The sequence below is a fragment of the Variovorax sp. YR752 genome, from assembly GCF_943372545.1.
In genome coordinates this window covers 1-43,848 of record NZ_CALRZC010000045.1, presented here as the reverse complement: position 1 = coordinate 43,848, position 43,848 = coordinate 1, and the positions used below count along the sequence as shown (strand labels likewise).

Here is a 43,848-nt window from a genome sequence, read left to right as displayed (position 1 = left end):
TCGCGATGCATGACGGCAATGACCTGCTGCACACGGGCCTCGCGGTACACCGTGTGACTTTCGGTGATCCACACGTGTGCGCTGTCACCTTGCGGCGCGATGCGCTGCACGGTCCATTCGGTGCGTGCCTGGATCTCCGCAGCGGTGGCGGCCCAGCCGGGTGGATTGGCCGGCGCCTCCGGTGTAAAGCGGGGTGGCGGTGGGTCTGCGGGCTTGCTGGACCGCATGTTCGCCATGTTGGTGGACAGGGTCAGGCCCACCATCACTTTGTTGCCGCGCTCCAGGCCGGCGGTGAACGCGACGCCGGGTGAGTAGCGATATTCCAGCCCGACGTTGAAGGGCGAGCGCTGAACCTGGTTGTTTTGCTGGGGCTCGTTCTTGTAGTTGTTGCCTTCGTACTCGAGCTTGACGGTCAGGGGATCCCAGGGGGTGCGCCATTCAACGCCGCCGAAGAGCGCTGCCGGGCCCCGGAAGAAGGAGTTGAAGTTTGCTTCGCCACCCGTCGACGAACTGGCGGAGCGGGTTCTGAAGCGGTTGCTCAGTGCGAGCAAGGGATTTCGGATGTTCCCGCTGCTGCCCATGTACCCCCAGCCGATGCCGAGGCTGAAGTCGAGATCGCCGTAACGTTTGTTAGCGACAAGGTACTCGGAGGAGAAGAGGCCGGTGCCCCCGAGGTCGCGAAAGCCCAGCGCTAATTCCGGCACATAGGCCGATTCGCGCAGCAGTCGCACCTTCATGTCGATGCTCTTGTCCTTGTAGCTCTGGCCCGGGGTATTGGCGAAATAGGTGCGGTTGCTGACTGAGGTATAGCGAAAGCCCGCCTCCAGCCAGTCCAGTGGCTGGAACATCACGTTCAGTCGCGTATAGGGCGACACATGGCTGATCGATGTGCGGAAATCACCGGCCTCGCCCATGCGTGCCGTGGGCGTTTGGAGCAAGCCTGTTTCGCCCCAGTCGTTGCTGCTCGTGCGCGGTGCCTTGTACTGCGGGGCCGAAGCGTCGGAGCGCACGGAGATGATGCTTTCCGGTGGCACTGACGGCAGAGCGGGTGGACTGGTCGCGATGAGCGGCTTTGCGGGCGCAAGCGCCGCAGTGGTTGCGCGCAGCGTTGCTGCCTGGGGCGACGGGCCTTGCGTCGCAAGGAACTTGATGATGCCTTCCGACGCGTCGACCAGTTCGGTCATGCCGCGCGGCGCTGCCCAGATCCATGCGCCGGGAGCCGGTTCGTCGGAAGGATGGCCATTCCAGGGGGCGATGCCCACGCGCGACGTCCGGCCGTCGGGCTGCGCAACCCATGCCCAATCGTGGGCGGTGTTGGGCGCGCAGGCTAGGACGTAGTCCCAAACGGTCCGGCCGGCTTCGTGTGCCACATGGCAGAGTTCGCCATCGGGCCGTACGACCGCGATGGTTTTCGGTTGTGAGGGGGGCGCAACAAGTTGCTGGCCGGCCGACAGCACGGGATCTTGATCTGGGTGCGCCTGCAGCCAGCGTGGGTCCACGATGCCCAGCGCGACGCGGCCGGTGATCGGGAGGTTCTGTAGCCACGTGATGAGCTTCAGCCGATCGAGTTGCTCGGAGCGCGGTGCGCGTCTGCTGGCGGCCTCGAGGCGCACGAGCAAGGTGTTCTTCAGGAACTGCTGCGCCAGCCGCTCTTGCGGCACGCGCCATGCCAGCCCGGGTGCTGCGGTGCCTTCGGGCTGACGGAGCAGCCAAGTGCTCAGTCGTTCGCCAGGGCGCACCTCGGCGTCGCTTGAAGGTTCGACGGTTGCTGTGTTCTGCGACGGCTCCGCCAAGGCGCCAAGACTTGCCATCAGCGCGCAGGCAAGGGCCGTCCGGCGGGGCCAATGCGGGGGTCTGATGGCTTGCAGAAAGAGGGGGCTCATGTACCAGCGCGCGCCGCGGTGCCGGCTGCTGGTGCGGGGGGTGTCCACTGTTCGAAGCTCATGCAGAGGTCGCGGGAAATACATTGCTCCGAATACACGACCTGAGGGGCGCCAGAAGCAAATGAAACGCCGAAGCGTGCGGGGGGAACGGAGGCTGCCGCAGGGCGGGACACGCTGCGTTCTTCATACCAACTCAACGAGTTGGCCGACGCACCAGCAAGGGCGCTGTCGGTGGGAGGGGTAATTGGTGCGCGCGCGACGTCGTCGCGAATGCCGAAGCGATAGCCGGGCATCAGGTCGCGCTCTCGAACGTAGGTCTGCGTTGCGTTGGCAGCACGAGCTTGCCAGGCAGGCGGATTGGCGAGTCGAACGTCACGCCAATCGACAGACAACCCGGTCGTGCCGACCAGTTGACCATTCAGAAGTCGGACAACCTCACCCGAGCCGCTGTACCAAACCTCGACGGGCCCTTCGGCGCGCTGGTCGATGTAGCCGAGCACCATGTACAGGACGCGTCCGTTGACGCTGGTCCGCAGGTACCGGTAGCTGGGATTGAAATTGGGCTGGGTTGCTGCAGACTCGCCGCGATACAGCAGTCGAGCTGAATCCAGCATGGCTGAGGTTCCGGAGGAGCAACCGCCAACGCCCAAGCAAAACGTTGCCAAAAGGCAACGTTCTAAGAGTCGCGTGGCGGAAGCAACGCGCGGACTTTTTAGCGAATGCCCTCCTTTCAGGAGGGCAACCAGCATTAACGCGTGCCGGTGGTGCCCGTGCCAGTGGTGCCGGTGCCGGGGACGAAGAAGCCGCCGCCGCCGTTGCCGTTGTTGCTGCTGCCGAGGGCCAGCATCAGTGCGCCGGTGCCTCCAACAGCGCCCCATTGAACGGGGGTCAGGCCGCCAAGGCCAGCAGCGGTTGCGCTCGGAGCGCCAGCGGGGCCCGGTGCAAATGCGCGAGTGTTGTTGCTTGCGGGCGCAGGGGTAACCTGCGGTTGGGCAAAAGCCGACGAGATTGCCAAGGTGGCAAGGGCGACGGTAGCAACCAGTTTGTTCATCTTCACAGTGATCCTCTCAAAGGGTTTTTATGCTCTTGACTTGAGGTTAGCAGCATCAGAAGTGTGCCGCAACTAATTCAGCCTGCGGGATGGGGCGTTTGCCACGGCATCCTTGTAACCGCATATTGCCTCGATTTTTGCTGGTGAATGTGACCGGTGCATGTGTATCTCAATGCTACGTAACGTTCCGCCCAAGACGACCGTAACGACGGCAACTGGTGCGTACCTCTATCGGAAAAGCTCTGGTCGTCGCAGCCGCATTTCTTCAATGAAATCAACGCGTTGACCAAAACACCGTGGTGATGGATCGCATGGCCGATCCCCAGGCATCGTTCCTGCAGTATCCCGAAACGAAAGTTGACATTCAAGGTATGCCGCGGGGCACAACAAGGGGATATGCGTGGTTCGATTGTCTGAGGGCGGGGTGGCGGAAGGTGTGCGGGCGTGCGTGGGTGCGGCAGATGGCGTGACCGGAGGCGTCTGCTCATGATGAATCACCTGTCCGCCAGCAGCGCACATTCGGCGCCGGCGCTCGCTGGGCGATACGCCGCCTTGGGCTGTACATTCTTCGGCGCGTTGATCGTCGAGGGCGACTTGGCCCTGGCCGAGCGCATGCGGCGCCTCCTTTGCGACCTGGCCCCGGGGCGTCGTGTCGTGATTGCCTCCACGCACGTGGAAGCGATCCATCTATTGGCGGCGCTGCCCTACGACCTGGTGCTGGTCGACATGCACCTGTCCGATGACGGCGGCGTCGCACTCCTGTCGCACCTGCGGCGCGCCTACCCGCAGATCGACGCCATCGCTATGTCGAAGGATGACGACCGCTTGATGGTCGAAGCCGCGATCTCGTCGGGGGCCTCCGGCTATCTGCTCACGAGCACCGACGATGCCGAACTCTCTTTCTTGCTGCGCTCCATCGAGCGCGGCGGTTCGCCGATCGATGCACGCGTCGCGCGTCGCGTCCTCGGCTTGATTGCGGCGTCCGCGAAACCGGAGGGTGTCGAGTCCGCGCTGCGCGACGGCGACACGGTCTCGCCCCCGATGCCTGCTCCCGGGCTGCTGTCACCTCGGGAGCTCAATGTGCTGCGGCTGATTGCGCAGGGCTGGAGCAATCGGCAGATTGCCGAAGCGATCTGTCTCTCGATCAACACGGTCGAGTTCCACGCCAAGCGGATCTACCGCAAGCTGGCGGTCAAATCGCGGACCCAGGCCGTCCGGCAGGCGACCCAATACGGGCTGCTGAGCTGAGCGCTGCGAGTCGCTGCCCGCTGTCGCGCACGCGCTGCGGCGCCGTGCGGACGCGCGGCAATCGTTGAAAAACCCTTTTGCGCCCCGCTACAATCTCGGGTTGACCTTGCTGTGGCAAAGGTCAGCCCCTGCTCCAGCGAAGAAGACTTAGAGGATCCCCATGAGTGACATGACCTCCGGCTCGCCCCGGATCGACACAAGCAAGCGGACGTGGTTGATCGCATCCAGCTGTGCCGGCGTAGCGGGCGGCGTGGCCACCGCAATCCCTTTTGTGAGCACATTCCAGCCGTCCGAAAAGGCAAAAGCCGCGGGCGCCGCGGTCGAAGTGGACATCTCGGCCCTCAAGGTCGGCGAAAAAATCACCGTCGAATGGCGCGGCAAGCCCGTCTGGATTCTCAAGCGCACCCCCGAACAGATCGCCGAACTCGCCAAGCTCGATGGCCAGCTCGCCGATCCGCTCTCCAAGCGTCATCCCGACGAATTCACGCCCAAGTACGCACAGAACGGCCAACGTTCGATCAAGCCCGATGTGCTGGTCGTGGTCGGCATCTGCACCCACCTCGGCTGCTCGCCGGTCGACCGCCTGCAGGCCGGCCCGCAACCCTCGCTGCCGAACGACTGGGAAGGCGGTTTCCTCTGCCCTTGCCACGGTTCCACGTTCGACCTCGCCGGTCGCGTCTTCAAGAACAAGCCCGCTCCTGACAACCTCCCTGTGCCTCCGCACATGTACCTGTCGGACACGCGCCTGCTCATCGGCGACGACAGCAAGAAGGCCTGAGGGAGACCAAGAACATGGCTGAATTTCACGAAGTTTCCCCCAACGCCCCCGCAGGCGAGAAACTGCTCAACTGGGTCGACAACCGTTTCCCGCTGACCAAGCTCTGGAACGACCAGTGGGGCAAGTACTACGCACCGAAGAATTTCAACTTCTGGTACATCTTCGGCTCGCTCGCGATGCTGGTCCTCGTGATCCAGATCGTGACCGGCATCTTCCTCGTGATGCACTACAAGCCCGACGCGAACCAAGCGTTCGCATCGGTCGAGTACATCATGCGCGACGTGCCCTGGGGCTGGCTCATCCGCTACATCCACTCGACGGGCGCCTCGGCGTTCTTCATCGTGGTGTACCTGCACATGTTCCGCGGCCTCATGTACGGCAGCTACCGCAAGCCGCGCGAGCTGATCTGGGTGTTCGGCTGCGCGATCTTCCTGTGCCTGATGGCCGAAGCCTTCATGGGCTACCTGCTGCCCTGGGGCCAGATGTCGTACTGGGGCGCCCAGGTCATCGTGAACCTGTTCGCGGCCATCCCGTTCATCGGTCCTGACCTGGCCCTGCTGATCCGCGGTGACTACGTCGTGAGCGACGCCACGCTGAACCGCTTCTTCAGCTTCCACGTCATTGCCGTGCCGCTGGTGCTGCTCGGCCTCGTGGTGGCCCACCTGATCGCGCTGCACGAAGTGGGTTCCAACAACCCCGACGGCATCGAGATCAAGGCCAATCGCGGTCCTGACGGCCATCCGGTCGACGGCATCCCGTCGCACCCGTACTACACGGTGCACGACATCTTCGGCGTGGTGGTGTTCCTCACGATCTTCTCGGCCGTGATCTTCTTCGCGCCTGAAGCCGGTGGGTACTTCCTGGAGTACAACAACTTCATCCCGGCCGATTCGCTGAAGACGCCGAACCACATCGCCCCGGTCTGGTACTTCACGCCGTTCTATTCGATGCTGCGCGCCACCACCGACGACATGGTCAACGTGTTCGCGCTCATCATCGCGGCGGCCGCCATCTGGAACTTCGTCAAGGGCAAGTCGGGCATGGGCCTGAAGATTGCCGCCGTGGTCGTGGCCGCTGTCGCCGTCTTCCTGCTCAAGACCTTCGACGCCAAGTTCTGGGGCGTGGTCATCATGGGCGGCTCGGTCATCATCCTGTTCTTCCTGCCGTGGCTCGACCACAGCGAAGTCAAGTCGATCCGCTACCGTCCGAGCTGGCACAAGTATGTCTACGGCGTGTTCGTGTTCCTGTTCCTGATCCTGGGCTACCTGGGCATCCAGGCACCCGGCGTCTGGGGCAACCTGGTCATCGGCTCGTTCGCCCTGGACATCGCCCAGACCATCTCGCAGATCGGCACGCTCTTCTACTTCGGCTTTTTCCTGCTGATGCCGTGGTGGAGCAGCAAGGGCGAATTCAAGACCGTGCCCGAGCGCGTGGTCTTCGCCGCCCATTGATGCGCGAGAAGTGCAAGAGAGCTTGAGAGAAACACGATGAAGAAAAGAATTTCCGGCTGGCTCGCTGTCATGGGTCTGGCTCTGGGCCTGACCTTCTCCGCGACCGCATCCGCCGAATCCGGCGGTCTGACGTGGGACAAGTCGCCCAACAAGACCACCGACGTGGCGGCACTGCAGAACGGCGCCAAGCTGTTCGTCAACTACTGCCTCAATTGCCACTCGGCCGCCTTCATGCGCTACAACCGCCTGCAGGACATCGGCATCAGCGAGCAGCAGATCAAGGACAACCTTCTGTTCACGACTGACAAGGTCGGCGAAACCATGAAGGCCAACATCGACGCGCGCCAGGCCAAGGAATGGTTCGGCACCACGCCGCCCGACCTAACGCTGGTTGCACGTTCGCGCGCCGGCCACGGCGGCACGGGCCCCGACTACCTGTACACCTTCCTGCGCAGCTTCTACCGCGACGACACCAAGGCCACCGGCTGGAATAACCTGCTGTTCCCGAGCGTCGCCATGCCGAACCCGCTGTGGGAACTGCAAGGCGAGCGCCTGCCGGTGCACGCCAAGGTCGAGCAGCACGGTCACGCGACCGACGTGTTCACGGGCAAGTGGGAACAAGTGACCCCCGGCACGCTGACCCCGGTGCAGTTCGACAGCGCGGTGGGCGACCTCGTCGGCTACCTGCAGTGGATGGCCGAGCCTGCACAGAACACCCGCGTGCGCATCGGCGTCTGGGTGCTGCTGTTCCTGGCCATGTCGGTGGTTTTCGTATGGCGACTGAACGCCTCGTACTGGAAAGACGTCAAGTAATTTCCGTTCACGCCGATCGGGCGCCTCGTGCGTCCGGTCCCACAGAGTGGGTTGCCCAGGCGACCCACTCTTTTTGATTTTTAGGAGTCTCTCGCCATGATGGTCTTGTATTCAGGAACGACCTGCCCCTTCTCTCACCGTTGCCGCTTCGTGTTGTTCGAAAAGGGCATGGATTTCGAGATCCGCGACGTCGATCTCTACAACAAGCCCGAAGACATCAGCGTGATGAATCCGTACGGCCAGGTGCCGATCTTGGTCGAGCGCGACCTGATCCTGTACGAGTCGAACATCATCAACGAGTACATCGACGAGCGCTTTCCGCACCCGCAACTGATGCCCGGCGACCCGGTCGACCGCGCCCGCGTGCGCCTGTTCCTGCTCAACTTCGAGAAGGAACTGTTCGTGCACGTGGCCACGCTCGAGAACCGCACCACCAAGGGCAACGACAAGGCCATCGAAAAGGCCCGCTCGCACATCCGCGACCGCCTCACGCAGCTCGCGCCCGTGTTCCTCAAGAACAAGTACATGCTGGGCGACAACTTCTCGATGCTCGACGTGGCCATCGCGCCGCTGCTGTGGCGCCTCGACTACTACGGCATCGACCTCAGCAAGAACGCGGCACCGCTGCTGAAGTACGCCGAGCGCATCTTCTCGCGCCCGGCCTACATCGAAGCACTGACCCCGTCTGAAAAGGTCATGCGCAAGTAAGTAAGCTGCGTGCTTGCTTCCCTCGTTATTCGCCGTCCTTCATGATCAACGCGCTCGAGTCCTCTTCCACCCGCCCGTACCTTATCCGGGCGCTGTACGAGTGGTGCACCGACAACGGGTTCACGCCCTATGTCGCGGTGCTGGTCGACGACACCGTCCAGGTGCCGCGCGAGTACGTGAAGAACGGCGAGATCGTGCTGAACATCAGCTTCGACGCGACCAGCTCGCTGAAGCTGGGCAACGACTTCATCGAGTTCAAGGCCCGCTTCGCCGGCACGGCGCGCGAAATCAGCGTGCCGGTCGGCCGCGTGATCGCGATCTATGCGCGTGAAAACGGCCAGGGCATGGCGTTCCCGGCACCGGTGCCGGCCGCCACGTCGGGCGATGGCGGCGAAGACGCTGCCACGGCCGCTTCTTCGCCGAACAGCGCGCCGCGCATGCCGCTGCGCGATGCCTCGCGTGGCACCGAAGGCGATGCCAGCAAGGTGTTCCATCTGGTGACGGGCGAAGACGGTGACGAGACGGTCGATGCCGACTCGGAACCTGCCGACCCGACCGACGAGCCGCCGCGCCCGCCGGCCGGTGGCGGCACCCGGCCGTCGCTCAAGCGCGTCAAGTGACGACGCGGTCGGCCTCAAAGCCGGCCGCTTAGAATCTTCGCCAGCACTGTTTTTCTTTCAGCCGCTTTAGCTCAATTGGTAGAGCACCCGCCTTGTAAGCGGAAGGTCGTCAGTTCGATTCCGACAAGCGGCACCAGACAAAAAGCCCGACAACGTCCTGCGTTGTCGGGCTTTTTTCTTTCTCTCGAGAGGGCGCGCGACGCCCGCCTAAGGCGCGCCGTGCACCAGCCGCTCGAACACGTCGTCCGAGCCCATCTGGCCACCCTTCAGCATGATCTCCAGGCCGTCGAGCGCGGCATCGTCGCTGTGCACGCGGCACAACGAGGTGCCGGCGCCGATGTCCGCCACGTACGAAAGCCCCCAGGCGTCGAGCGCCTGCACGGCATGGCTCGAGGTGTCGCCGCCGGCAATGCCTACGCGTTGCAGCGGCATCAGGGCCAGCATGCGGGCCAGGAGTTCGCCACCGGCGCGCGCGAGGGCTTGGGCGTCGATGCCTCGCTCGACCGGCAACGGATCGAGGGGACGCGTGCAGGCGAGCACGTTGCGGCCGCTCGAAAGCCCGTTCGCGATATCTCGCGCATGGCGTTCCAGCGTGACGGCGTCCCGCTGCGCCATCGCTGACGCATCGAGCCACACGGTGTCGAAGGACCGTGCCGCGGCGACCTGCCGCGCAGTGACGGGCGACAGGCTTCCGGCAAGCACAAGCACCGGACCTGGCGCGGGCGTGACGACGCGCTGCGTCGGCTCAGTGCCGTTGCGTGAGTCCAGCGCTGGCGCCAGCGCGTCGACCACGCTGCTGGGTCCTACCGCGAGCAAGGTGTGGCGCTGTGCCCGCGCCCACAGCACCTGCCCGATGGTCGCGAGCTGCGCGGCATCGGCCACGTCGAACAGCACGGCGTTAGGAGGCGTTGCGGGCGAGGGCGGCTGAAGCGTGCGTTGCAGCGCCGCCTCGAGCGCATCGCTGCCCTTCGACGCCGCCGTGAAAGGCATGGAATGCACGTCGGCCAGCCCTTGCTCGGCCAGATGCCGCCGCAAGTCCGCCTCGTGCATCGGCGTCACCGGGTGTCGGCTCATGGTTGGATGCCGGTCGATGCGGAACACTTCGCCGCCCGCGCCCGCTGCCGCGAAGAGGTTGCCGAACAGGCAATGCCGGCCGAGGTTCGGTTGCCCGCCGACGATCGCCGTCCACGGCTGTTCGACGGCGTCACGCAAGGCGTGCACCGCAGCGCCGATCGAGCCGATGTGCGGTGCGCTGTCGAAGGTCGAGCAGGTCTTGTAGTGCAGCACGCGCGCGCCGAGCGAGCGGAACAGCTCAGCGACGGGTGCCAGTTCGACCTGCATCTCATCCGGCGTCATGGCGCGCGCCGCGCCCGCGATGCCCAGCACGTCGAGCGGGCCCACGCGCTCGAGCCGCGCGGCATCGGGCGTCTTCAGGAACAGCAGGGCACGCAGGCCTGCGCGGGCCGCGGTGCCGAGTGTGTCGGTCGCGCCGGTGAAATCGTCGCCGTAGTAGACGACGGCCGGGGCCGGCGTCATGGCTTGCCGAAGAAGGCGAGGGCGCGTGCGAGCTCGGGTGCGTGCTTCGCGGCGTCTTGCAACGCCGTGCCCGCGCGCGCGGCCGACCAAGCCTGGCGGATGCTGGTCACGCCGGCCTCCGCGCCGTCGGGGTGCGCGAGGATGCCGCCGCCCGCCATGAAGAGCAGGTCGTCGCTGCCGATGGCGGCCCAGGTGGCGGGCACGGTGCCGGCCCATTGGCCCGAGGAGAACGCGGGCATCACGCGATCGTCCGCCGCATCGGTCAGCGGCGTGAAGCAGTCGCGCGCCGATTCGATGACTTCGCTGTCGGGCTGCGAGAACTTGCCCTGCAGGCCGTGCACGTGCATGTGGTCCACGCCCGCGAGGCGCCAGAGCGTCTGGTACGCCTGGAACGAAATGCCCAGCAGCGGATGACGCGAGAGCGCGCCATAACCGTTGCGGTGGCCGTGCAGTGCAAGGCCGGTGTGGCGCCGCAGCGTCTGGATGCCCGAGTGCCCGCACCAGTTGAGGCTGGCCATCACGCAGGAGCCGCCTTCGCGCTCGACGAGGTCGGCATGCCGCTTCATCGCGTCGGTTTCGTCGGTGATGTTGAAGGCCACCATCACGTGCTTGCCGGTGCGCTCCTGGTGCGCACGCACGACCGCCATCACGGCGGGCACGCGCTCTGCGAGCGGCGCATGCGCGGGGTCGGCGCAGACCTCGTCGTCCTTGATGAAATCGACGCCCGCGGCGCAGAGCCTGCCGACCAGCGCGGCGGTCTCGGTGGCCGAGAGGCCCACGTTCGGCTTGATGATCGTGCCGACCAGCGCGCCGCTCGTGACACCTGTGGCGCGCCGCGTGCCCGCGATGCCGGCGCGCGGCATCTCGAACTGCGCGCGGTACGCGGCCGGCACGTGCAGAGATTCGAGTCGCAGTCCGGTCACTTCGCCGAGGTCATAAAGATTGCCCGACACCGTCGCTGCGAGCGTCGGCAGATTGGCGCCAATGTTCGCGACAGGAAACGAGATATCGACATGCGCACGCCGCCACGGCCCCCGCGTGCCTTTGCGCTCCAGCAGCGCGTTCGGCAGGCTCGGCGCCTCGGCCGGTTCCAGTTCGGTGATCGACTCGACCGTCGCCCGCGCACGTTCGCGCAGCGCATCGGTCTCGCCTTCGACCCGCGTGAAGGTGCCGCACGACTGCTCGCCGGCCATCACCTCGGCGACGGCGGCCGGCTCCACCGGCGTCTCGATCAGGTAGCGCGCGCGGATGCGTTCGGCCGCCATCGTCACAGCTTGCTCAGGTCGGGAAAGGGGCGCACCGGTTCGCTGCCGTCCCAGCCTTCAGAGGCGCTGCGGATCAGGTCGAACATCTTGCCCTTGGGCCCCGCCACTTCCGACAGCTCGATCACCGTGCCTGGGTGGTACTCGGTGTCGAAGTAGATGAAGCGGCCGCGCTCGCCCACTTCGCCGCTCATCACGGGCTTGAAGCCCTGGGCGGTGAGGCGTGCGAGGTCTGCGTCGTAGTCGGCGGTCCAGTAGGCGACGTGTTGCAGGCCCGTGCGGCCGGCCTGCAGGAAGTCGCGGTACATCGAGGGCACGTCGTTGCGCGTCTGGATCAGCTCGACCTGCACGTAGCCCGAATTGGCCAGCGCCACCGAGTTGTGCGGCTCGTGCGCTTCGCCGTTGTAGCGGTAGTTCTTGATGGGCACCTTGGGGTTGTAGAACCACGGGCCCACGCCCAGCGTGGTGCTCCAGTAGTCCATGGCGGCTTCGATGTCGTGCACGACATAGCCCAGCTGGCGGATCTCGCCGAGGAATCGACTCATTGCAATTGGCTCCGGTGATGTGAGTGTGTTGTTGTGATCAGAACTTGAGGAAGCCGGTCGAGAACCACGGGAAGGCGGCCACGATCACGAGGCCCACCAGCATCGCGGCGATGTAGCCCCAGATATGCCTGATGCCCTCGTCGGGGTTGACCTTGCTCACGGCGCACGCGCCGTAGTAGCCGACGCCGAAGGGCGGCGCGAAGAGGCCGATGCCCATCGAGAAGATCACGACCATCGCGTAGTGCACCTCGTGCACGCCCGCGGCCTTGGCGATGGGAAAGAGGAGCGGGCCGAACAGCACGATGGCCGGAATGCCCTCGAGCACGCTGCCCAGCACGATGAACGCGACGATCGACACGGCCAGGAAGCCATACGCGCCGCCCGGCAGCGCGCCCATGATGCGCGCCAGGTCCTGCGAGAAGCCCGACTGCGTGAGACCCCACGCCATGGCCGTGGCGCAGCCGACGATGAAGATGATCGCGCCCGAGAGCGAGGCGGTGTCGATCAGCATCGGCTTCAGCCGCTTCCAGTCGAACTGCCGGTACACGAAGAGCCCGACCAGCGCCGAATACACGATGCCGATGGTCGACACCTCGGTGGCCGTGGCCACGCCTTCGACCACGGCCGCGCGGATCACAAAGGGCAGCAGCACCGCGGGCAGCGCGACCATCAGCAGCTTGCCGATCTCGCGCTTGCTGTAGCGCTGCACGCCGCTCAGGTCTTCGCGCCGGTAGCGCCACCACACGACCACGCACAGCGCCGCGCCGAGCACCACGGCCGGCAGCAGCCCGCCCGTGAAGAGCGCGGCAATCGAGATGCCCGTGACCGAGCCGATGGTGATGAGCACGATCGACGGCGGAATGGTCTCTGTCTGCGCGCCCGTGGCCGAGAGCAGCGCCACGAGGTCGCCGGGCTTGGCGCCGCGCTTGACCATCTCGGGGAACAGCACGGGCGCGATGGCCGCCATGTCGGCGATCTTGGAGCCCGAGATGCCCGACACCAGGTACATCGCGCCGATCAGCACGTACGAGAGGCCGCCGCGCACATGGCCCAGCAGGCTCGCGAGGAACTGGATCATGGCGCGCGCCATGCCCGTCATCTCGATCAGCGCGCCCAGGAAAATGAAGAGCGGCACCGCGAGCAGGATCAGGTGCGACATGCCTTCATCGAGCCGCCCCACCATCACCAGAAGCGGCGTGCGCGTGGTGAGCGCTAGATACCCAAAGGTGGCGAGCGCGAACGAGAACGCGATGGGCACGCCCGAGAGCACGGTGGCCGCCACCACGACCACGAAGAAGATCACGAGGTTGAACTTGCCGAGCGTCGCGAACAGCGGCGCGGCGAGCCAGAAGACGCCGACCAGCGCGGCCATGCCGAGCACCGCGACGGCGATCTGCTTGCCCGTGCACACGCGCAGCAGCCGCAGCAGCGCCATCACCAGCATGATGCCGATGCCCGCCGGAATGGCCGCGGCGCGCCAGGCGTTGCTGATCTCCAGCGCGGGCGTGACGATGAATGACTCTTCGTGCGCGTAGTCGATCGACGGCCAGACGATGAGCACGAGGAACGCGATCGATGCGGCGATGGCGAACGCATCGAGCATGGCGCGCGTTGAGGGCGTGACCTTCTGCAGCAGCGCCGTCATGCGCATGTGCTCGCCACGCCGCAGCGCCACCACGGCGCCCAGCATCGAGAGCCAGAGGAATAGGATCGACGCGAGCTCGTCCGACCACACCAGCGGTGCATGGAACACATAGCGCGACACCACGCCCGCGAACAGCACGCAGATCTCGGCCAGCACCAGCAGCGCCGCCACCGCCTCGACGGCGCCGCCGATCACGCGGTCGGCGCGCCCGGCGATGCCGCTCAGCGCGTTGGCCGAAGGGCCAGCGCCAGTAAACGGCGCCGCCTCGAAAGTGGATTCATGCACCATGGCCGCTTAAGCCAGCTTGCCGACGGTGCCTTCGAGCAACGCCCAGGCCTCGGGGCCGAAGCGTCCCTTCCACTCGCCGTAGAAGCCCGATTCGCGCAGCTTCGCGCGGAAGCTGTCGGCGGTGGGGCGGTTGATGGTGAGGCCCTTGGCCTGCAGGTCGCCGACCACCGAGTCGTTGAGCTTCTTGATGTCTTCGCGCTGCTGCATGCCAGCGTCGTTGATGGCGCGCGCGACGATGGTCTTCAGGTCGGCGGGCAGGGCGTCCCACGCGCGGCCGTTGGCAATGAACCAGTAGCCGTCCCAGATGTGATTCGTGAGCGAGCAGAACTTCTGCACCTCGAACAGCTTGGCGACTTGGATGATCGGCAGCGGGTTTTCTTGCGCATCGACGATCTTGGTCTGCAGCGCGGAGTACACCTCGCTGAACTGCAGGCTCGCGGGCGCGGCGCCCAGGCCTTTGAACATCGAGATCGACAGCGGGCTCACCGGCACGCGGATCTTCAGGCCGTCCATGTCCTTCGCATTAGCGACGGCGGCCTTGCTGCTGGTGGTCTGGCGAAAGCCGTTGTCCCACATCTTCTCGAAGGCGTAGAGGCGCGACTTGGCGATGGCGCCGCGCACGTGCGCGCCCACCTTGCCGTCCATCGCGGCCCACACCTGGCTGTAGTCGTTGAATGCAAAGCCCACCGCGTTGATGGCCGCCACTGGCACGAGCGTGGCGATGACGAGCGCCGAGGGCGTGAAGAACTCGATGCCGCCCGAACGCACCTGCGCGAGCATGTCGGTGTCGCCGCCGAGCTGGTTGTTCGGGAAGATTTTGATCTCGACCCGGCCCTTGGTTTCCTTGGCGATGCGGTCCGCCGCTTCCTGCGCGCGGATGTTCAGCGGATGGCTCAGCGGCAGGTTGTTGCCGTACTTGTACGAGAACTCCGCGGCGCGCGCGATGCGCGGCACGGCCGACACGATGCCGGCGGCGGGGAGGGCGGAAAGCGTGCGCAGTGCACTGCGGCGGGTCAGCGAGGTCATGTCTTTTGTCTCCAGGATCTTCGGAATGCGCTTGATGCAATCTGATGCATCGGTGGATTCGGGCCACAGCGAAGATAAAAGCATGCATCATCCGGGTCAAACTCGATCCTGATGGTTTTTGATGTATGCGGGATAACCCTTCACCTCCTTCCGATGCACGCCGCGCGCGCGTGGTCGACATCGCGCGCGCGGCGCAGGTGTCGACCGCCACGGTCGATCGCGTGCTCAACCGCCGGCCCGGCGTGCGCGATGCCACGGTGCAGCGCGTGCTCAAGGCCGCGGGCGAGCTCGACTACCTGCCGGGCCCCGAGCTCTATGCGGCGCTGACACCGCCGCCGCTGCGGCTCGTGTTCCTGCTGCCCGCGGGCACTAACCGCTTCATTCGCATGCTGGGCGACATGGTGGGTTACTCGCAGGAGCACTGGGCGCCGTTCAACGTGCAGTGCCGCACGGTGTTCATCGAGAGCTTCAATCCGCACGAGCTGGCCGACGCATTGCGCAAGCACGGCCAGCGTTGCGACGGCATCGCGATGATGGCGCTGGAGCATCCGGCGGTGCGCGAAGCGGTGGCCGCGCTGGCCGCGCGCGGGCTGCCGGTGGTCACGCTGATCTCGGATCTGTCGAACTCCGAGCGCGCTGCGTTCGTGGGGCTCGACAACCGCGCCGCCGGGCGCACGGCCGGTTACCTCATCGGCCGCTTCATCGGCGCGCGCGCCGCGAAGGTCGCGCTCATCGCGGGCAGCCTGAGCTACAAGGCGCACGAGGAGCGCGAGGCGGGCTTCCTGCACGTCATCGACGAGATGTTCCCGAAGCTCGAAGTGGTGGGCCTGCGCGAAGGCCAGGACGATGCGGCCAAGAACTACCGCCAGACGCGCGCGCTGCTGGAGCAGCACCCCGACATGGGCGGCATCTACAACATCGGCGGCGCGTCAGACGGCGTGGCGCGCGCACTGAAGGAAGCGGGGCGCGAGCAGAAGGTGGTCTTCATCGGCCACGGCCTCACGCCCGACACGCGCGCGCTGCTCATCGACGGCAGCATGGACGCGGTGATCACGCAGAGTCCGCACACCACGCTGATGAGCTGCGTGCGCATCTTCACCAACCTGCGCGACAAGCGCGAAGCGCTCAGCGGCGTGGAGACCACGCGCAGCCAGGTGATCTTTCGCGAGAACCTTCCGTAAAGACTGCACCCCGCTGCAACGAGGCCGTTTCACTTGGTAGCCGCGGCAATCATCTGGTTGCGCTGGAGCGGATCAGCCCACCTCCACCGTCACCCGCAGGAACGTCGCGGCGATCAGGCAGGTGTTGGGGTACTGGCTCTGGTTCTGGCTCTGGAACAGCGCGACCAGTTCGGCACGCAGTTCGTCGGTGCGCCCGGCCTTGGCGGCTGCGTCGAATGCGTTCATGGTCGGGCCATAGAACTGCCGGAACGTGTCGACGAATTCTTCCGCTGAGCCTTTGAAGTCGAAGATGTAGCTGTCGCGTTCCCAGCTGATCGCCTCCGAGGCAATGCCCACCGCGCCAAAGCGCTCGAGGATGTTCGGGGTCGAGCCCCAGCCCATCGGGCTCACGAAACCTTCGGGCGGCGGGGGCGCATACGACGAACTGATCTTCAGGATCTGCGCCACCAGCGTGGGGTCGTTCGGAATCCAGTTGCCCATGAGGATGCGCCCGCCCGGACGTGTGACCCGCACCATCTCCCGTGCCACGTCGAAGGGCCTGGGCGCGAACATGGCGCCGAACATGCTGATGACGAGATCGAAGGACGCGTTCTCGAGCCGCAGCTCGCAGGCATCTCCTTCCTCGAACCGGCAGCTGGCCGACAGCCCGGCCTGGGCCGCGCGCCGATTGCCCGCGGCGACCAGGTTGGCGGCGATGTCGACGCCCAGCACCTGCGCGCCGAGTTTCGCGGCCGGGAGGGCGGTGTTGCCATCGCCGCAGCCGAGGTCCAGCACCTTCATGCCGGGCGTGATGTGCGCGTGCCGCACGACGTCTTCACCGCTCTCGCGCATGCTCTCGGCGATGCGGGTGAAGTCGCCTTTTTCCCAGAGGGCCTTGTTCGGGTTCATGACTTCACCTTCTCGATCATGTGGTTGATCACGTGCGTGTGCTCGTGTTGCGGGCTGAACATCACGATCTCCGCGTCGGCGTCGACCTTGACGTTGTGGCCGGGCGGCCAATAGAACAGGTCGTGGGTCTTGACGGTCTCCTGCTCGCCGGCGTCGTCGGTGGTGGTGATCTGGCCCTTGAGCACGAATCCCCAGTGCGGGCACTGGCACGAGTTGTGGTTCAGGCCCTGGAAGAGCGGCGTCGTGTCGACGCCCGCCGACAGCGTGAAGTACTCGCCGCTGATCTTGCTGTAGCCGGTCGCGTCGCCGAAATCCAGGCGCTGACGGATCAGGGCACCGGGAATTTCCATCTTCACGTCGACTGCGTCTTTTGCGATATGCATGAGGTACTCCTTGAGGGTCCGCGGGCGCGGGATGGGGCGTCTATTCGGTGCACCCGCCAGATTCGATAGACGGCATACTCATCCTCCACGCTTGGCGTTCCTGAAACGTTCCCGGCCTTGTGCCGGTGGAAAGGAATCGCGATGTCGCTCCCACCGACTCCGTCGTCCGAGGCCGTGTCGATCCGGCTGCTGGGCCCGTTCCGCCTGAGCGTGGGGGTGGCCGCGGATGACCCGCCGGCTCCACCAGTGCCGCTGACCCGGCGGGCCGCCGAGTTGCTGCAACTGCTGTCCTTGCAGCCCGACCGCAGCCTGGCGAACGAGCAGGTGGTGGAAGCCCTGTGGCCGCACCTGGACCCTGACGCGGGCAGCGCCAACTTGCGCAAGGCCGCGCACCACGCGCGCCAGTTCATCGGCCAGCCCGATGCCCTGGTGCTGCGAGGCGGCCGGGTGTTCCTGCTGCCCGACCATGCGGTGGCGTGCGACGCCGACCGCTTCGAGCGCGCAGCGGACGAGGCCCTCGGCAGCGGCGACCCGCAGGCTTGCAAGGCGGCCGCGCAGCTCTACAGTGGCGACCTCCTGCCCGACGCCCGCTACGAAGCCTGGACCGAGGCGCCGCGCCAGCGCTTGCGCGACAAGTTCCTGCGGCTGTTGCGCCAGACCGGCGACCTGGAACGGCTGGTGCGCGAAGACCCCACCGACGAAGCGGCCCATGTCCAGTTGATGCGCGAGGAGCTGGCGGCCGGGCGACGCTCGTCGGCGCTGCGCTGGTACGGCCACCTGCGCGACCACCTGCAGCAGACCTTGGGCATGCGCCCCGGTCCGCCGGCCGAGGCGCTGTACCGCGACTGCGTGGCGGGCTTGGAAGGCGCCGCGCCGCGCTTCGTCGGCCGTGCCATGGAACTGGTGCGCGTGCTGGGATGGCTGCGCGCCAGCCTCGCGGGCCGACCGGGGGGCGCGGTGGTGCGCGCGCCGGCGGGGATGGGCAAAACCGCGTTCTGCCGCCGCGTCGCCGAAGAAGCGCGGGGCCTGGGTTGGCAGGTGCGCTCGTTGCAGGCCAGCGACTGGACCCGGCCCTACGGCATCGCGGCCGATCTGGTGGAGCCCTTGCTCGGCGAACTGCCCGACGCGGCACAGGCCATCGGTGCGCATGCCCAGGCCGTGCTGGCGCAGATGACCGCCCCGGGCGACGTGAAACCGCTGGCCATGCCGCTCGGTCGACACCAGATGGTGGGCGCCGTGCGCCGGCTACTGCTGGCCACCGCCTCGCAAAAGCCGGTGCTGCTCATCGTCGACGACGCGCACGCTGCGGACGACGCCAGCGCCGAGACGCTGACGCAACTGGCGGCGAGCGGCCCGCCGGTGTTCGTGCTGCTCGCGTGCCGGCACGCGCTGCCGCCCCTGCTGGACCGGAACACCTCGCGCTTGCTGCGCGCCGGCCAGCTGGAGGCCCTTGAACTGGGGCCGCTGTCCGAGGAAGAAGCGGCGCTGCTCGCGGCCCGCTCGGCCGACGCACCGATGGCGGGCGAGGCCGCCACCGCCATCGCGCGTCGCGCCGAGGGCCTGCCGTTTGCCGTGATCGAACTTGCGCGCGCTGCAGCCACATCAGACGGCGCCACGGCGGCGATGCCCCGCAGCGTGTCGTCGGCCCTGGCCGAACGCCTGTGCGACCTGGACCCCGGCACGACGGAGGCCTTGCGCCGGTTGGCGCTGTCGGCCGAAGATTTCGACGTGGCCACGGCCGTCGCGCTGGCCGCCGACGAGGGCCACGACGCGTTGGCGCGGCTCGACCAGGCGTTGGCCGCAGGCGTGCTGGTGGTGGCCGAGGGCCGCTACCGCTTCCGCCACGCCCTCGTGCGCGAAGCGCTGGCCGAAGGCATCCCGCCGCACCGGCGTGTGCTGTTGCATCGCGACGTGGCGGCGCGGCTCGCGCAAGGCGGTGCGGCACCGGGCCTGGTGGGCCATCACTGGCTCGCCGCGGGCGATGCCGAGCGGGCGATGCCGTGTGCGTTGGCGGCTGCGCGCCAGGCCTTTCGCCTCGGTGCCTGCGAAGACGTGCTGCGCCACGTCGAGCCGCTGCTCGTGCACCGGCCGGCGCAGCCGGAAGCACTGGCGCTGCGTGCCGAGTCGCTCGACGCCCTGGGCCGGCCCGGCACCTTGGCTGCCTACGACGCGGCCGCCGCTGTCGCTCCAGAAGCGCTGTCCCACGAATTGCGCGCCAAGCGCGCCTTGGCGCAAGTGAAGATGAGCGACCCGCCCGGTGCCCTGCAGTTTCTGAAGGATGTGCATCCCACCACCGTGGCGGGGCGCCTCGCCGAAGCGCTGGCCTACAGCGGCGCGGCGGCCCTGGGCTTCGGGGACCCCGCCGAGGGCACGCGCCGGTCGGCCGAAGTGCGTCGGATTGCCCTGGAGACCGGTGACGAAGGCACGCTCGTGATCGCCTCCTGGTCGCAAGCCGCGGCGGCGCACGCGCGCGGTGACCTGCACGGCAGCGTGTGGGCCGACCTCAAGGAGACGAGCCACCTGCCGCAGCTGGCGGTGCGCGTGTTCGACGGCCACCTGTGCATCACGCAGCGCTTCCTGTACGGCTCGCGGCCGTATGCGGATGTCATCGCCTTCGCCAATGCGCTGGCCACGGAAGCGCAGCGGCTGGGCGCGGCGCGTGGGCATGCGTTCGCGGTCACGCTGCGCGGCGAGGCCTGGCTGCTCAGCGGCCAGCTCGACGCCGCCGAGCAAGACCTCGTGGCGGGCGGGCGCATGCACCGCGCGATCGGCGGCGCGACGGGCGAAGCGCTGTCGCTGCAGCGCCGCTCCGAACTGGCGATCTACCGCGGGCAGATGGACCGGGCGCGCGGCCTGCTCGACGAAGCGCTCGACGTCGCGCGCCAGTCCGACGTCGGCTTCCACCTGCTGGACCGCATCTATGGCACCCGCATCGCGATGGCCACGCAGCCCGACGCCGCGCTGGGCGTGCTGGAGGAAGCCGAGGCCAACGTGCGCGGCCCGTTGGAAAGCTGCCCCGGCTGTCGCATCACCTTCGCCATCCCGGCCACCATCGCGGCCGCGAGAGGGCACGCGCTGGACCTGGCGGCCGGCCACCAGCAGCAGTCCGAATACCTGGCCAACGTGGTGATGAAGCTGCCGGCCTGGTACGCGTCGCTGCACGAGGCGCAGGCCCACATCGAACGGGCTTCGGGCCGCGTCGCTGCCGCGCGCGAAGGCTTCGCTGCGGCGGCGCAGGAGTTCCGCGCCTGCGGCCATGCGCTGGACGCCGCACGCTGCCGGGAACTGGCCGGCTAGGGGCCAGGAAGGGCGCGCGGCACGCGCGCCCTTGTGATCCACAGCGTCCCGGTTGCGCCTGCCTTGCGGGATATCACGTACGCATAAAGTTTCCATGCGCCGGTAATTGCAAGAAAAAGCAAGATCCGATGGCCATGTGTTCGCCTCAAAATTCAGTTGGCGTATCGACGCGACGCAGCGGGCGCAGCACCGCTCGACATGTGAGGCTCCAGCCGGTCCGTGCCGCAGGCCGATCAACAACACAGGAAAAGAGATGGGAACTTGCAGTACGCAGGGGTGGGCGGCGTGATTCAGAACCAGCATTCACGGCGCCGTGTCTGCCGTGTCTGCCGTGTCTGCCGTGTCTGACGTGCGATCGACGGCGCATTCCGTCCCGCTGCGGTCCTGCTTGCGCAGCGTTCGCGCGATGGCCGGCGTCGTCGTCGCCCTGCTGTGGTTTCTCTGCATGGCGAGTCGGGCGGAACCTCCTGCGCTGCGTCTTGATCCGGGGCTGTCTTTCGCCGAGCGCACCTTCGATGGTCATCTGCAGGTCTATCACGATGCCTCGGGCACGCTCAGTCAGAGCGAGGTGGCTCTGCCGCCTTATTCGCAACGCTTTCAGCCCATTCAGGCCAGCTTCAACGGCGGCTACTCACACGGCGCGTGGTGGGTGCGCTTTCCACTCCAGACGACGCGCGAGCAGAGGGCCGATCCGATCCAGGGAGGGTGGTGGCTCAGGCTGAGTGCACCTTACGTGGACACCATGGACGTGTGGTTGCCTGGAGCAGGCGAGGCACTGGTCCACCGGGAACTGGGTGACCTGCGCTCGAGCCTGTTGAGGGATTGGCCCGGAACACTCCCCGCCGTGCGCCTGCCGACTCTGGCTGACGATCAACCCCGCTGGGTGTGGGTTCGCCTGGCCGGCGCCCGGGCGCTCAGTCTCACCGGCGGCGTGTCGTCAGTGCGTGAGCTGGCCGACGTGCAACAGAAAATCACCGTGGCAAGCGCGGGGGCCATTGGCATGGTGCTGCTCCTCGCCTTCGTCAGTCTGGTGGTGGGCGTGGCAGTGCCGGATCGGCGGTTCATCGCCTACGCGGGCTATCTGTCGACGCTCGCCTTGCTGTTTGCGAGTTCGCAGGATCTGCCGGCGTCCCTTGGCCTGCTGGACAGTCCTGCGGCGGCGGTGCGCTTGCACAGCTTTTCCGTGTGCCTGCACACTGCTGCGGCTTTCGCGTTCGCACGCAGCCTGCTCGACATGGCGCACCAGTTTCCGCGCATGGATCGCGTGTTCCAGGCGCTGAGCGTGGTGTGCGCACTGGCCTGCATCGTGGCCCTTGCCGGCGGGTTCCGGCACATCGCGTTGCCGCTGAGTGTGCTGTGGGTGCTGATGTCGATTTGCGTGGTGTCGCAGTGCGCGGTCTTGCTGCGCCGCAACGTCGAGGCCTGGCCGAGCTTGATCGGGTACGCGGTCTATCTGGCACTGGGCGTGCAGCACTTCGCCAAGAACCTGCAATGGTTGCCTTACGCCTTGACGACGCAGTACAGCTATGCGATCGGCGCCATCATTCATATTCTTGCGTTCTTCTTCACGTTGGGCTGGCGCGTGCGCAACCGCGAGCGCCGCGCGCTGGCGCTGTCCCAGCGCCATGGCGAACGCCTGGAACAGCGCGTGAACGTGCGCACCGAAGACTTGCGCCAGGAGATTGCCCAGCACCACCTGACCCACAACCAGCTGACGATGGCACTGCGCGAGCAGCAGGGGATGCTTGCCATGGTGTCCCACGAGTTCCGAACCCCGCTCGGCACGATCGGCGGTGCTGCCCAGATTCTTTCGGATGAGCGTCTCGGCCTTGCGCGCGACGATGTCAAGCGGGAGGCGGAGAAGATCACGCGCACGGTGTCCCGCATGCGCGACCTGATGGACACCTTGCTCGCAGACCAGTGGCTGGAGGCGTCCAGCGAGTCCATGAGCCGCCGCGACATCGACCTGGCCGAGCTGCTTCGCGAAAAGACCGATGAGCACAACGAAGGCAGCGCCCACGGGCGCATCCGCCTGAGCCTCGAGGCATCGCACCCGACGGTGCTGGCGGACGAGACGCTGCTGCACATCGCGCTGGACAACCTTCTGACGAATGCGCTCAAGTACGCACCCGCGACATCGCAGGTGGAGGTCCGGGCCTGCGTCCTGGAGGGTGGGGTGCGAGGCGTCGGTGCATGTGTCGCGATCCAGGTGCTCGATCAGGGCCCCGGCTTCAGGCCGCCAGACCTGCCGCATGTGTTCGATCGCTTCTATCGCGCAGAAGGCGCGCGGCGCATACCGGGCATCGGTCTGGGCCTGCACATGGTGCAGCGCATCGCCTTGCTTCATGGCGGCAGCGTGGCGGCGGCGAACCGCGCCGAGGGCGGTGCCGTGGTGACGCTGACGCTGCCGTGTCCGACCGCAGGCGATGTCGCCGACGGGCGCCTCGCTGAAGAGGTCGCGTCGCAATGAACGCCGTGCTCGTGATCGAGGACGACGACGACTTGCGCGACACGTTGTTGCGATACCTCAACGGCGTCGGCTTGTCAGCCCGTGGCGTGCCAAGCGCCGAGGACGTGGACGCAGAGCTGGCTCGCCAGCATTTCGATGCGGTGGTCTGCGATGTCAACCTGCCCGGCGACGACGGCTTTGCCGTGCTGGCCCGGCTTCGGGCGCGCAGTGCCATGCGCATCGTGATGTTGACCGCCCGGGGCGTCGCGAACGATCGCCTCAGAGGGTTGGGCCTGGGCGCCGACTACTACCTCGTCAAGCCGGTGAACCTGCGGGAGCTGGAAATGGTCCTGCACAACCTGCTGCAGCGCAGCCAGGAGGTCCAGGGCGCGCGGACCTCTCTTGAAGATTCAGGCGGGGACGCCGCGCCATCAGATGCATGGCGCTACCAGCGCACAGGCTGGGTTCTGCTGGCGCCCGACGGCCAGCGCATGCAGCTGTCCAACTCCGAAGCGAGGCTGGTCCACACGCTGGTCGCACGCGCCGGCGAGGTCGTCGACCGTGCCACCTTGCTGGCCGCGATGGGGCGCCCTGGCCTGGAGGCGTACGAGCGCAACCTCGACGTCACGGTCTCGCGGTTGCGCCGCAAGGCCGAGCAGACCTGTGCGCAAAAACTGCCCATCGTCGCGGTGCGCGGGGAAGGCTACAGCTTCCAGGGCGCCGCGTATGTCGAGCCCTGACGGTCGCACTTCACCCATGACATCGGTGGCTGCCACTGCGCGCGCCCACGAGAACCCGACTTTCCTGAAAGCCCGCCGCGCGGGCCCCACACCGCCCTACGGAGGAGCCAGTTCATGAACCGCACCCATCGCCTTGTTTTCAATCGTCGCACCGGCGTGTGCCAAGCCGTGTCCGAGACCGCCAGGTCGGCAACTGCAGGTGCATCGGGTCTGCCGCGCGCGATGGCCGTTGCAGCGTTGATGACACTGGGATCGGCGCCCATGGGCGCAGGGGCCGCCGTTTATGGTTGGGCGGCGCCTGCAGCCGGTGATTGGTTCGATCCGGTCAATTGGCTCGAAGGCGTTGTGCCGACTTCAGCGGATACCGCGCGGATCAGCGGACCAGCGGCCCGGATTTCGGGCGTCGGACCTGAGGCTCAGGCTTATTTCTTACAAGTCGGGGACGGGGCCGACGGCGCACTGGAAGTCTTGAACGGCGGGAGGCTGGTCGTCGGCTCGAGGGTCGCGTTGGGTCTGTATGGTTCTGGAAAGCTTTGGGTCGATGGCGCTGGATCATCGCTACGCAGCGCGAACATCACGCTGGGTGCCGTGGGTGCCGGGAATGGCGAGATGACCATCTCCAGGGGAGGCGTCGTCAGCCTTCACGGACGCTCGGAAATCGAGATCGGCAATACCCCTGGCGGCTCGGGCACGCTCAACCTGAACGCAGGCGGCACGCTGGAGGTCGGCGCGGGTCAAGGGCTGCGGCCTGCAGTGGCCGGCGCCACCGGCACCTTCAACTGGGCGGGCGGCATGTTGCGGGTGACGAACGGCGACTTGACGACAGGCATGCCCGCCACCTTGACTGGCACGACGTCCACGCTGGACACCAACGGCTTTGGCGCGACGCTGTCGGGCGTGCTGTCCGGCGACGGCGCGCTCACAAAGACCGGCGCGGGAATGCTCAGGCTCTTTGGCGCCAACACCTACAGCGGCGGCACCACCCTCAGCGCCGGCACCCTGATCGTCGGCAATGCCGCTGCCCTGGGTACCGGCGCATTGAACGCGGCCGGAGGCACCACCCTCGACGCCAGCGCCGCAGTCACCCTGGACAACGATGTCGACCTCCGCGGCAACTTGAACGTCGGCGGCAGCCAGGCGCTGCGCCTCGACGGCAACATTGCCGGGGGGGGCGGTCTCGTCAAGAACGGCGCTGCCAGCCTGAGCCTCAACGGCGTCAACAGCTACGAGGGCGGCACCGTGCTGAACGGCGGCACGCTGATCGTCGGCTCCGATACCGCCCTGGGCACCGGCGCATTGATCACGGGCGCAGGCACCACCCTCGACGCCAGCGTCGCGGTCACCCTGGGCAACGATGTCAACCTCGCTGGCAACCTGACCTTGGGCGGCAGCCACGCCCTCACGCTCAATGGCACCGTCACCGGGGCCGGCGGGCTGACCAAGAGCGGCGCTTCCAACCTTGTCCTCAACGGCGACAACGACTTCCTCGGTGGCACGACCCTGAACGCCGGCACCCTGACCGTCGGCAACAGCGGGGCGCTGGGTCTGGGCGGCCTGACGGTCGCCGGAGCGGCGACGCTCGACAGCCATACCGCGGTGCTCCTGGGCAACCACATGGTCCTGAATGCCGACCTGAGCGTCGGTGGCACGCAGGGTCTGACGCTCTCCGGGCGGATCAGCGGCAACGGCGGGTTGATCAAGAACGGCGCGGCCAACCTGACGCTCGACGGCGTCAACAGCTACAGCGGCGGCACGACCCTCGGCGCCGGCACCCTGACCGTCGGCAATGCCGCGGCCCTGGGTGCGAGCGCGCTGACCGTGACCGGCGACAGCGTTCTCTCCAACCATTCGGCGCTGCGCTTGAACAACGCGGTCGACCTCGACCACGCGAACCTCACCCTCGGTGGCAACCGCGCGCTGACCCTCGATGGCGTGATCGGTGGCACCGGTGGCCTGGTCAAGGTCGGCGCTTCCAACCTCGTCCTCAACGGCGCCAATGACTTCCTCGGTGGCACGATCCTGAATGCCGGCACCCTGACCGTCGGCCACGACACGGCGCTGGGTGTGGACCCACTGACGGTCGCCGGGGCGGCGACGCTCGACAGCAATACCGCGGTGGCCCTGGACAACAGATTCGACCTGAAGGCCGACCTGACCGTCGGCGGCACCCGGGACCTGACGTTCTCCGGGCCGGTCACCGGCGCAGGCGGGTTGATCAAGAACGGCGCGGCCAACCTGACACTCAACGGCGTCCACACCTACAGCGGCGACACCACCGTCAACGGCGGCAGGCTGACCGTCAACGGCTCGGTGGCGGAGAGCGTGCAGGTCAACAGCAGCGGCACGCTGGGCGGCTCCGGCACGATAGAGCGCAATGTGACGGTCGCGTCGGGCGCACACCTGGCGCCGGGCAATTCGATCGGCACGCTGACCATCGCCGGGGACCTGAGCCTGGCCCAGGGCAGCGTGCTCGACTTCGAGTTCGGCGCTCCGGGCAGCAGCTACGCGGTGCCCGGGGTGGGCGACAGCGTGAAGGTGGGCGTCGACCTGTATCTCAATGGCGCCACGTTGAACATCACCGACACGGGCACCATGGGGCCGGGGATCTACAACCTGTTCAGCTACGGCAACACGCTCACGCGGACGAACGGCGGCATTGCACTGGGCGGCGCGGCCCCCAACAACTTTTCTGTCCAGTACCTCACGGGGGACAAGAAGGTCAACCTGGTCAGCATCGATCCCGCCCAGGTCCTGAACTTCTGGAATGGCAACGGCCTGGCCAGCGCGACCCAGATGGGCGGGGGCGACGGCACCTGGAGCGCGACACAACCGAACTGGACCGATGTGAAAGGGGCGGTCACCGCGGCCATGCAGCCACAGCCGGGGTTCGCGATCTTCGGCGGCGCGGCGGGCCACGTCGTGGTGGACAACACCGACGGCGCGGTGGCAGCCACGGGCATCCAGTTCGCGAGCGACGGCTATCGGCTGTCCGGCGGCACGCTCACGCTGGTTGCGGACAAGGCCTCGCCCGGACCGGTCGAGCTGCGCGTGGGCGACGGCAGCGCCGCGGGCAGCAGCTGGAACGCGACCATCGGCAACGTCATCGCGGGCACGGACGGCGTGGTGAAGACCGGCAACGGCACGCTCGCGCTCACGGGCCTGAACACCTACAGCGGCGGCACAGCGGTGCGCGGCGGTGCACTGCAGATTTCGGACGATCGCAACCTCGGCGCGGCCGGCGCGGGGCTGACGCTCGACGCGGGCACCTTGCGCATCGCATCGGGCTCGGCGCCGATCATCTCCGCGCGAGCGGTCACGCTCGGCGCAGGCGGCGGCACGCTGGACCTGGGCGCGAACCTGCTCGGCTTCGTCAGCGGCATCGGCGGCACGGGAGCCCTGAGCGTGACAGGCGCCGGCGGCACCTTGGCGATCGCCGCGCCCAACACCTACGAAGGCGGCACCACGCTCATGGGCGGCGCCTCGGTCAGCGTCGCGGGGGCGGGCACGCTCGGCGCGGGCGCGGTGCAGCAGCAGGGCAGCGGCACGCGTCTTGTCTTCACGGCCGGCGCCAACGCGGGCAGCAACAGCTACACGGTCGGGCGCTCCGGCATGGCCGACGTCGGCAACCGGATGTCGTTCGCGCAGGACGCGAGCGCGATGTCCTCGACGCTCTTCGTCAACGGCGCGGGCTGGCAAACGCCCGATGCCAATGCGCTGCAGTTCGGCGACGCCAGCACCGCCGCCACGTCGAGCATCACGAACCAGGGCGGCGCGGTGTACTTCCTGCAGGATGCCACCGCGGGCAACGCCACGATCGTCAATGGCGGCAAGAGCCTGCTGAGCTTTCTCGGCGCGTCGTCGGCCGGCACGGCGCAGATTGCCAACCACAGCGGCGGCACGGTGCACTTCGAGGGCACCGCCACGGGGGCACACGCCCGCATCGCCAACGCGGCAGGCGGCACGGTCGACGTGTCGGGCTCGACCTCTGCCTCCGGTGTCGAAATCGGGTCGCTCTCCGGCGCGGGTGCGCTGGTGCTGGGCGCATCGAAGCTCACGCTCGGTGCCCTGAACACCAACGACACGCTGTCCGGCGTGGTCAGCGACAAGGGCAGCCAGTTCGCCCAGCCGGGAGCGGGCACGGGCGGTTCGGTCGTGAAGGTCGGCAGCGGCACACTCACGCTGTCGGGCGCGAACACCTACACGGGCGGCACCGCGCTGCGCCAGGGCCGGTTGAACGTCGGCCACAGCCGAGCGCTGGGCACGGGCGCGCTGACGATGGACGACGACACCACGCTGGGCTTCAGCGCCGAGGGGGTGAGCCTCGCCAATGCCATCCGGCTCACGGGGCAGAACGATCCGGTCATCGACACCGGTGCGTTCAGTGCCACGCTGGCCGGCGCGATCAGCGGCGGCGGGTTCATCACCAAGCAGGGCACGGGCACGCTGACGCTGTCGGGCGCCAACACCTACACCGGTGCGACGAACGTGGCACAGGGCACGTTGAAGGCTGGTGCGCTGAACACCTTCAGTGCGTCCTCTGCACACAGCGTGGCCACTGGCGCCACGCTCGACCTCGCCGGTTTCGATCAGACCGTGGCATCGCTCGCCAACAGCGGCACCGTGTCGCTCGTCGGCGCGGCTGCAGGCACCACGCTCACGGTGAACGGCAACTACGTCGGCAACAACGCAGTGCTCAAGCTGGCGGCTGCGCTCAACGGCACGGGGCTGTCGGACCGGTTGGTGATCAACGGCGGCGCCGCGAGCGGCAAGACCAGCGTGCAGGTCGCCAACCTGGGCGGCTTGGGCGCGCTCACCACGGGCGACGGCATCGAGGTGATCGGCGCGCGAAACGGCGCCACCACCACCGCGCAGACCACCAGGGATGCCTTCGCGCTGGCCGGCGGCCATGTGGATGCGGGTGCCTACGAGTACCGCCTGAATGCAGGGGACGCCGCCGGCGCCGGAGAAAACTGGTACCTGCGCTCCACCACGACGGCGGTCACGCCGCCCGTGCCGCCCGCGCCGGGTGCGCCCCCGGCCCCCGTCGTCGTTCCCGTCCCCACGTACCGCGCTGAAGCCTCGCTCTATGCGGCACTGCCAAGCCAGCTTCGCCAGGGCAACCTCGCCATGCTGGGCGACATGCACAAGCGCCTGGGCGACGACGATGCGAAGGGCGCGGTCCCGGACGCCGGCAGCACGCCGCGCCGCGCCTGGGCCCGTGTGCTCTCCACCGACATCGACGTCCAGCAGGGCGGCACGGTCTCTCCCACCAGCAAGGGGCGCCTGACGGGCTTCCAGGCCGGTACCGACCTGCTGGCCACGCCCCACTGGCGCGCGGGTCTCTACGTCGGTCAGCTCGACGGCGATGCCACGACGACCGGTTTTGCAAGTGGCGTGCACAACCTGCGAACCGGCCGCAACGACCTGCGCAGCCAGTACGCCGGCGTCTACGGCACGTATGTCGGCGCCAGCGGCTTCTACGCCGATGTCGTCGTGCAATCGGGGCGTCACCGCTACACCGCCGAGCCGATGCTCGGTGCCGGCATCGGCGGCAAGGGCCACAGCTTGCTGGGCTCCATCGAAGTGGGCCAGGCGTTTGCGCTGGGCGGCAGCGGCTGGCGCATCGAACCCCAGTTGCAGTTGATCCATCAGCACATCGACCTGGGCAACAGCGTCATCGTCGGCGCCGTCGTGCAGCCGCGCGCCGACAGCGGCTGGATCGCGCGCGCGGGCGTGCGGGTCAAGGGCGAGATCGACACCGGCATGGGCACCCTGCAGCCGTACGGGCGCTTCAACGTCTACAAGACGTCCAGCGGCACCGACATTGCACGCTTCGTCAACGGTGCCACCACGACCGACATCGCGGCGCCCACCGGCGGCACGAGCACCGAACTGGCGGGCGGCTTCACGATGGCGTTGAGCCAGACGACGAGCCTGTACGGCGAAGTCGGCAAGCTCTGGTCATCGGGCGGCAACGCAAAGGTGAAAAGCTCGATCAACGGGGCGCTCGGCGTGCGCGTGAAATGGTAGCCAGCGCTTCATCGCTCGGTTCGAAGGCGACGTCCTGAGATGCGCGGCGCCGGGCACCCATCCCGGGGCCGCGAGCGTCGATGCGATGGCGGCGTGCAAGGGAAAGGCCCAGAGAGTGGGTTTCGCCCGCATGCGTCAAGCCGGTCTCAGGCCTTGCGCACGAATTCCGACTTCAGCTTCATCGCGCCAATGCCGTCGATCTTGCAATCGATGTCGTGATCGCCATCGATCAGGCGGATGTTCTTCGCCTTGGTGCCGACCTTCACGACCAGCGACGAGCCCTTGACCTTGAGGTCCTTGATGACGGTGACGGTGTCGCCGTCGTTCAGCACGTTGCCGACCGAATCCTTGATGACCCGGCCCTCATCGGCCGCGCTTTCGGCGGCATCGCCCGAGGCGGACCATTCGTGACCGCATTCGGGGCAGACAAGGTTCAGGCCGTCTTCGTAGGTGAATTCCGAATGGCATTGGGGGCAAGGGGGCAGAGTGCTCACGGCGGTAGGTGGGGTCCGTATCGGTTGAAGGACGTGGATACTAGCCTGCCCTCAGGGACGCAGGTCCTGTGGGCCGCAGCGGCTCAATCCAAGGTGTCGAAGAGCCGGAAGATCCACGACAGCTGGTACGCCAGCGTGCCCGCGACGAAGGCCGTGTGAAAGCGCGGGTTGGCGGAGCGGGCCGCCGCGATGCACAGGCCCACGAGGATGGGCGTGCGGATGAGGTACTCCATCGCAAAGCGGGCGAAGTGCGCCTCGCCCTTGATCAGCGTGTCGACCACGTCGAGCAGGTAGGTGGCGGCCAGCAAGCCGAAGAACCACGCGCGGCGGGCGTAGAAGTAGTCGCGGTAGCTCGCGTAGTCCTGCATGCTGTCGGGAAAGAGCAGCGCGCACAGCAGGAACAGAAGAATCGCGTAACTGACGATGAAGGCGTAGGTGCCGAAGGTCCAGATCTCGATCTGGTACAGGCCGAACTCCCACCACCAGAAATGCACCAGCGCCAGCAGCACCGAGGCGACCCAGGCCAGGTGCACGGCATAGAGCCGGTACTGCGTGGGGTGCTGCACGATGCGCGCCACGCCCGACAGCAGCCGGGTGACGCCCAGACCGATGACCATGCCCATCACGACGCGGATGTGCGGAAAGATGTCGTGGGCCGAGATGGCTTCTTGCTGCATTCGAGAGTGCCCCGATCGAATGAATGAATGGGCCTCCAGTCTAGGACGCTTGCGCGCCCGCCGTCACCCCGGCCGCGTCAGACCTCCGCCCCCTCGACCAGAAAGCGCAGCCGGCGCACGCCCTGCCACTCATCCGCATCGAGCCGGAAGGCCAGCTTCACGCGCGGCGGCAGCGGCTCGGTGTGGCTGAACCAGATCGCGTCGATCGGCTGGCCCTGGTGCTTGAGCTTGAGCGCCAAGTGCTTCTCGCCGACGAGCCGCTGCGACACCACCTCGACCTCTTCGCTGAAGGTGGGCGGCGCGAAGCCTTGGCCCCAGACCTCACGGTGCAGCGTGTCGACCAGATCGATGCGCATGTACTCGCGGGCGATCGGCCCGTCGGTTTCGATCTGGCGTGTGAGCGCGGCTTCGGCCAGCCATTCGCCGGCGACCTGGGCCAGCGCGCGCTCGAAGACCGGAAAGTGCTCGCGCGCCACGGTGCAGCCCGCGGCCATCGCGTGGCCGCCGAAGCGCAGCAGCACGCCGGGGTGGCGCTTGGCCACGAGGTCGAGCGCGTCGCGCAGGTGAAAGCCCGGAATCGATCGACCCGAGCCCTTCAGCTCCTGCTCCTTGCCCGGTGCTGCGCTGGCCGCGAACACGAAGGTCGGGCGATGGAAGCGGTCCTTGATGCGCGAGGCCACGATGCCCACCACGCCTTCGTGGAAGTCGGCGCCGAACACGCTGATGGCCGGCGGTGGTGCGTCGACGCCTTCGCCGTCGGCCGCGAACAGCGACTCGGCCAGCAGCAGCGCCTGGTCGCGCATGCCGCCTTCGATGTCGCGCCGCTCGCGGTTGATGCCGTCGAGCATGCGTGCGAGTTCGTCGGCGCGGCCGGCGTCGTCGGTCAGCAGGCATTCGATGCCCAGCGTCATGTCGGCCAGACGGCCGGCCGCGTTGATGCGCGGGCCGAGTGCAAAGCCGAAGTCGAAGGTCGTCGCGGCCGAGGCGGTGCGGCCCGCGGCCTTGAACAGCGCCGCCACGCCGGCCGGCATCGCGCCCGCGCGGATGCGGCGCAGGCCCTGCGCCACGAGGCGACGGTTGTTGGCGTCGAGCTTCACCACGTCGGCCACGGTGCCGAGTGCGACCAGCGGCAGCAGCGCATCGAGCTTCGGTTGCGTGGCGGTGTCGAATACGCCGCGCGTGCGCAGTTCGGAGCGCAGCGCGAGCAGCACGTAGAACATCACGCCGACGCCGGCGATGCTCTTGCTTTCGAAATCGCAGCCGGGCTGGTTCGGGTTGACCATCACATCGGCCAAGGGCAGCTCGGGGCCGGGCAGGTGGTGGTCGGTTACCAGCACCTGCAGGCCGCGCGCCTTGGCGGCGGCCACGCCCTCGACGCTGGCGATGCCGTTGTCGACGGTGATCAGCATGTCGGCGCCGGCATTGGCCACGCGCTCGGCAATCGGCGGCGTCAGGCCGTAGCCGTCGACCACGCGGTCGGGCACGAGGTAGCTCACGTGCTTGGCGCCCAGCAGGCGCAGGCCGCGCACGCCGACCGCGCAGGCAGTGGCGCCGTCGCAGTCGTAGTCGGCCACGATGCACAGGCGTTTGTCCTGCGCGATGGCGTCGGCCAGCAGCACGGCGGCTTCGCGCGTGCCGCGCAGCGTGTCGGGCAGCAGCAGGCGCGCGAGCCCGTCGTCGAGCTCGTCTTTGCCGCGCACACCGCGTGCTGCAAAGAGGCGCGCCAGCAGCGGGTGCACGCCGGCTTGTTCCAGCGCCCAGACGGTGCGCGGGGGGATGTCCCGGGCAATGATCTTCATAGGGACTCCAGCACCTGGTTGGCGCGGTTGCGGTCGAACAGGCCCTTGGCCCAGCGGGCGAGGCCGCGCGGCTGCACGGTGTAAAGCTGCGCGCCGCGGTCGCCGCACAGCGTGAGCGCGACGTCGACGCCGCGCATGAGGTCGGCGAGCAGGCCGGCGATGGCGCTAGCGTCGAGTGCCTGCCAGGCGGTGGCCCAGGCCAGGCCGTCGTCGTGCAGTGCGGCGTCGCGCAGTGCGAGCTCGACGACCGGCGTGCGCGCAAGGGGCGGCGAGGGCAGGTCGCCGTCCTTCAGGACGCCGGTGCCGCTGAGCCAGAACGAATTGATCGGCGGCACGCCGCGCGCGGTGCGCTCGTCGTTCACGCGCTGCGTGTACAGCAGCATCTGCATCTCGTTCTGCAGGCGGCGCAGCGGCCGCGACGCGTCGCCCAGCGGCGACCACTGCGAAATGGGGTACCCCACCGCGCGGTCGATGGAGGCCGTGGCCAGCCCGTCGAAGATGGGCGCGCAGGCGAGCCAGCGGCCCGGCGTGTCGGAGGGGTACAGCGCGATGCCGTCTTCTTCGAAGAACGGCTGCGCAACGGCCAGCAGGGCCATCGATTCGGCGGCGTCGATCTCGATGGCCGACGGATCGCCCAGCGCCACGTCGTCGATGCCGACCTGCCAGTTGCACAGCGTCACCAGGCCCCAGGCCTCGTGGTCACCGGGCGCGGCCAGGCCGGTCTTGCGGGCTTCGAGCGCGGCCCAGGGAATGCAGCCGTCGTCGGCGGCAGGCAGGCCGAGCGCGCGGGCCAGTGCGCGTTCGTGCGGCGGGGAGCGGGCGCTGTCGTCCTGCGTGTCGGTGTCGGCGAGCGTCAGGCGCAGCAGCAGGGTTTCGAGGTTCGGCAGCCGCAGGGTCGCGAGCGCCGCGCGGCAAGCCGGGGAACCGCGGCCGGCAAAGGGAATCAACAGATGACGTGGGAGAGGTTCGGCCATTTCCCTATTGTCCGGGATGCCACAATTCCACCGTATGACCTACCCCCTCGCCCCTCACCCCGTGTATTCGCCGCCCCCCGCGGGTGCGCCCATGCCCCTTGAGGCCACGGGGCGGGGCTTCTGATGCGATTCCCTTATGAACTGCAGCTCGGCTGGCGCTACACGCGCGCAGGCCGTGCCACGCGACGCAACGGCTTCATTTCTTTCATCTCCGGCGTGTCGATGCTCGGCATCGCCCTGGGCGTGGCGGCGCTGATCATCGTGCTCAGCGTGATGAACGGCTTCCAGAAGGAAGTGCGCGACCGCATGCTCAGCGTGGTGTCGCACATCGAGATCTTCTCGCGCGACGGCCAGGCCCTGCAGGACATCGACGCCATCATGGCCGACGCCCGCAAGAACCCCGAGGTGATCGGCGCGGCGCCGTTCATCAACACGCAGGCGCTGATCGCGCGCGGCGAAGACATGAAGGGCGCGATCGTGCGCGGCATCGACCCCGCGCTCGAGCCCGAGGTCACCGACACCGGCAGCATCGCCAAGGGCGGCACCTTCGACAAGCTGGTGCCCGGCGAGTTCGGCATCGTGCTGGGCGTCGAGCTGGCGCGTTCGATGTTCGTGCAGCCCGGCGACCAGGTCACGCTGGTGGCGCCGGGCGGCCAGGTCACGCCGGCCGGCGTGGTGCCGCGCCTGAAGCAGTTCACCGTGGTCGGCGTGTTCGACTCGGGCCACTACGAGTACGACTCGGCGCTGGCCATGGTGCACGAGAAAGATGCGGCCAAGGTGTTCCGCCTCGAAGGCCCGACCGGCATTCGCCTCAAGCTGCATGACCTGCACGAAGCGCGCGAGGTGGCCGACCAGCTCGCCGTCACGCTGCCGGGCCAGTTCCTGATCCGCGACTGGACGCGCCAGAACAAGACGTGGTTCGCGGCCGTGCAGGTCGAGAAACGCATGATGTTCATCATCCTCACGCTGATCGTCGCCGTGGCGGCCTTCAACCTCGTCTCGACGCTGGTGATGACCGTGACCGACAAGCGCGCCGACATCGCCATCCTGCGCACGCTGGGCAGTTCGCCGCGCAGCATCATGGCCATCTTCGTGGTGCAGGGCGCCATGGTGGGCGTGATCGGCACCGTGGGCGGCCTGCTGCTGGGCCTGGGCATTGCGTACAACATCGACGTGATCGTGCCCTTCCTGGAGCAGCTCTTCCACGCCAGCTTCCTGCCCAAGGACATCTACCTGATCAGCAAGATGCCGAGCGATCCGCAGCAAAGCGACATCATGCCGATCGCGATCATTTCCCTCATCCTGGCCTTCCTGGCCACGCTGTATCCGAGCTGGCGCGCCAGCCGTGTGAACCCCGCCGAGGCCCTGCGCTATGAGTGATGTCGTTCTCAAGGCCCGCGGCCTCACCAAGCGCTTCCACGAAGGCCGCATCGACCTCACCGTGCTGCACGGTGTCGACCTCGACGTGCATGCCGGCGAAACGCTGGCCATCGTCGGTGCCTCGGGCTCCGGCAAGAGCACGCTGCTGCACCTGATGGGCGGACTCGACGCGCCGACCGCGGGCAAGGTCGAACTGCTTGGCAAGGACATCGCGCATGCCGACGCCGCCGAGCAGGGCCGGTTGCGCAACCATCACCTGGGCTTCGTCTACCAGTTCCATCACCTGCTGCCCGAGTTCAGCGCACTCGACAACGTCGCGATGCCGCTGAAGATCCGCCGCGTCGAGGCCGGCGAAGCGTCGCAGGCCGCCGCAAAGATCCTCGCCAGCGTGGGCCTGGGCGAGCGTTTGCACCACCGGCCGGCCGAGCTGTCGGGCGGCGAGCGCCAGCGCGTGGCGATTGCGCGCGCGCTGGTCACGAAGCCGGCCTGCGTGCTGGCCGACGAGCCCACCGGCAACCTCGACCGCAGCACCGCCGACGCCGTGTTCGCGCTGATGCTCGACCTTGCGCACCGGCACGGCACGGCCTTCGTGATGGTCACGCACGACCAGGACCTGGCCAAGCGCTGCGACCGCGTGCTGCAGCTGGTGGCGGGGCGGCTGGCGGGCTGAGCGTCAGTCAGCCGCTGGAGGGGAGGCCTCGGGCTTCCCGCGGCACACGGGATGCGCGCCACGCGCCGAGGCGTACGAAAGTCTGACGTTGCAACGAGACCGTCACACGCCGGTGACAGCATGCAAGTTTCCCGACTGGCGTGCATTCCTTGCCGACTCGACTTTTCTCCCTGCCATGGCTTTCGCATCCTCACCGCAGGCGTGACGATGCGCGCGGCATCGTTGCGCCTCGGGGGTGAGCGAGGTGCACCCTGGGTTCGCGGGCGCCACAGGCCGCAGCGTCGCACTCTGCGCGCTCGCGCTGTCCTGGCTGGCCGGCACGGCCTGGGCGAGCGACGGACCTGCATCGCCGCTGCGTGAGGGCGAGGCCCCGGCCGATGCCGTGCCCGGCACGGGTGACGCCGCACTGGCGTTCGACATTCCCTCGCTTCCCTTGGCCGATGCGCTCAAGCGCTATGCCGCCGTCACGCGGCAGCCTGCACTCTTTCGCAGCGAGATCCTGGCCGAGCTGACGTCCTCGGCGGTGCGCGGGCTTTACGCCCCCGACGTTGCGCTCGAACTGTTGCTGGAAGGCACGGGCCTGGTGGCCGAGAAAGTCCGCACGGGGTCGGCCGTCACGCTCGCGTTGAAGCCGGCGCAGGCCCGGGCCGAGGTTCCGCGCGCGGCCAGCCTTGGAAGCCTCGCGGGCTACCCCAGCCTGCTGCAGGCGCGCGTCTGGGACGCGTTGTGCGGCAACGCGCGCACGCGGCCGGGAACGTACCGGTCCTTGCTGCGCTTCGAGGTGGACGAGGCGGGCCAGCTGCGCCGGCCGCGCCTGCTCGGCCTGACCGGCAACGCGGCCCGCGACGCCGAGATGCTGGAGGTTCTGCGCGGTGTGCGCCTCGCGCATGCGCCGCCGCCGGACCTGCCGCAGCCTTTGACGCTGCTCATCCTGCCCACCGATGCGCGCGGCGGAACGCGCTGCCGCGCGCCGTCCTGACCCGTCCATGGCCGAAGACGTCCGCCCCGTGCTGATGGACTACCTGTCCAGGCACTACGACGCGCTCAAGCGCCAACTGGGCCGCGCGTTGCGCAATGCAGACCTGGCCGAGGACGCGCTGCACGACACCTGGCTGCGCGTGAACGAGCAAGGTGGGAGCGAACAGGAGCCGATCCAGCGGCCGGGCGGCTATCTCGTGCGCATGGCGTTCAACATCGCGCTCGACATCCAGCGTCGCCAGAGCCGCAACCTGCCGTTCGACGAGATCGACGCGCTGATGGAACTGGCCGACACGGCGCCCGGTCCGGCGCGGATCGCCGAGGCGCGTTCGCAGCTGGACGCCGTGGTCAAGCTGCTGGACCGCATGCCGGCGCGGCGGCGCGAGGTCGTCGTGCTCGTGCACATGGACGGACTGACGCAGCCCGAGGTGGCGAAGCGCCTGGACATTTCCCTGCGCACCGTCGAGTACGAACTCAAGCATGCGCACGACTACCTGAGTGCCCGGATGGCCCATGACAAAAATTAGTTGCGGGATCGGCGCGGCCCGTTCGTCGTACGCAGTGAAGCATCGAATCACCCAGGTCCTCGCAGCGGGCCGAGGCCCCGAAGAAGGGCCGCGGCCGTGATGCACGACCCCCTGACGGCACCCGCCGACGATCCCGCCCTCGCTGCCGACACGACGCGGCACGAGGCCTGGGAGTGGCTGCGCCTGTTTCATTCGGGTGCCGTCAAGCCGCAGGACGCCCAGCGTTTCAAGCACTGGCTGGCGCGCAGTCCGGCGCACGCGTCGGTCTTCAGGGAGGCCAGGGCGCAATGGGCCGTGCTCGGTCCGGCCTCTGCCGGCGTGCTTCGCACCAATGCCGATGCGGCGGCGTTTCATGCGCGCCATCTGGCCAGGCCAGTGCTCGCGCGCCGCGCCTTCCTCGGCGCGGCAGCGGGCACGGCGGCCATGGCCGGCGTCGCGGGCGTGGCGGTGTTCCATCCGCCCGCGGGCTTGTGGCCTGCGCCGGCGGGGTGGGGTGCCGACTACCGCACCGCCACCGGCGAGCAGTTGGAAGTGGGCCTCACCGAGCGGGTGCAGGTCACGCTGAACACCCAGACCCGCATCCGGCGCCGCACCGTGGACGGCCGGACGACCGGCGTCGACCTGCTCGAGGGCGAGGCCGCGTTCGATCTGTCGTCCGGCAGCGGCGCACGGCCCTTCGGCGTCATGGCCGGCGCCGGCCGCAGCCTGGCCGAGTCGGGGCGTTTCGAGGTCCGCTACCTGGACGCCAAGGTGTGCGTGACCTGCATCGAAGGCGCGGTGCGCGTGGAGCACCCCGCGGGCGCGCGTGAGCTGCGCGCGCGCCAGCAGACGGTGTACGACGGCACGTCGGTGAGCAGCGTGGCGCTGGTCGGCGCCGCGAATCTGTCGGCCTGGCGCAAGGGCGAGCTGGTGTTCACGCAGGCCCGCTTGTCCGACGTGCTCGACGAGATCAACCGCTACCGGCGCGGCCGCGTGGTGCTGATGAACACGGCCGCGCGCAGCCGGCTTGTCACCGGCAGCTTCTACATCGCATCGCTCGACCTGGCGCTGGCGCAGCTGCAGCATGCCTTCGATCTCGACGCCCGTTCGTTGCCGGGCGGGTTGACCGTTCTCAGCTGAATCGGGTGGCCGTGGTGCGCGGCCTGAAAAATAAGTTGCGGGGTCGTGGGGCGGCCGTTCGTCGTAGTGCATCGACTCAACTTTCCGGCGGACACGACTCATGAGCACACGCGGGCCCCTCACACCGATCCACGCAACGAAGGCGCGCAACCCGCGGCAGGCGCGGCGCTTTCGCATGGCACCGATCGCGCGCGCCATTGCCATGACGCTGGCGGCCAACGGCGCGCTGGTGCTGGATGCCCAGGCCCAGCAGGCCTTCAGCGGCGCCTGGTTCGCCAACAAGAGCGCGATGCAGAACACGGCCTCGGCGACGGGCCGCCTGCCCAATGGCATGCCGGCATCGATGCTGACCAACCCGCTGGCCGTGCAACAGCGTGACAACGCCCAGCTGCAGCGCTCCATCGACAACCTGAACCTGGCCGCCCGCGGCATCGCCGCACAGCAGGCCGCCCAGGAGGCGGCGCGCCATGCCGCGCTGGCTGGCGCCTCGGACGTGCCCGACGGCCTGGCCGACGGCGGCCTGAAGGTCGACACCCACAGCCTGACGGCCGGCTGGCTCAACGCCAAGGCGCCGGTGCAGACGGCCGCGGGCGGGCGCACGGTGGTGGGTATCGAGCAGACCGACGAGAAGGCGATCCTGAACTGGGAGAGCTTCAACGTGGGCAAGAACACCACGGTGAAGTTCGACCAGTCGAAGGGTCGCAACGTGAAGGACGGCACCAACAGCTGGATCGCGCTGAACCGCATCAACGATCCGAGCGGCAGGCCCAGCCAGATTGCCGGGCAGATTCAGGCTGACGGGTCGGTGTACCTGATCAACCGCAACGGCATCGTCTTCAATGGATCGAGCCAGGTGAACACGCGCAGCCTGGTCGCCAGCTCGCTGCGCCTGACCGACCAGCAATTCAAGCTGGGCATCAACAACGCGCAGCTGATGGAGCACCAGAGCGCTGAGTACCCTGTTCCGCAATTCGGGGAATTCACCGCGCACAAGCCTTGGGTTTACAGCCAGGTCGGCGGCTATGTTCCGGGCAACGGTGTGGTGCCGGACCGCCTCGGTGAGGTCGATCGATTTGACCCCGGCTTGCCGCCCGGTGCCGTCACGGTCGCGCCAGGCGCAGGGCTGAGCGTGAGCAGCGGCGGCAAGATCATGCTCTTCGCGCCCAAGGTGAGCAATGCCGGGCGCCTCTTTGCGCCGGACGGCCAGGTCATCCTGGCGGCCGGCGAAAACGTCTACCTCAAAACCCCCTCGGCGCAGGACCCGAATCCGGTGCGCGGGCTGGACGTTGCCGTGTCGGCAGTACCGGGCTGGGCATTGAATAGTTCGTTTTTGAATGCCGCGCTTGGTTTGTCGCAGGTCCCCTATCCCTACGCCATCGGCGTGCGCGATGTCGTGATGCCGGAAATGGCCGCGCGCGCGAAGGCGGTGGGTTACGAAGTGGTCAACAACGGCGTCGTGCAGGCCGACCGGGGCAACATCACCCTGCAGGCACAGGACGTTCGCCAGAACGGCGTGTTGCTGTCCACCACCGCTTTGAACAACCGCAATGGTTCGATCCAGTTGCGTGCCTGGGGTTTGGCGACACGCGAATATGGCAGCGACATTGACCGGTTTTACAACTGGTCGGCAGGCACCCTGACGCTGGGCAGTGGCAGCGTGACGCAGATCATGCCGGACGCCACCGACACCAGCGAGATCGAAGCGTCCGCGCTGGGCACCCGCTACCAGCCGGGCTGGATCGGCATGTACGGCAAGCTGATCGACATCCAGTCGAAAGCCGGCGTGCTGGCACCCGCAGGCAAGATCAACATCGAAACGGCGGCCAACCCGTTGTTCAGGGGCGTGCTGCAGAGTGCGGGAGACGACAGCCGGATATACCTCGACAGCGATGCCTTCCTCAGCGTGGCGGGTCTGCGCGACATGCTGGTGCCGATGTCGCGCAACTTCGTCGAGGCGGAGTTGCGCATCAACGAGTTGCGCGATTCACCGCTGCTGCTGAACTCCTGGTTGCGCGGCCAGAAAGTGATTGTCGACCGCCGGGAAAACGGCGTGTTCGGCAACGGACCGATGGCGGGCGTGAAGTGGGTCCAGAGGACGGACGGCAACGGCCAGATGGTCTACATGCCAGGCGAGTGGGCAGGCACCCCACTGGCGGATGTGACCGGCTGGATCGGCGTGGGCAAGACCGACCTGCGGGAGCTGTCGGCCGACGCCGGCAGCATCATGTTGCGTGCTGGCGGCGCCGTCATCACGCGTGCCGGCTCGCTGCTCGACATCTCCGGCGGTTCGGTGCGCTATTCGGACGGCATGAACACCGCCACAAAACTCGCGGGCGCCAATGGCGGCATCTACACGATGAGCAGCGCCATGCCCGACATGGAATACACGGGGCTTGCCGGCCGGTTCGCGCAAACGCATGCGCGTTGGGGCGTGAACACGAGCTGGCGCAGCGCGTTGATAGGCGGCGACTTCAAAGAGGCCGGGTACACCGAAGGCCGCAAGGCTGGCGCGGTCCAGATATTCGCCGGTGACGCCATGGTGCTCGAAGGCGATATGTGGGGCGGTGTCATCACGGGTGATCGTCAACAAAATAAACCGGCCAGCAACAAAGGGGGCCAGTTGGTGCTGGGTGGCGGCAGGGTGGAGGACAAAGCCTGGTCGCCAGGCACCCTCATCGTCAGCCATGATCCCCAACGCCTGGGCAATGCATTCAGCGCCGGTACCGCTCTGGGCGCGGACTTCTACGTTCCCCTGGACCCCGTCACTCCGAGGTCAAAGAAATTGACTTTTCTGTCCGACGACATGCTTGGCAGTTCGGGCATGGGGCGGGTCAATTTCTTCATCATCAACGGCGACGTTGAGCTGGCCACGGGCGCCAAACTCGAGTTCTCGCCCGCAACCTCGTTGGTTGTCACCGGTGGTGAAAACTCGACCGGCACCATCCGTATCAACGGCATGGTCCGGTCGGCAGGCGGTTCCATATCCCTTGATTCGCTCTACGGACAACTGGAGATGGGCGCGCAGGGCAGCCTGGATGTTTCCGGCCAATGGATCAATGCCTGGCGTGACGGCAGGTCCTCCGGGCCTTGGGCCATGGATGGCGGTGCCATCACCCTCAATGCCGGAAAAATCCTTGCCGACAAGAATGCCGTATTGGATGTTTCCGGTGGCGGCCGCATCGATATCGGCAAGAAGGGCTTGCCTGCATTGCGTGTGGGCAACGCCGGCTCCCTCAGCTTGACAGGCGTCACGCCGGACACGGATCTGGGGTCATTGAACCTGCGTGCGTATGCAGCGGGTTCAGCCGGCAGCCTGTTCCTTGAAACGCCTTCATCCGTGCAAGTGGGCGGTGCACGCAACGATCCCGCGGTCGTGGCCTTGCCCGCCAACCTGTTTGGCGACCGCGGTTTTGGCACCGTGTCGGTTGCGGTCCGCAGCAACGGCAACATCGTGGTGCCTGACGGTGCGACCGTGACGCAGCAGGCGGCCGGTATCGATTTGAATTCTTCTTTTGCCTACCACGACGTGGCGACCGGCACGAGCCTTGCCGGGGTAGCGCCGATTGCCGTGCTGAGCCCGCAGGAGCGTCTCAAGCGCAGACCGGGCGGACTGACCCTGGGCACGGAAGCCGGCGACATCCATGTCGGGTCGGGTGCATCCATCGTGACCGATACCGGCGGCAAGTTGACATTGGCTGCAGGTGGCGCAGGTGCGCTGACGATACGGGGCCGCCTGGAAGCGCCTGCGGGACGGATTGACCTGAGCGGCAAGACCGTCAGGCTGGAGCCGGAGGCGCAGTTGCTGGCACGCGGCCTCCCTGCGATTGACCTGGACAAGACCGGGCACCTTCAAGGCAAGGTGTTGTCGGGTGGTGTCGTCGATATTCGTGCCGCGGATGTGCAGCTGGCGGCGGGTTCGCTGATCGACGTGTCGGGCGCGAGTGGGGAGATTGAACAGGCGCAGGCAGGTGGTGCATTCGGACGGATCAGCTACAAAAAGCTGGGGCTGGCCAGTGACGGCGGTGCAATCAACATTCGTGGCGAAGGGCTGGTTGCTTCCACGTTGGTCGGGAAGGCCGGGGGGACGGGCGCGCAAGGCGGCTCCGTGTTGATCCAGCAAGTGGCCGCCGGTGCGAGCACCAACCTGGCCGACAAGCTTCTGCAGTCCTTTTGCCAGATCGATTCGTCCTTCTGTACACCGGAAAGCGTCGTCGGGGTCGATTTCGCGCTTCTGCTGGGATACAACCCCGGCGAAAAAGCACCCATGGTCATCACCCAGGCGGTGCTTGACCATCTGGGCTCGGCCTCCAGGAATTCGTTGGTCGTTTCCAATACGGCGTCTTCCGGCGCAGGGCAGGGTGGGCCCGGAATTGACTACGCTGCGCTTGGAATGAGCGACGAAGTCGTGGATTTGTTCAAGAACGAACTCTCCATCGACCTGCGTGCCTTGACCCCGTCGAGTTCATTGCTGGTGGCGCGTCCCAAATCTTTTGCCGAGGGTGGTTTTGCCAATCTCGCTCTGGCCTCCCAGGGGGGGTCGATTGAACTGGGTGATGTGCAGCTTTCCGCGAACCGGAGCATCACGGTCGACGGCACGCTGCGCCATGCCGTCGGGGAATCCGGACACGCAAGCCTGGCGGCGGCCTATATCGGGCTCAAACAAACTGCTTCCGTCATTGCGCCGGCTGCCACGGCCCATCGCACGGGACGCTTGGCCTTGAACGCGGACGTGATTGATGTCGTGGGCGGCGTCAATGGACCTGGGTCCACCTTCGGGCCCGCGAGCATTCGCAGCTTTGCGAAAACGTCATTGAATGCGTCGGAACTCCGCTTCAGCGCGAAGAACGCCGCGGTGGATCCAGGCATGGCTGCGGATGCCGTCACGGCAACACTGGATGTGGACGGTGCATTGGCCATCACCGCCGGCCTGGTTTACCCGTCCGTCGCCGTGAACGCAAAAATCCTGTCCGGTGAATCCATCACCGTGGGGCGTTCCGGAAATTCTTCCGTGCTGCCTTTGTCGGCAGGAGGGACGTTGCGGTTGGAGGCGCCGGTGATTGAACAGAACGGCGTGCTGCGGGCCCCGTTCGGGCAGATCGAACTGGTGGCCGGTGATCGTTTGACGCTGGGCGCTGGCAGCATCACGTCGGTCTCGGGTGCGGGCCTGACGGTGCCCTACGGGACGCTGTCGAACAACGAGCACTGGAACGACCCGACGAAGGCGAGCGATGGCGCCAATCCCTCGAGCGGTTCGTTGACGTCGCCGCCCGAGAAGCGGATCACGATGAAGTCGCCGAATGTCGACCTCGCCAAAGGCGCGGTCATCGACATCGCCGGCGGCGGTGATCTGTACGCCTGGGAATTTGTTCCCGGCCCGGGCGGCTCGAACGATGTGCTGACGCGGCCCG

Annotated in this window: 31 protein-coding genes and 1 tRNA gene; 18 read left to right on the top strand and 14 right to left on the bottom strand. The window is 67.4% G+C overall.

Annotated features, from left to right (window positions below; genetic code table 11):
• The 3 genes from AAG801_RS13355 to AAG801_RS13345 form a co-directional block, all read right to left on the bottom strand.
• Positions 1–1,883: YjbH domain-containing protein (locus AAG801_RS13355; protein WP_341888803.1), on the bottom strand; the 1,883-nt coding region annotated here is incomplete at its 3' end.
• On the bottom strand, positions 1,880–2,497 hold the full coding sequence (locus AAG801_RS13350) for a YjbF family lipoprotein (RefSeq protein ID WP_341888802.1): 618 nt from the start codon (positions 2,495–2,497) through the stop codon (positions 1,880–1,882). The genes AAG801_RS13350 and AAG801_RS13355, both read right to left, overlap by 4 nt.
• 134 nt (positions 2,498–2,631) lie before the next feature.
• Complete coding sequence (locus AAG801_RS13345; protein WP_341888801.1) at positions 2,632–2,940, bottom strand: hypothetical protein; 309 nt, start codon at positions 2,938–2,940, stop codon at positions 2,632–2,634.
• Between the two features lie 480 nt (positions 2,941–3,420).
• On the opposite strand from AAG801_RS13345, the gene AAG801_RS13340 reads away from it, so the two are divergent.
• From AAG801_RS13340 to AAG801_RS13310, 7 genes are all read left to right on the top strand, one after another.
• Positions 3,421–4,182 carry a response regulator transcription factor gene (locus tag AAG801_RS13340; protein WP_341888800.1) on the top strand — a complete coding sequence of 254 codons (762 nt, stop codon included), beginning with the start codon at positions 3,421–3,423 and terminating at the stop codon, positions 4,180–4,182.
• 160 nt (positions 4,183–4,342) lie between these two features.
• Positions 4,343–4,960, top strand: a complete 618-nt coding sequence (gene petA / locus AAG801_RS13335) for a ubiquinol-cytochrome c reductase iron-sulfur subunit (protein WP_099795338.1) — start codon at positions 4,343–4,345, stop codon at positions 4,958–4,960.
• A 14-nt stretch (positions 4,961–4,974) separates the two neighbouring features.
• Positions 4,975–6,411: a cytochrome bc complex cytochrome b subunit gene (locus AAG801_RS13330; protein ID WP_341888799.1), complete on the top strand. Its 1,437-nt coding sequence runs from the start codon at positions 4,975–4,977 to the stop codon at positions 6,409–6,411.
• A 36-nt stretch (positions 6,412–6,447) separates the two neighbouring features.
• Positions 6,448–7,224 carry a cytochrome c1 gene (locus AAG801_RS13325; protein ID WP_341888798.1) on the top strand — a complete coding sequence of 259 codons (777 nt, stop codon included), beginning with the start codon at positions 6,448–6,450 and terminating at the stop codon, positions 7,222–7,224.
• A gap of 96 nt (positions 7,225–7,320) precedes the next feature.
• Positions 7,321–7,932, top strand: coding sequence for a glutathione S-transferase N-terminal domain-containing protein (locus AAG801_RS13320; RefSeq protein ID WP_056572661.1), 612 nt, complete (start codon positions 7,321–7,323; stop codon positions 7,930–7,932).
• A 41-nt stretch (positions 7,933–7,973) separates the two neighbouring features.
• Positions 7,974–8,552 (top strand): ClpXP protease specificity-enhancing factor, encoded by a 579-nt coding sequence (locus tag AAG801_RS13315; protein ID WP_341888797.1) that lies wholly within the window; start codon positions 7,974–7,976, stop codon positions 8,550–8,552.
• A gap of 60 nt (positions 8,553–8,612) precedes the next feature.
• Positions 8,613–8,688 (top strand) — tRNA-Thr (locus AAG801_RS13310).
• Between the two features lie 71 nt (positions 8,689–8,759).
• Here the strand turns inward: AAG801_RS13310 and AAG801_RS13305 are convergent.
• Genes AAG801_RS13305 through AAG801_RS13285 form a run of 5 tightly spaced genes read right to left on the bottom strand, consistent with a single transcriptional unit; the run spans position 8,760 to position 14,854 of the window.
• A complete protein-coding gene (locus AAG801_RS13305) occupies positions 8,760–10,088 on the bottom strand; it encodes a four-carbon acid sugar kinase family protein (RefSeq protein WP_341888796.1) in 1,329 nt (442 codons plus the stop codon).
• Positions 10,085–11,353 (bottom strand): ribulose-bisphosphate carboxylase large subunit family protein, encoded by a 1,269-nt coding sequence (locus tag AAG801_RS13300; RefSeq protein WP_341888795.1) that lies wholly within the window; start codon positions 11,351–11,353, stop codon positions 10,085–10,087. The genes AAG801_RS13305 and AAG801_RS13300 overlap by 4 nt, the downstream gene beginning before the upstream one ends.
• A 2-nt stretch (positions 11,354–11,355) precedes the next feature.
• Positions 11,356–11,895 (bottom strand): VOC family protein, encoded by a 540-nt coding sequence (locus AAG801_RS13295; protein ID WP_101490957.1) that lies wholly within the window; start codon positions 11,893–11,895, stop codon positions 11,356–11,358.
• A 37-nt stretch (positions 11,896–11,932) separates the two neighbouring features.
• A complete protein-coding gene (locus tag AAG801_RS13290) occupies positions 11,933–13,828 on the bottom strand; it encodes a TRAP transporter large permease subunit (protein ID WP_341888794.1) in 1,896 nt (631 codons plus the stop codon).
• Positions 13,829–13,834: 6 nt separating this feature from the next.
• Complete coding sequence (locus AAG801_RS13285) at positions 13,835–14,854, bottom strand: TRAP transporter substrate-binding protein (protein ID WP_341888793.1); 1,020 nt, start codon at positions 14,852–14,854, stop codon at positions 13,835–13,837.
• Between the two features lie 125 nt (positions 14,855–14,979).
• Here AAG801_RS13285 and AAG801_RS13280 point away from each other — a divergent pair, with 125 nt between their 5' ends.
• Positions 14,980–16,035 carry a LacI family DNA-binding transcriptional regulator gene (locus tag AAG801_RS13280; RefSeq protein WP_101490954.1) on the top strand — a complete coding sequence of 352 codons (1,056 nt, stop codon included), beginning with the start codon at positions 14,980–14,982 and terminating at the stop codon, positions 16,033–16,035.
• A 72-nt stretch (positions 16,036–16,107) separates the two neighbouring features.
• On the opposite strand, the gene AAG801_RS13275 is transcribed toward AAG801_RS13280, so the two are convergent.
• Positions 16,108–16,923 carry a class I SAM-dependent methyltransferase gene (locus tag AAG801_RS13275; RefSeq protein ID WP_341888792.1) on the bottom strand — a complete coding sequence of 272 codons (816 nt, stop codon included), beginning with the start codon at positions 16,921–16,923 and terminating at the stop codon, positions 16,108–16,110.
• The gene (locus AAG801_RS13270; RefSeq protein WP_101490952.1) at positions 16,920–17,306 is read right to left on the bottom strand and encodes a hypothetical protein; all 387 of its coding nucleotides are present in this window, start codon (positions 17,304–17,306) and stop codon (positions 16,920–16,922) included. Before AAG801_RS13270 ends, AAG801_RS13275 begins: the two co-directional genes overlap by 4 nt.
• A 141-nt stretch (positions 17,307–17,447) precedes the next feature.
• On the opposite strand from AAG801_RS13270, the gene AAG801_RS13265 reads away from it, so the two are divergent.
• The 4 genes from AAG801_RS13265 (at position 17,448) to AAG801_RS13250 (ending at position 29,822) form a co-directional block, all read left to right on the top strand.
• On the top strand, positions 17,448–20,603 hold the full coding sequence (locus tag AAG801_RS13265; protein ID WP_341888791.1) for an AAA family ATPase: 3,156 nt from the start codon (positions 17,448–17,450) through the stop codon (positions 20,601–20,603).
• 406 nt (positions 20,604–21,009) lie between these two features.
• Entirely contained in the window at positions 21,010–23,073 is a 2,064-nt protein-coding gene (locus AAG801_RS13260; RefSeq protein ID WP_341888790.1) for a sensor histidine kinase, read from the top strand.
• Positions 23,070–23,792, top strand: coding sequence for a response regulator transcription factor (locus tag AAG801_RS13255; RefSeq protein WP_341888789.1), 723 nt, complete (start codon positions 23,070–23,072; stop codon positions 23,790–23,792). Before AAG801_RS13260 ends, AAG801_RS13255 begins: the two co-directional genes overlap by 4 nt.
• Positions 23,793–23,906: 114 nt before the next feature.
• Positions 23,907–29,822 carry an autotransporter outer membrane beta-barrel domain-containing protein gene (locus tag AAG801_RS13250; protein WP_341888788.1) on the top strand — a complete coding sequence of 1,972 codons (5,916 nt, stop codon included), beginning with the start codon at positions 23,907–23,909 and terminating at the stop codon, positions 29,820–29,822.
• Between the two features lie 146 nt (positions 29,823–29,968).
• Here AAG801_RS13250 and AAG801_RS13245 read toward each other — a convergent pair whose 3' ends face one another.
• The 4 genes from AAG801_RS13245 to AAG801_RS13230 all read right to left on the bottom strand — a co-directional run bounded on the left by AAG801_RS13245 (position 29,969) and on the right by AAG801_RS13230 (position 33,766).
• Positions 29,969–30,316, bottom strand: a complete 348-nt coding sequence (locus AAG801_RS13245) for a zinc ribbon domain-containing protein YjdM (RefSeq protein WP_341888787.1) — start codon at positions 30,314–30,316, stop codon at positions 29,969–29,971.
• Between the two features lie 83 nt (positions 30,317–30,399).
• Positions 30,400–30,993, bottom strand: a complete 594-nt coding sequence (locus AAG801_RS13240; protein ID WP_341888786.1) for a hypothetical protein — start codon at positions 30,991–30,993, stop codon at positions 30,400–30,402.
• A 77-nt stretch (positions 30,994–31,070) separates the two neighbouring features.
• Positions 31,071–32,792, bottom strand: a complete 1,722-nt coding sequence (gene recJ / locus AAG801_RS13235; RefSeq protein WP_341888785.1) for a single-stranded-DNA-specific exonuclease RecJ — start codon at positions 32,790–32,792, stop codon at positions 31,071–31,073.
• A complete protein-coding gene (locus tag AAG801_RS13230; protein ID WP_341888784.1) occupies positions 32,789–33,766 on the bottom strand; it encodes a hypothetical protein in 978 nt (325 codons plus the stop codon). Before AAG801_RS13230 ends, recJ begins: the two co-directional genes overlap by 4 nt.
• 123 nt (positions 33,767–33,889) lie before the next feature.
• Here AAG801_RS13230 and AAG801_RS13225 point away from each other — a divergent pair, with 123 nt between their 5' ends.
• From AAG801_RS13225 to AAG801_RS13200, 6 genes are all read left to right on the top strand, one after another.
• Positions 33,890–35,146 carry a lipoprotein-releasing ABC transporter permease subunit gene (locus AAG801_RS13225; RefSeq protein WP_341888783.1) on the top strand — a complete coding sequence of 419 codons (1,257 nt, stop codon included), beginning with the start codon at positions 33,890–33,892 and terminating at the stop codon, positions 35,144–35,146.
• Entirely contained in the window at positions 35,139–35,816 is a 678-nt protein-coding gene (gene lolD, locus AAG801_RS13220; RefSeq protein WP_101490942.1) for a lipoprotein-releasing ABC transporter ATP-binding protein LolD, read from the top strand. The genes AAG801_RS13225 and lolD overlap by 8 nt, the downstream gene beginning before the upstream one ends.
• Before the next feature lie 235 nt (positions 35,817–36,051).
• Complete coding sequence (locus AAG801_RS13215; RefSeq protein ID WP_341888782.1) at positions 36,052–36,795, top strand: hypothetical protein; 744 nt, start codon at positions 36,052–36,054, stop codon at positions 36,793–36,795.
• A gap of 7 nt (positions 36,796–36,802) precedes the next feature.
• Positions 36,803–37,321 (top strand): sigma-70 family RNA polymerase sigma factor, encoded by a 519-nt coding sequence (locus AAG801_RS13210; RefSeq protein WP_341888781.1) that lies wholly within the window; start codon positions 36,803–36,805, stop codon positions 37,319–37,321.
• Between the two features lie 99 nt (positions 37,322–37,420).
• Positions 37,421–38,440, top strand: coding sequence for a FecR domain-containing protein (locus AAG801_RS13205; protein ID WP_341888780.1), 1,020 nt, complete (start codon positions 37,421–37,423; stop codon positions 38,438–38,440).
• A gap of 100 nt (positions 38,441–38,540) precedes the next feature.
• On the top strand, positions 38,541–43,848 hold a 5,308-nt coding region (locus AAG801_RS13200), incomplete at its 3' end, for a filamentous hemagglutinin N-terminal domain-containing protein (RefSeq protein ID WP_341888779.1).

Bases quoted from the DNA above. Each gene is read 5' to 3' on its own strand.
- AAG801_RS13350 (WP_341888802.1), bottom strand. From the start codon at position 2,497: ATGCTGGATTCAGCTCGACTGCTGTATCGCGGCGAGTCTGCAGCAACC.
- AAG801_RS13340 (WP_341888800.1), top strand. From the start codon at position 3,421: ATGATGAATCACCTGTCCGCCAGCAGCGCACATTCGGCGCCGGCGCTC.
- petA (WP_099795338.1), top strand. From the start codon at position 4,343: ATGAGTGACATGACCTCCGGCTCGCCCCGGATCGACACAAGCAAGCGG.
- AAG801_RS13330 (WP_341888799.1), top strand. From the start codon at position 4,975: ATGGCTGAATTTCACGAAGTTTCCCCCAACGCCCCCGCAGGCGAGAAA.
- AAG801_RS13325 (WP_341888798.1), top strand. From the start codon at position 6,448: ATGAAGAAAAGAATTTCCGGCTGGCTCGCTGTCATGGGTCTGGCTCTG.
- AAG801_RS13320 (WP_056572661.1), top strand. From the start codon at position 7,321: ATGATGGTCTTGTATTCAGGAACGACCTGCCCCTTCTCTCACCGTTGC.
- AAG801_RS13315 (WP_341888797.1), top strand. From the start codon at position 7,974: ATGATCAACGCGCTCGAGTCCTCTTCCACCCGCCCGTACCTTATCCGG.
- AAG801_RS13305 (WP_341888796.1), bottom strand. From the start codon at position 10,088: ATGACGCCGGCCCCGGCCGTCGTCTACTACGGCGACGATTTCACCGGC.
- AAG801_RS13300 (WP_341888795.1), bottom strand. From the start codon at position 11,353: ATGGCGGCCGAACGCATCCGCGCGCGCTACCTGATCGAGACGCCGGTG.
- AAG801_RS13295 (WP_101490957.1), bottom strand. From the start codon at position 11,895: ATGAGTCGATTCCTCGGCGAGATCCGCCAGCTGGGCTATGTCGTGCAC.
- AAG801_RS13290 (WP_341888794.1), bottom strand. From the start codon at position 13,828: ATGGTGCATGAATCCACTTTCGAGGCGGCGCCGTTTACTGGCGCTGGC.
- AAG801_RS13285 (WP_341888793.1), bottom strand. From the start codon at position 14,854: ATGACCTCGCTGACCCGCCGCAGTGCACTGCGCACGCTTTCCGCCCTC.
- AAG801_RS13280 (WP_101490954.1), top strand. From the start codon at position 14,980: ATGCGGGATAACCCTTCACCTCCTTCCGATGCACGCCGCGCGCGCGTG.
- AAG801_RS13275 (WP_341888792.1), bottom strand. From the start codon at position 16,923: ATGAACCCGAACAAGGCCCTCTGGGAAAAAGGCGACTTCACCCGCATC.
- AAG801_RS13270 (WP_101490952.1), bottom strand. From the start codon at position 17,306: ATGCATATCGCAAAAGACGCAGTCGACGTGAAGATGGAAATTCCCGGT.
- AAG801_RS13265 (WP_341888791.1), top strand. From the start codon at position 17,448: ATGTCGCTCCCACCGACTCCGTCGTCCGAGGCCGTGTCGATCCGGCTG.
- AAG801_RS13260 (WP_341888790.1), top strand. From the start codon at position 21,010: ATGGCCGGCGTCGTCGTCGCCCTGCTGTGGTTTCTCTGCATGGCGAGT.
- AAG801_RS13255 (WP_341888789.1), top strand. From the start codon at position 23,070: ATGAACGCCGTGCTCGTGATCGAGGACGACGACGACTTGCGCGACACG.
- AAG801_RS13250 (WP_341888788.1), top strand. From the start codon at position 23,907: ATGAACCGCACCCATCGCCTTGTTTTCAATCGTCGCACCGGCGTGTGC.
- AAG801_RS13240 (WP_341888786.1), bottom strand. From the start codon at position 30,993: ATGCAGCAAGAAGCCATCTCGGCCCACGACATCTTTCCGCACATCCGC.
- recJ (WP_341888785.1), bottom strand. From the start codon at position 32,792: ATGAAGATCATTGCCCGGGACATCCCCCCGCGCACCGTCTGGGCGCTG.
- AAG801_RS13230 (WP_341888784.1), bottom strand. From the start codon at position 33,766: ATGGCCGAACCTCTCCCACGTCATCTGTTGATTCCCTTTGCCGGCCGC.
- AAG801_RS13225 (WP_341888783.1), top strand. From the start codon at position 33,890: ATGCGATTCCCTTATGAACTGCAGCTCGGCTGGCGCTACACGCGCGCA.
- lolD (WP_101490942.1), top strand. From the start codon at position 35,139: ATGAGTGATGTCGTTCTCAAGGCCCGCGGCCTCACCAAGCGCTTCCAC.
- AAG801_RS13210 (WP_341888781.1), top strand. From the start codon at position 36,803: ATGGCCGAAGACGTCCGCCCCGTGCTGATGGACTACCTGTCCAGGCAC.
- AAG801_RS13205 (WP_341888780.1), top strand. From the start codon at position 37,421: ATGCACGACCCCCTGACGGCACCCGCCGACGATCCCGCCCTCGCTGCC.